Source organism: Aliiroseovarius sp. S2029, assembly GCF_023195575.1.
GTDB lineage: Bacteria > Pseudomonadota > Alphaproteobacteria > Rhodobacterales > Rhodobacteraceae > Aliiroseovarius > Aliiroseovarius zhejiangensis.
The window spans coordinates 338,256-395,926 of record NZ_JALPQE010000002.1 but is presented as its reverse complement, the minus strand read 5'-3'; the positions used below and the strand labels follow the sequence as shown (position 1 = coordinate 395,926).

49 protein-coding genes and 1 tRNA gene (2 of these 50 cut by a window edge) are annotated in these 57,671 nt (G+C 61.5%); 19 read left to right on the top strand and 31 right to left on the bottom strand.

Annotation, left to right across the window (positions count from 1 at the left end; genetic code table 11):
* Both MUY21_RS06560 and MUY21_RS06555 read right to left on the bottom strand, forming a co-directional pair.
* Positions 1 to 562: the 5' portion of a DUF58 domain-containing protein gene (locus MUY21_RS06560; RefSeq protein WP_248409526.1), read on the bottom strand. The gene continues 296 nt to the left of window position 1, outside the view; 562 of the gene's 858 nt are visible here — the first part of the coding sequence; the start codon lies at positions 560 to 562; its stop codon lies beyond the left edge, outside the window.
* Positions 559 to 1,563 carry a MoxR family ATPase gene (locus MUY21_RS06555; RefSeq protein ID WP_248409525.1) on the bottom strand — a complete coding sequence of 335 codons (1,005 nt, stop codon included), beginning with the start codon at positions 1,561 to 1,563 and terminating at the stop codon, positions 559 to 561. Before MUY21_RS06555 ends, MUY21_RS06560 begins: the two co-directional genes overlap by 4 nt.
* A 116-nt stretch (positions 1,564 to 1,679) precedes the next feature.
* On the opposite strand from MUY21_RS06555, the gene MUY21_RS06550 reads away from it, so the two are divergent.
* Both MUY21_RS06550 and MUY21_RS06545 read left to right on the top strand, forming a co-directional pair.
* A complete protein-coding gene (locus MUY21_RS06550) occupies positions 1,680 to 2,243 on the top strand; it encodes a DUF1285 domain-containing protein (protein WP_248409595.1) in 564 nt (187 codons plus the stop codon).
* A gap of 43 nt (positions 2,244 to 2,286) precedes the next feature.
* Positions 2,287 to 3,408, top strand: a complete 1,122-nt coding sequence (locus MUY21_RS06545) for a class I SAM-dependent RNA methyltransferase (RefSeq protein ID WP_248409524.1) — start codon at positions 2,287 to 2,289, stop codon at positions 3,406 to 3,408.
* Between the two features lie 56 nt (positions 3,409 to 3,464).
* On the opposite strand, the gene MUY21_RS06540 is transcribed toward MUY21_RS06545, so the two are convergent.
* Complete coding sequence (locus tag MUY21_RS06540) at positions 3,465 to 4,238, bottom strand: transporter substrate-binding domain-containing protein (protein WP_248409523.1); 774 nt, start codon at positions 4,236 to 4,238, stop codon at positions 3,465 to 3,467.
* A gap of 167 nt (positions 4,239 to 4,405) precedes the next feature.
* Between MUY21_RS06540 and MUY21_RS06535 the strand changes: the two genes are divergently transcribed.
* Together MUY21_RS06535 and MUY21_RS06530 are read left to right on the top strand one after the other, a co-directional pair.
* Positions 4,406 to 5,107, top strand: coding sequence for an amino acid ABC transporter ATP-binding protein (locus MUY21_RS06535; RefSeq protein ID WP_248409594.1), 702 nt, complete (start codon positions 4,406 to 4,408; stop codon positions 5,105 to 5,107).
* A 9-nt stretch (positions 5,108 to 5,116) separates the two neighbouring features.
* Entirely contained in the window at positions 5,117 to 5,887 is a 771-nt protein-coding gene (locus MUY21_RS06530; protein WP_248409522.1) for an amino acid ABC transporter permease, read from the top strand.
* Positions 5,888 to 5,900: 13 nt separating this feature from the next.
* Here MUY21_RS06530 and MUY21_RS06525 read toward each other — a convergent pair whose 3' ends face one another.
* The 7 genes from MUY21_RS06525 to acs all read right to left on the bottom strand — a co-directional run bounded on the left by MUY21_RS06525 (position 5,901) and on the right by acs (position 14,584).
* Positions 5,901 to 7,316 carry an exonuclease domain-containing protein gene (locus tag MUY21_RS06525; protein ID WP_282568964.1) on the bottom strand — a complete coding sequence of 472 codons (1,416 nt, stop codon included), beginning with the start codon at positions 7,314 to 7,316 and terminating at the stop codon, positions 5,901 to 5,903.
* On the bottom strand, positions 7,313 to 7,843 hold the full coding sequence (locus MUY21_RS06520) for a hypothetical protein (RefSeq protein WP_248409521.1): 531 nt from the start codon (positions 7,841 to 7,843) through the stop codon (positions 7,313 to 7,315). Before MUY21_RS06520 ends, MUY21_RS06525 begins: the two co-directional genes overlap by 4 nt.
* 30 nt (positions 7,844 to 7,873) lie before the next feature.
* Positions 7,874 to 9,709: a DUF294 nucleotidyltransferase-like domain-containing protein gene (locus MUY21_RS06515; RefSeq protein WP_248409520.1), complete on the bottom strand. Its 1,836-nt coding sequence runs from the start codon at positions 9,707 to 9,709 to the stop codon at positions 7,874 to 7,876.
* 102 nt (positions 9,710 to 9,811) lie between these two features.
* Positions 9,812 to 11,599 carry a sodium:solute symporter family protein gene (locus tag MUY21_RS06510; protein ID WP_248409519.1) on the bottom strand — a complete coding sequence of 596 codons (1,788 nt, stop codon included), beginning with the start codon at positions 11,597 to 11,599 and terminating at the stop codon, positions 9,812 to 9,814.
* 11 nt (positions 11,600 to 11,610) lie between these two features.
* Positions 11,611 to 11,871 (bottom strand): DUF4212 domain-containing protein, encoded by a 261-nt coding sequence (locus MUY21_RS06505; protein ID WP_248409518.1) that lies wholly within the window; start codon positions 11,869 to 11,871, stop codon positions 11,611 to 11,613.
* Between the two features lie 59 nt (positions 11,872 to 11,930).
* Positions 11,931 to 12,614, bottom strand: a complete 684-nt coding sequence (locus MUY21_RS06500) for an adenylate kinase (RefSeq protein ID WP_248409517.1) — start codon at positions 12,612 to 12,614, stop codon at positions 11,931 to 11,933.
* On the bottom strand, positions 12,614 to 14,584 hold the full coding sequence (gene acs, locus MUY21_RS06495; RefSeq protein ID WP_248409592.1) for an acetate--CoA ligase: 1,971 nt from the start codon (positions 14,582 to 14,584) through the stop codon (positions 12,614 to 12,616). Before acs ends, MUY21_RS06500 begins: the two co-directional genes overlap by 1 nt.
* Positions 14,585 to 15,041: 457 nt before the next feature.
* Between acs and MUY21_RS06490 the strand changes: the two genes are divergently transcribed.
* Complete coding sequence (locus MUY21_RS06490) at positions 15,042 to 15,728, top strand: nitroreductase (RefSeq protein WP_248409516.1); 687 nt, start codon at positions 15,042 to 15,044, stop codon at positions 15,726 to 15,728.
* On the opposite strand, the gene MUY21_RS06485 is transcribed toward MUY21_RS06490, so the two are convergent.
* Together MUY21_RS06485 and MUY21_RS06480 are read right to left on the bottom strand one after the other, a co-directional pair.
* Complete coding sequence (locus tag MUY21_RS06485) at positions 15,725 to 16,846, bottom strand: thiolase family protein (protein WP_248409515.1); 1,122 nt, start codon at positions 16,844 to 16,846, stop codon at positions 15,725 to 15,727. The genes MUY21_RS06490 and MUY21_RS06485 overlap by 4 nt on opposite strands.
* Positions 16,843 to 18,039, bottom strand: a complete 1,197-nt coding sequence (locus tag MUY21_RS06480; RefSeq protein ID WP_248409514.1) for an AMP-binding protein — start codon at positions 18,037 to 18,039, stop codon at positions 16,843 to 16,845. The genes MUY21_RS06485 and MUY21_RS06480 overlap by 4 nt, the downstream gene beginning before the upstream one ends.
* Before the next feature lie 176 nt (positions 18,040 to 18,215).
* Between MUY21_RS06480 and MUY21_RS06475 the strand changes: the two genes are divergently transcribed.
* A complete protein-coding gene (locus MUY21_RS06475; protein WP_282568962.1) occupies positions 18,216 to 19,115 on the top strand; it encodes a 2-dehydro-3-deoxygalactonokinase in 900 nt (299 codons plus the stop codon).
* A gap of 7 nt (positions 19,116 to 19,122) precedes the next feature.
* On the opposite strand, the gene ugpC is transcribed toward MUY21_RS06475, so the two are convergent.
* From ugpC to MUY21_RS06455, 4 genes are all read right to left on the bottom strand, one after another.
* Entirely contained in the window at positions 19,123 to 20,220 is a 1,098-nt protein-coding gene (gene ugpC / locus MUY21_RS06470; RefSeq protein WP_248409513.1) for a sn-glycerol-3-phosphate ABC transporter ATP-binding protein UgpC, read from the bottom strand.
* A gap of 5 nt (positions 20,221 to 20,225) precedes the next feature.
* Positions 20,226 to 21,119: a carbohydrate ABC transporter permease gene (locus MUY21_RS06465; RefSeq protein WP_191286259.1), complete on the bottom strand. Its 894-nt coding sequence runs from the start codon at positions 21,117 to 21,119 to the stop codon at positions 20,226 to 20,228.
* Positions 21,112 to 21,984 (bottom strand): sugar ABC transporter permease, encoded by an 873-nt coding sequence (locus MUY21_RS06460; protein ID WP_248409512.1) that lies wholly within the window; start codon positions 21,982 to 21,984, stop codon positions 21,112 to 21,114. Before MUY21_RS06460 ends, MUY21_RS06465 begins: the two co-directional genes overlap by 8 nt.
* Before the next feature lie 61 nt (positions 21,985 to 22,045).
* A complete protein-coding gene (locus MUY21_RS06455; RefSeq protein ID WP_248409511.1) occupies positions 22,046 to 23,290 on the bottom strand; it encodes an ABC transporter substrate-binding protein in 1,245 nt (414 codons plus the stop codon).
* Between the two features lie 247 nt (positions 23,291 to 23,537).
* Between MUY21_RS06455 and MUY21_RS06450 the strand changes: the two genes are divergently transcribed.
* Together MUY21_RS06450 and MUY21_RS06445 are read left to right on the top strand one after the other, a co-directional pair.
* Entirely contained in the window at positions 23,538 to 24,272 is a 735-nt protein-coding gene (locus MUY21_RS06450) for a response regulator transcription factor (RefSeq protein WP_248409510.1), read from the top strand.
* The gene (locus MUY21_RS06445; RefSeq protein WP_248409509.1) at positions 24,272 to 25,720 is read left to right on the top strand and encodes an ATP-binding protein; all 1,449 of its coding nucleotides are present in this window, start codon (positions 24,272 to 24,274) and stop codon (positions 25,718 to 25,720) included. Before MUY21_RS06450 ends, MUY21_RS06445 begins: the two co-directional genes overlap by 1 nt.
* 54 nt (positions 25,721 to 25,774) lie before the next feature.
* Here the strand turns inward: MUY21_RS06445 and MUY21_RS06440 are convergent, their stop codons facing one another.
* The 4 genes from MUY21_RS06440 to MUY21_RS06425 all read right to left on the bottom strand — a co-directional run bounded on the left by MUY21_RS06440 (position 25,775) and on the right by MUY21_RS06425 (position 30,821).
* On the bottom strand, positions 25,775 to 26,209 hold the full coding sequence (locus MUY21_RS06440) for a universal stress protein (protein ID WP_248409508.1): 435 nt from the start codon (positions 26,207 to 26,209) through the stop codon (positions 25,775 to 25,777).
* On the bottom strand, positions 26,206 to 28,818 hold the full coding sequence (locus tag MUY21_RS06435) for a TRAP transporter permease (protein WP_248409507.1): 2,613 nt from the start codon (positions 28,816 to 28,818) through the stop codon (positions 26,206 to 26,208). The genes MUY21_RS06440 and MUY21_RS06435 overlap by 4 nt, the downstream gene beginning before the upstream one ends.
* 139 nt (positions 28,819 to 28,957) lie before the next feature.
* Entirely contained in the window at positions 28,958 to 29,926 is a 969-nt protein-coding gene (locus MUY21_RS06430) for a TAXI family TRAP transporter solute-binding subunit (RefSeq protein WP_248409506.1), read from the bottom strand.
* A gap of 31 nt (positions 29,927 to 29,957) precedes the next feature.
* On the bottom strand, positions 29,958 to 30,821 hold the full coding sequence (locus MUY21_RS06425; protein ID WP_248409505.1) for a MurR/RpiR family transcriptional regulator: 864 nt from the start codon (positions 30,819 to 30,821) through the stop codon (positions 29,958 to 29,960).
* Between the two features lie 99 nt (positions 30,822 to 30,920).
* On the opposite strand from MUY21_RS06425, the gene MUY21_RS06420 reads away from it, so the two are divergent.
* The 4 genes from MUY21_RS06420 to MUY21_RS06405 all read left to right on the top strand — a co-directional run bounded on the left by MUY21_RS06420 (position 30,921) and on the right by MUY21_RS06405 (position 37,475).
* Positions 30,921 to 32,240, top strand: a complete 1,320-nt coding sequence (locus MUY21_RS06420; protein ID WP_248409504.1) for an aspartate aminotransferase family protein — start codon at positions 30,921 to 30,923, stop codon at positions 32,238 to 32,240.
* Positions 32,240 to 33,016, top strand: a complete 777-nt coding sequence (locus tag MUY21_RS06415) for a 3-keto-5-aminohexanoate cleavage protein (RefSeq protein ID WP_248409503.1) — start codon at positions 32,240 to 32,242, stop codon at positions 33,014 to 33,016. The genes MUY21_RS06420 and MUY21_RS06415 overlap by 1 nt, the downstream gene beginning before the upstream one ends.
* Positions 33,017 to 33,213: 197 nt before the next feature.
* The gene (locus MUY21_RS06410) at positions 33,214 to 34,359 is read left to right on the top strand and encodes an efflux RND transporter periplasmic adaptor subunit (RefSeq protein ID WP_248409502.1); all 1,146 of its coding nucleotides are present in this window, start codon (positions 33,214 to 33,216) and stop codon (positions 34,357 to 34,359) included.
* Positions 34,356 to 37,475 (top strand): efflux RND transporter permease subunit, encoded by a 3,120-nt coding sequence (locus MUY21_RS06405; protein ID WP_248409501.1) that lies wholly within the window; start codon positions 34,356 to 34,358, stop codon positions 37,473 to 37,475. Before MUY21_RS06410 ends, MUY21_RS06405 begins: the two co-directional genes overlap by 4 nt.
* Before the next feature lie 10 nt (positions 37,476 to 37,485).
* Here MUY21_RS06405 and MUY21_RS06400 read toward each other — a convergent pair whose 3' ends face one another.
* From MUY21_RS06400 to MUY21_RS06390, 3 genes are read right to left on the bottom strand one after another with little or no spacing between them, the layout of a single operon-like run.
* A complete protein-coding gene (locus tag MUY21_RS06400; protein WP_248409500.1) occupies positions 37,486 to 38,259 on the bottom strand; it encodes a 5-oxoprolinase subunit PxpA in 774 nt (257 codons plus the stop codon).
* A complete protein-coding gene (locus MUY21_RS06395) occupies positions 38,243 to 39,289 on the bottom strand; it encodes an urea amidolyase (protein WP_248409499.1) in 1,047 nt (348 codons plus the stop codon). The genes MUY21_RS06400 and MUY21_RS06395 overlap by 17 nt, the downstream gene beginning before the upstream one ends.
* Positions 39,286 to 40,041 (bottom strand): carboxyltransferase domain-containing protein, encoded by a 756-nt coding sequence (locus MUY21_RS06390; RefSeq protein WP_248409498.1) that lies wholly within the window; start codon positions 40,039 to 40,041, stop codon positions 39,286 to 39,288. Before MUY21_RS06390 ends, MUY21_RS06395 begins: the two co-directional genes overlap by 4 nt.
* Positions 40,042 to 40,287: 246 nt before the next feature.
* Here MUY21_RS06390 and MUY21_RS06385 point away from each other — a divergent pair, with 246 nt between their 5' ends.
* Genes MUY21_RS06385 through MUY21_RS06375 form a run of 3 tightly spaced genes read left to right on the top strand, consistent with a single transcriptional unit; the run spans position 40,288 to position 47,017 of the window.
* Positions 40,288 to 42,504 (top strand): C1 family peptidase, encoded by a 2,217-nt coding sequence (locus MUY21_RS06385; protein ID WP_248409497.1) that lies wholly within the window; start codon positions 40,288 to 40,290, stop codon positions 42,502 to 42,504.
* A 23-nt stretch (positions 42,505 to 42,527) separates the two neighbouring features.
* Complete coding sequence (locus tag MUY21_RS06380) at positions 42,528 to 45,920, top strand: D-Ala-D-Ala carboxypeptidase family metallohydrolase (protein WP_248409496.1); 3,393 nt, start codon at positions 42,528 to 42,530, stop codon at positions 45,918 to 45,920.
* Entirely contained in the window at positions 45,917 to 47,017 is a 1,101-nt protein-coding gene (locus MUY21_RS06375) for a hypothetical protein (RefSeq protein WP_248409495.1), read from the top strand. Before MUY21_RS06380 ends, MUY21_RS06375 begins: the two co-directional genes overlap by 4 nt.
* A 56-nt stretch (positions 47,018 to 47,073) precedes the next feature.
* Here MUY21_RS06375 and MUY21_RS06370 read toward each other — a convergent pair whose 3' ends face one another.
* The 3 genes from MUY21_RS06370 to MUY21_RS06360 form a co-directional block, all read right to left on the bottom strand.
* The gene (locus MUY21_RS06370) at positions 47,074 to 49,179 is read right to left on the bottom strand and encodes an OmpA family protein (RefSeq protein WP_248409494.1); all 2,106 of its coding nucleotides are present in this window, start codon (positions 49,177 to 49,179) and stop codon (positions 47,074 to 47,076) included.
* A gap of 238 nt (positions 49,180 to 49,417) precedes the next feature.
* Positions 49,418 to 49,493, bottom strand: a tRNA-Ala gene (locus tag MUY21_RS06365).
* A gap of 97 nt (positions 49,494 to 49,590) precedes the next feature.
* On the bottom strand, positions 49,591 to 49,911 hold the full coding sequence (locus tag MUY21_RS06360; RefSeq protein ID WP_248409493.1) for a TIGR02300 family protein: 321 nt from the start codon (positions 49,909 to 49,911) through the stop codon (positions 49,591 to 49,593).
* Between the two features lie 129 nt (positions 49,912 to 50,040).
* Between MUY21_RS06360 and MUY21_RS06355 the strand changes: the two genes are divergently transcribed.
* Together MUY21_RS06355 and MUY21_RS06350 are read left to right on the top strand one after the other, a co-directional pair.
* On the top strand, positions 50,041 to 50,772 hold the full coding sequence (locus MUY21_RS06355; RefSeq protein ID WP_248409492.1) for a SprT family zinc-dependent metalloprotease: 732 nt from the start codon (positions 50,041 to 50,043) through the stop codon (positions 50,770 to 50,772).
* A gap of 47 nt (positions 50,773 to 50,819) precedes the next feature.
* Positions 50,820 to 51,473, top strand: coding sequence for a GntR family transcriptional regulator (locus MUY21_RS06350; RefSeq protein ID WP_248409491.1), 654 nt, complete (start codon positions 50,820 to 50,822; stop codon positions 51,471 to 51,473).
* 7 nt (positions 51,474 to 51,480) lie between these two features.
* On the opposite strand, the gene MUY21_RS06345 is transcribed toward MUY21_RS06350, so the two are convergent.
* Positions 51,481 to 51,936 (bottom strand): Lrp/AsnC family transcriptional regulator, encoded by a 456-nt coding sequence (locus tag MUY21_RS06345; protein ID WP_191286236.1) that lies wholly within the window; start codon positions 51,934 to 51,936, stop codon positions 51,481 to 51,483.
* A gap of 146 nt (positions 51,937 to 52,082) precedes the next feature.
* Between MUY21_RS06345 and MUY21_RS06340 the strand changes: the two genes are divergently transcribed.
* Together MUY21_RS06340 and MUY21_RS06335 are read left to right on the top strand one after the other, a co-directional pair.
* Entirely contained in the window at positions 52,083 to 52,517 is a 435-nt protein-coding gene (locus MUY21_RS06340; RefSeq protein ID WP_191286235.1) for a universal stress protein, read from the top strand.
* Between the two features lie 24 nt (positions 52,518 to 52,541).
* Positions 52,542 to 54,086: an alanine/glycine:cation symporter family protein gene (locus MUY21_RS06335; protein WP_248409490.1), complete on the top strand. Its 1,545-nt coding sequence runs from the start codon at positions 52,542 to 52,544 to the stop codon at positions 54,084 to 54,086.
* Positions 54,087 to 54,163: 77 nt separating this feature from the next.
* Here MUY21_RS06335 and lpdA read toward each other — a convergent pair whose 3' ends face one another.
* The 4 genes from lpdA to MUY21_RS06315 all read right to left on the bottom strand — a co-directional run.
* Complete coding sequence (gene lpdA, locus MUY21_RS06330; protein ID WP_248409489.1) at positions 54,164 to 55,549, bottom strand: dihydrolipoyl dehydrogenase; 1,386 nt, start codon at positions 55,547 to 55,549, stop codon at positions 54,164 to 54,166.
* Positions 55,550 to 55,636: 87 nt separating this feature from the next.
* On the bottom strand, positions 55,637 to 56,026 hold the full coding sequence (locus MUY21_RS06325) for an MAPEG family protein (protein WP_248409488.1): 390 nt from the start codon (positions 56,024 to 56,026) through the stop codon (positions 55,637 to 55,639).
* A gap of 110 nt (positions 56,027 to 56,136) precedes the next feature.
* Positions 56,137 to 57,627, bottom strand: coding sequence for a 2-oxoglutarate dehydrogenase complex dihydrolipoyllysine-residue succinyltransferase (gene odhB / locus MUY21_RS06320; protein ID WP_248409487.1), 1,491 nt, complete (start codon positions 57,625 to 57,627; stop codon positions 56,137 to 56,139).
* A gap of 3 nt (positions 57,628 to 57,630) precedes the next feature.
* Positions 57,631 to 57,671, bottom strand: the 3' portion of a protein-coding gene (locus tag MUY21_RS06315; protein WP_248409486.1) for a 2-oxoglutarate dehydrogenase E1 component. Its footprint extends 2,938 nt past the window's final position; 41 of the gene's 2,979 nt are visible here — the last part of the coding sequence; the start codon falls outside the window, past its right edge; it ends in the stop codon at positions 57,631 to 57,633.

Genomic DNA, 57,671 nt, shown 5'->3' with positions numbered 1-57,671 from the left:
TGACAGTGCGGGTGATCGGAGCCGTATCCGCGAGGAAGTCGGACAGGAACACAGCGCGCGATCGCGCCGGAAGTTCCGACATCCCAGCATCGTACCCTGATGCCAGCGCCGCCTCCATACGGGACAGGGCCAGTTCCCCGCGCCCGGCGGGGGCGGCGCTGGTGGCCAGCCCCACCCGTTCGCCGCCGCGCACCAAAAGAACCGCCAGCGCCATCGCGATCAACCGTGCCAACGCGCCTTTTTCCGGCAGATCAGGTGACGACGCGAACTCCATCGATGCCGCGGGGTCCACCCAGAACAACACGCTTTGTGCCGCCTGCCATTCCTTTTCCTGAACATAATGTTGATCGGATCGGGCCGAGCGGCGCCAGTCGATCCGATGCGCCGGGTCGCCGGGCTGGGCCGGGCGGAATTGCCAAAACGCATCGCCCTGCCCCGGTTTGCGCCGCCCATGTTCGCCCAATTCTACACTGGCCGCCAAATGGCGTGCCTGGGCCAGAAGCGGTGGCAGGCGTTCAGCCAGACCCTCGGCCCGGCTGCGCAGTGTCGGGTTGGGGGTCACGCCGCCGCCACGGCGCGCGTGGTCTGGCCAACCACTGTGTCAATCACGCCAGCCAGATCGTGACCCGCCGCCCGCGCGCCATAGCTCAGCGCCATGCGATGGCTCAGCACAGGTCGCGCAAGAGCCTGCACATCGTCGATCCCCGGTGCAAGACGTCCGTCGATCAGCGCCCGCGCCCGTGTCAGCAGCATAAGGGCCTGCGCCGCGCGCGGCCCTGGCCCCCAGCTGACAGTATCGCGCACAATCTGAGGCGCGGCGGAGTCATCAGGACGACAGGCGCGCACAAGATCAAGGATCGCATCCACCACGGTTTCGCCAACCGGCATCCGGCGCAGAAGCTTTTGCGCGGCGATCAGATCGGCGGCGGTAAAGACCGGCTCGGCCTGTGCATCCTCGGTGCCGGTGGTGGCCAGCAGGATATCACGTTCGGCGTCGCGGTCGGGATAGTCCACATCCACCTGCAACAAAAACCGGTCCAACTGCGCCTCGGGCAGAGGATAGGTGCCCTCTTGCTCCAGCGGGTTCTGTGTGGCGAGCACGTGAAACGGGGCTTCCAGCGCATGCGTTTGCCCGGCGACTGACACCTGATGTTCCTGCATCGCCTGCAACAGCGCCGATTGGGTGCGGGGGCTGGCGCGGTTGATCTCGTCCGCCAGCAGAAGCTGACAGAAGATCGGCCCTTTCAGGAACCGGAATGAGCGTGTGCCCTCGGCGCTTTCTTCCAGAACCTCGGCACCAAGAATGTCGGACGGCATCAGGTCGGGCGTGAACTGGATGCGCCCCTCGCGCAGCCCCATCACGGTGGACAGGGTTTCCACCAGCCGCGTTTTGCCCAGACCCGGCAGGCCGATCAGCAGCGCGTGCCCCCCCGACAACAGCGCCGACAGGGTCAGGTCAACCACTTGATCCTGACCAATGATCCGGCGCGCGATCACTGACTTTGCGCGCGCCAGCGTGTCGCCAAGGGCTTCGATCTCGTCCAGAATGGCATCGTTGGTCATGGAAATTCCTCCGCTCGGCTATTACATTTCATTAAAGGCCAAACACGTCGGGGGAACAAATGACAAAAACGGCAAGTGACGGAAAATCGCCGGAAAAAGCTGCAACCGGCAAGAACATGACCGAGGCGCTGGCCGACGCCGCCCGGAAAGCGGGCAAGAAAGGCCTGCCTCCGGTGCATCTGTGGAACCCAGACTTCTGCGGTGATCTGGACATGCGGATCGCACGCGACGGGACGTGGTTCTATCTTGGCACCCCTATCGGGCGGCACGAGCTGGTGAAGCTGTTTTCCTCGATCATTCGCAAGGATGGCGATGATTATTTTCTTGTCACACCCGTCGAAAAGGTCGGGATCACGGTGGATGACGCCCCTTTCGTCGCCATCGACTTTGAGGCCACCGGCAAGGGGCGCGATCAGGTGCTGACCTTCACCACCAATGTGGGTGACGAAACCGTGGCCGGGCCCGACGCGCCCATCCGGGTCGAGCGCGCCCCGGACACCGGCGAGCCGTCGCCCTATGTGCTGGTGCGCGCCAATCTTGAGGCGCTGATTGACCGAAAAAGTTACTATCGTCTTGTCGATCTGGGCGCACATGAAGAACACGAGGGCGAAAAGTGGTTCGGCCTGTGGTCAAGCGGCGCGTTTTTTCCGATCATCCCGTCGAAAGAGCTGAACGTCTGACAATCACCCTCGCCCTGCCTGCGATGTTGGGCTATGGGGGGCCATGACTGACACCCACACTTACGAGATCTTTCTTGTGGCCCCGCCCGGCCTGGAACCCGTGCTGGCGGACGAGGCACGCGCGGCAGGCTTCGCCACCCCGACCGCCAGCCCCGGCGGCGTGACCATCCATGGCGATTGGTCCGAGGTCTGGCGCGCCAACCTGACGCTGCGCGGGGCCACGCGTGTGCTGGTGCGGCTGGGCAGCTTCCGCGCGTTTCATCTGGCGCAACTGGACAAGCGCGCGCGCAAGTTTCCGTGGGGTGACGTGTTGCGGCCTGACATGCCGGTACGGGTCGAAGCGGTGTGCAAACGGTCGAAAATCTATCACCACAAGGCCGCCGCGCAACGGGTGGAAACCGCAATCCGCGAAACCCTGGGCGCACCGATTTCCAAAGACGCGGCCCTGGTTCTGAAGGTGCGGATCGACGACAATCTGGTGACGATCAGCCTGGATACGTCGGGGGAAAGCCTGCACAAGCGCGGTTACAAGACCGCCACCGGCAAGGCACCGATGCGCGAGACGCTGGCGGCGCTGTTTCTAGAGGCGGCGGGATACGATGGGCAAGAACCGGTGCTGGACCCGATGTGCGGGTCAGGCACGTTCCTGATCGAAGCGGCCGAGATGTCGCTGGGCCTTTCGCCCGGTCGCGCGCGCCACTTCGCGTTCGAGCATCTGGCCAGTTTTGACGCAGACGCCTTCGCGAAACTGAAAGCAGCGTCAGCCGTCGCGGCACCCGCAGGGCCGCCCAAGTATTTTGGATCAGATCGCAATGCCGGGGCGATTGCCAACAGCCGTCAGAATGCCGAGGCTGCTGGAGTTGCCCCTCTCACACAATTCACCGAAGGGTCGATCAGCGATCTTCAGCGTCCCGACACCACGCCCGGCCTTGTCATCGTGAACCCGCCCTATGGTGGGCGGATCGGCAACAAGAAACTGCTGTTTGCGCTTTATGGCACTTTGGGAAAGGTGCTGCTGGAGCGGTTTTCAGGATGGCGCGTCGCGATCATCACAAGCGATGGCGGGCTGGCAAAAGCGACCGGCCTGCCCTTCCTGCCCCCCGGCCCGCCGGTCGATCATGGCGGCACCAAAGTGAAACTGTATCAGACGGCCAAGCTGTCGTAACAACAACGAAAAAGGCCGGACAGATTGCGCGGCCTTGTCCCGTTATGCAGCTTGGGTCACAGCCCCCATTTCGCGGCTGTTTCGGTAAAGAACCCCTGTTCTTTCTTCAGCTTCACCCAGCTGTTCACATAGTTGATCCAAACCTGATCACCTTGCGGCAGCAACATCGCGATCGGGGTCGGCGCGCGGGGGGCCTCGACCGGTACGGCGGTCACATTGGGGAACTTCTCGGTCAGCGTGGCACCTTCGATGTTCGAGGTGATGAACACATCGGCGCGACCGGCCAGAACCTCCTGATAGCCACGCGCAGGCGCCTCAACCACCTTGATGTCGGCATCCGGGAACCAACTGCGCACCATCCCTTCGAACGAGGTGCCAAGCGTGGTCGCCACCTTCACCTCGGGCGTGTTAATCGCGTCCCACCCGTCGTAATTCGCCACCTTGTCCGATGTGGTGAAGGGCAGGATCTGCACCGAGATGTAAGGCTCGGAATACCCCGCCACCTTCATCCGCGACGGCGAGATCGAGGCCGAACCGGTCATGTGATACTTGCCCGCCACGATCCCGTTCACCAGCGTCTTCCAGTCGGTCGGCACGAACTCCAGCTCGACCTCAAGATCCTTGGCCAGCTCGGTCATGATGTCGATGTCATAGCCACGATAGCTGTCGGTGGCCGGGTCCTTCATCGTCATCGGGTTCCAGTCGCCGGTCGTGCCCACCTTCAGGACGCCGCCGGAAAGAATGTCGTTCAGGGCGGATTGGGCCTGCGCCCCGCCCGTCAGCATCGCCATCGCCAGCAGCCCGGCCCCAAGTGTTCGCAGAAAGTTCATCGCGCGGTGTCCTTTTGGTGGTTATCAAATTCGTTGCGTGTTCATATACCTTAACAAACACATTACGGATCGAGGCAGCGCATGGATGGGTGCCTCACGATCAGTTGAACAGATCGCGGGCAGAAGAACAAGTGGCGAACATCAACCAGGGCAAGCACGCGATCACCATGGCGCAAGTCAGCAAGTGGTATGACGATTTCCAGGTGCTGCGCGACATCACGCTGACGGTTGACCACGGTGAAAAGCTGGTGATTTGCGGCCCGTCAGGATCTGGCAAGTCGACGGTCGTGCGGCTGCTGGCAGGTTTGGAAACCCATCAGGACGGCACCATCGAACTTTATGGCCAGCCGGTGGATACCCAGGGGCGCGGCGATGTGGGCATGGTGTTTCAACAGTTCAACCTGTTCCCGCATCTGAGCGTTCTGGACAATCTGATCCTTGGGCCGATGCGCGCGCTGGGGATGCCCCGACAAGAGGCGCGCGACCGCGCCATGGCCTATCTTGAGCGCGTCCGCATCCCCGAACAGGCCGACAAACGGCCCGGACAACTGTCTGGCGGCCAGCAGCAGCGGGTGGCGATTGCCCGGTCCCTGTGCATGGACCCGAAGCTGATGCTGTTCGACGAGCCGACATCCGCACTGGACCCCGAGATGATCGCCGAGGTGCTGGAGGTGATGGAGGATCTGGCGCGCGATGGCATGACGATGATCTGCGTGACTCACGAAATGGGATTCGCGCGCCGGGTAGCCGACCGGATCGCGTTCATGGACGCTGGCGAGATCGTCGAGGTCGAGCCACCCGAGGTCGCATTCTCAGCGCCGAAATCTGCGCGGTTCGCGCAGTTCCTTGACAAGATCCTGAAGCACTAAGGGGTGACGATGACCAGAATCCGCCTGCCCTTCGCACTTCTGTCGCTTTTTGCCCTCACCGCCTGCTCGGCCCCGCCCGGCACCTGGGGCTGGTATGTGATCGACCCATCCACCCAAGCGGGCTGGACCAACATAACATTCCTGCTGCGCGGGTTTTCAGCGACGATCCAGATCTCGGTGCTGGCGGCGGTGGCGTCGATCATCATCGGCCTGCTGGTCGCCCTGCCCGCCTTTGCGCAAAGCCGGTGGATGCGCCTGCCCAACCGCATCTATGTCGAGTTCATTCGCGCCATCCCCCTGCTGCCGATGCTGTTCTGGGTGTTCTATGGTTTACCGGTTGTGCTGCGGTCCATCGGGCTTGACGTGAACATCGACCCGTTTTGGGGCGCGGTGATCACGCTGGCCGTTTCCGACAGCGCGTTCACGGCCGAGATCTTCCGGTCGGGCATTCAGGCCGTTCCGCGCGGTCAGGCTGAGGCTGCGCAAACCATCGGGCTGACCCGCGCGCAGGCGATGCGTTATGTGATCCTGCCACAAGCGGTGCGGCGCATCCTGCCGCCCCTTGCCAACCAGTTCATCTATATCGTGAAAATGTCGGCCTTTGCATCCGTGATCGGGATGGCGGAGCTGACCCGTCGCGCGAACGAGTTGGTTGTGACCGAATATCGCCCGCTGGAGATCTATACGCTTCTGATCCTGGAATATCTGGTGCTGGTTCTGATCATCTCGGCCGGCGTGCGTTGGTTGGAGCGAAAGATGAATGCAGACGAAAGTCGCTGAACCACACGGCGCATTAATTCAGGTCGTTGAGCAGCCGCTTGTGCTTCTTCGCCTCGGCAATCGCGCCTGCCAATGTCTCGATCCCGCGCGAATGCAGCAAGGCCAGCATCTTGCACAGAACCTCGGCGGTGGCATGGGCATCGCCCAGTGCGGTGTGACGCAGATCGTCAGGAATTGACACGCCCAGACGCTCGCACAACGCATCCAGCGTGTGCACCTCGGTCGTGCCGAACAACACGGCAGACAACAGCACCGTGTCCAGGATCGGATGGGTCCATTCCACCCCACAATCCTTTGCGTGACGCCGCAGGAACGCCATGTCGAATGGCGCGTTATGCGCGACCAGAACCGATCCGCGCGCAAAATCGTGCAGGTGCTTGCCCGCCACATCGATCCCCGGCTGTCCGGCCACCATGGCATTTGTCACACCATGCACCTTGGTCGAGGCCGCCGGGATGTTTATCCCCGGATCGACCAGTTGATTGATGGTTTCGCCCGGCACGATCTTGCCCTTGACCACCCGCACGGCACCGATCTGGACCACCTCGTCCTTGTGCGGAAGAAGCCCTGTGGTTTCCGTATCGAACACCACATAGGTCAGATCGTTCAGATGCATGTCCATCAGGTTGTCGGTGGCCTGACCCTCCATCAGATCAAAGTCGAACACCACCGGGCGGCTTTGATCGGGGGCGATGTTGGTATGGGCGTCATCAATAATGACAAGATACCCTTCGCCGGGGCCAAGGGGTTTCAGGCGCGCGTCAAATTCCAGCCCGTTGGCCGCGGCCAGGTCGGTGAAACTTTGCTCAAGCCCGGTCGAGATCATCTTCTTGTGCGCCGCCAGAAACGGCCCTTTCTGAAAATAATCGAAGATCGAGGCATTCAGCCGGGGCGGGCAGACCTGTGACAGCACGCCCGCCGCCTGTTTGTCATAAAGCACGATCTGATGCGCCGGGTTCACCAGGATCATCGCCACCGGAATTTCGGACAACAGCGCCGTGAGCCGCGCCTTGTCCGCAGACAGCCGCGCGGTTTCCGAGGCAACGATACTCGCCTGATCCATGGTGGTTTTCATCAATTGCTCGGACACGGCTTCCGCCGCCGGGGCCAGATCGCCCAGATAGCGCGCCGCATGTTTATCGACCCCGCCCACCCCGGCATGGGCGCGCGACCGCAACCCCGTGGCCAGTCGTTCGATCGGGCGGGCGACGTTCTCGTCAAACAGAAACCAGATCCCCGCCGTCAGCGCCAACAGGCCAAACCCGGACAAGACGCCCGCAAAGACAAATCCCGACGCCGAGCCCGAGGCCTGCGCCCGGATATATCCGATGGCCAGCCCCGCCAGCACGACCCCCACCCCGCAGACAGCCAGAAGCGCGAAAAACAGGAAAATTCGCAGGCGGAAGGACAGGGTGGTCAGGATTTTCATGATGTCACCTCAAGTTTGCATATGGCCGTCAGAATCGGGTCATCCGCGGGCACTGTCACCCAGTCGACGCCCGACACCTCGCCCGAGGTATCGAACGACACCGCGTCGATGAGGGGCGCCCGCTGGTGGGTGTCGCAATTGCCCAGCACCACCATTTTTTCGGGTGCCGACCAACGCCCCATGAACACAAGATCCACCATGCGCAGGGCCGGCTGTGCCTGATGGGTGCGCAGCGACTGTTCATCCAGCGCGGCAAAGCGTTCCACAAACGGCACCACATAGGTCCAGGGACGATAAAGCGAATTGTTCTCGACCTCCATCACCACGGTCATGCCCTCGGGCAAGAGATCGCGGGTGCGCTCGTACCACGCATACTCATTGGCGACCGTGGTCACGATCATCGCAAGCCCGGCCCCGACCGGCATCGCCCATTTGGGCAGACGCCCCCCCGTCAGCTTGTTCAGGGCCAGGACAAGACCGGCGCCGACAAAGGCTGACACGAGCGTGGCGACGATTTCATAGAACATTCAGTTTCCTTCCCTTGCGCACATCACCCGTCAGCCGAGCATGCCGCGACCGTGCCCGATGGCACTTTGCATTGATTTCACGACGACGAAGGCATCGCGCAGATGGCTCCGATCAAATTCCGACAGTTCAGCGGGGGCCAGAAAGTTGTCCGGGGCCTGCCCAGCTTTCACCTGCTCGGCCTGATGTTCCAGCCGGGTTTCGGCGATCAGGTCATAGGCGTCCAGCAGATCCTGCCCGCCCGATTGGGACAGCACGCCCGCGTTGATCGCAGCGACCAGACGTGCGCGCGTGTTCGCCTCGGCCAACTGGCCTTGCAAGGCATAAACGCGCCCCAGATCAACGACGGGAACGACGCCGTTGTGCTTCATGTCCAGCCGGTTCTTGTGCTCGCCCGACCGGATGGTGGCAAAGCCCCGCAACAGGCCCAGTGGCGGGGTGTGTTTCAGGCCGTTGGACACCATATGTGCCACGAAGATCGAGTTCTTGGCCGCCATCGCCAGCGTTTCGGTTTGCAGGTTGCCAAACAGCCGCGCATCACCCGCGATCGGGCGCAGGTCAAACATGACCGAGGCCAGCATCTGCGCCTCGGGCACTGGTTTGGCGATCCAGTTTTCGAAATACCCGCGCCAAACAGACAGCGGCTGACACCAGCGCGGGTTCATCGCCATCATGTCGCCGGGGCAATAGACATAGCCGCAGGTGTCAAGCCCATCGCAGACGAATTTGGCAAGATCGGCAAAGTAGCCATCGCGATCGGCGTCTGTCACGTCGTCGGACAGGATCAGGCAATTGTCCTGATCCGAGACACCGGTCTGTTCCTGCCTCCCCTGACTGCCGCAGGCCAGCCACAGATACGGCACCGGGGCCGGGCCCAGTTTCTCTTCGGCCAGTGCAACCAGCCGCCGGGTGGCGGTGTCGGCAATATCGGTGATCAGGCGGGTGACAACCTGATGGGGACTGCCGCCCGCCACGAGTTGCAGCAGCAGTTGCGGGATCCGTTTTGTGACGGCTCGCATTTCTTCGGCATCCGCAGCCTGCGCCAGTTCGCGCACCAGCTCGGCCGAACTGACGGCCTGAAACCGGGTCAGGTCGGTCTGGCTGACGATCCCAACCAGCGTGTCGCCTTCGACGATAGGCAGGTGACCGATGCGTTTCTCCATCATCACATGCAAGACGTCCGACCCGATGGATGACGGCGCCAGCGTGATGGGATTGGACGTCATGACGTCAGAGACGGGCGTGTCGCTGGGCAAGGCTTCGGCAACGACTTTGCCGGCCATGTCACGGGTGGTCAGGATCCCGACCAACCTGTCGCCCTCGGTCATGCACAGCGACGATACGCGATGATCCCGCATCAGGATCGCCGCGTCCCGCACCGTCGCCTCCGGCGCGCAGGTGATGGGGGCGCGGGCCATGAATGTGTCGACCTGCGTCGTGGCCAGGCTTTGTCGACGTTGCTTGCTTTGCTTGTCAGTGCGCGACCGGTCGAAGAAGCGGTGCACGGGGTCATGGGTGTCAATCAGGCGCCGAAACGCTTTGGCCGGCAGGATCAGCAGGGTGGCATCCGTCACGGCCCGTGGTTTTGTGACTGCGCGCCCTTCGCGCAGCAATCCGCGTTCGCCGAAAGTGTTGCGCGTGCCCAGATGGCTGACGACCTCGCCGTTTTCGTCGGCAACTTCGACCTCGCCGTCGTGAATGATGAATATGCCGGGCAGTTCATCGCCCAGATCATAAATGAGGTCGCCAGATGCAACGGCGCGGGACGTCATCTGCCCCGACAGGCTGTCCAGCGTGTCCTGGGGCAATGCGTCATAGGGATGCACGGATTGCAAGAAACGAAGGATCTGGTCCTGGGTCAACGGCATTCAACTGCGCCTTTGCTGAAAAGAAATATCCCGCCCGGTGTGCACCGGACGGGACAGGATTGGAAGGGGGCGGGGCGCCGCAGGGACGCCCGCCCAAGCCTTTTAGTGATCCTGAGCCGCACCGGCGCCGCGCGGAACGCGAACCGATTCAACCAGCTCCTGGATATGGGCCGGCGTCGGTTTGGTCATACCTGACACGACATAGGCCACCGCGAAGTTGACCGCCGCACCGACCGCACCGAACGATGTCGACTTGATCGTCCCCAACAGCGGATCAGCATCCGAGAAGCTGTTGGTGTCCGGGATGAAGAACCAGCCCTTGTGCAGGAAGATATAGACCAGCGTCACAACCAGACCGGCCAGCATACCTGCAACCGCACCGCTGTTGTTCACCTTGGTCGAGAAGATGCCCATCATCAGTGCCGGGAAGATCGACGCCGCAGCCAGACCAAAGGCCAGCGCCACGGTTTGCGCCGCAAAGCCCGGAGGATTGAGGCCCAGATAGGTGGCAACCACAATGGCAACCGCCATCGCGATACGTGCCGACAACAGCTCGCCCTTTTCCGAGATCTTCGGGTTGATGGCACCCTTGATCAGGTCATGCGACACAGCCGACGAGATTGCCAGAAGCAGACCGGCAGCGGTCGACAGAGCGGCGGCAAGACCACCGGCTGCGACCAGACCGATCACCCAACCGGGAAGGTTGGCAATCTCGGGATTGGCCAGAACCAGAATGTCGCGGTTGAAGTTGGTCAGCTCATTGCCAGCCCAGCCTTTTTCCGCGGCCATCGCCTGAAGCTCGGCATTGCCGTCGTTGTAGTACTGGATCGCACCGTCGCCGTTCTTGTCTTCCCAGCCCAGCAGGCCGGTCTTCTGCCACGTGTCCATCCAGTCATAACGCGCGTCATTTTCGATCTGCTCAAGCGTCACGGCACCACCTTCGATGCCGCCATTGGGCCACATCATTTCCGAGATGTTCAGACGCGCCATCGCACCAACAGCCGGGGCCGTCAGATACAGAAGGGCAATGAACACCAGCGCCCAGCCAGCGGACCAACGGGCGTCGGACACTTTGGGCACGGTGAAGAAGCGCATGATCACGTGCGGCAGACCGGCGGTGCCGATCATCAGCGACAGAGTGAACAGCAGCATGTTGAACGTGTCACCATGATGGGCCGTGTACTCGTTGAAGCCCAGTTCCTTCACGATGGCATCCAGCTTGGCCAGAAGCGGCTCGCCCGATGCGGCGTGATCGCCAAACAGACCCAGCGCCGGGATCGGGTTGCCGGTCAGTTGCAGCGAGATGAAGATGGCCGGAATGGTATAGGCCATGATCAACACGACATACTGGGCCACCTGCGTATAGGTCACGCCTTTCATGCCGCCGAACACGGCGTATGCGAACACAACCGCCGCACCGATCAGAAGGCCGGTGGTGTTGTCCACTTCAAGGAAGCGGCCGAAGGCCACGCCCACGCCGGTCATCTGGCCGATCACGTATGTGACCGAGGCCACGATCAGACAGACAACGGCCACGATCCGGGCGGTTTGGCTGTAGAAGCGATCGCCGATGAACTCGGACACAGTGTATTTGCCAAATTTGCGCAGATAGGGCGCAAGCAGCAGCGCCAGCAGCACATAGCCGCCGGTCCAACCCATCAGATAGGTCGAGTTGTCATAGCCGGTGAAGGCAATCAGACCCGCCATCGAGATGAACGAGGCCGCCGACATCCAGTCCGCCGCCGTTGCCATCCCGTTGGTGACGGGGTGAACGCCACGCCCGGCGGCGTAGAATTCTGATGTCGAGCCCGCGCGGGCCCAGATTGCGATGCCAATGTACAGCGCGAAGCTCGCGCCGACAAACAGCAGGTTGATCGTAAACTGATCCATATGTCTCTCCCTTACTCTTCGTCCACGCCGTGTTCACGGTCGAGCTTGTTCATGCGCCAGGCGTAGTTGAAGATCAGAATGAGGAAGATGATGATCGACCCCTGCTGAGCAAACCAGAAGCCCAGATCGGTCCCGCCGACGGCGATCCCGGACAGCATTGGGCGCAGCAGAATGCCGAACCCGAATGAGACCAGCGCCCAGATGACGAGGCTGATCAAGATGATGCGCACATTGGCGGACCAATATGCGGAGTTGGATGAGTTTTCGGCCATGAAGCCACCTCCCTAAGTTCCACTGGCCGGGGGCTTGTGCGACCCGGCCTGTCCCTTTCTTATGCAATCGCCTCCTTCACGATCGCATTCAGATTGCCCGCGATCTCGTCGATGCCCAGCATCGCGTCGACCGTTTTCAGGCTGCCCTTGCCCTTGTAATAGGCAATGAGCGGTGCCGTTTGTTCGTGATAGGCCACAAGACGGCTTCCCACGGTTTCGGCATTGTCGTCGGCCCGGCGTTTCATCTCCGTGCCGCCGCATTTGTCGCAGACGCCATCCTTGGCGGGCTGCTTGAATTCGTCGTGATACCCTTCGCCACAAGCGCCGCAGGTGTAACGGCCCGAAATCCGGGTCACCATGGCGGCGTCGTCAACCTCAAGGCTGATGGCGGCGTTGATTTTCTGACCGCTCTCGGCCAGCAGCGCATCCAGCGCCTCCGCCTGCACGGTCGTGCGCGGGAAGCCGTCCAGGATCACCCCTTTGGCACAGTCCGCATCCGCCAGACGGTCGCGCAGAATGGCGATCACGATCTCGTCCGACACCAGGTCGCCTGCCTCCATCACGGCTTTCGCGGCTTTGCCCGCATCGGTGCCCGCCGCCACGGCAGCGCGCAGAAGATCACCCGTGGACAGTTGCACAAGGCCGAACGTTTCCTCCAGCATCCGAGCCTGCGTGCCCTTCCCGGCACCCGGAGGGCCAAGAAGGATCAGCACGGGTGCCGCTGTTTTCGTCGTCGCATCCATCAGGCTTTGTCCTTGGTCATGCGGTTGTCGATCAGGTCGTCCACCACGGACGGATCGGCCAGGGTCGAGGTATCGCCCAGCGCGCCGAAATCATCTTCGGCGATCTTGCGCAGGATGCGGCGCATGATCTTGCCCGACCGGGTCTTGGGAAGACCGGGCGCCCACTGGATGTAATCCGGGCTGGCGATGGGGCCGATTTCCTGACGGACCCAGTTGCGCAGCTCGGTTTTCAGATCGTCGGTATATTCCTCGCCGTCCATCAGCGTGACATAGCAATAGATGCCCTGCCCCTTGATGTCGTGCGGGAAGCCGACCACGGCGGCCTCGGACACTTTGGCGTGGGCGACAAGGGCGCTTTCAACCTCGGCGGTGCCCATGCGGTGACCCGAGACGTTGATCACGTCATCCACGCGGCCGGTGATCCAGTAATAGCCATCCGCATCGCGGCGGCAGCCATCCCCGGTGAAATAATAGCCTTTGTAATCCGAGAAATAGGTCGACACGAAGCGGTCATGATCACCGAAAATGGTGCGCATCTGGCCGGGCCAGCTGTCTTTCATGCACAAGACGCCTTCGGCCTCGGTCGTCGTGATTTCCTCGCCCGTGGTGGGTTCCAGAATGACGGGCTGCACGCCAAAGAACGGCGTGGTGGCCGAACCGGGCTTGGTCGGCGTGGCACCGGGCAGCGGGGTCAGCAGGTGACCGCCGGTTTCCGTTTGCCACCACGTGTCAACGATGGGGCAACGCCCTTTGCCAACAATGTCGTTATACCAGTTCCAGGCCTCGGGGTTGATCGGCTCGCCCACGGTGCCCAGCACCTTCAGATCGCTCAGATCATACTTGGTCACGAACTCCTCGCCACGCGCCATCAGGGCGCGGATCGCGGTCGGCGCTGTGTAGAACTGGTTGACTTTGTGTTTTTCACACACGGCCCAGAAACGGCCTGCATCCGGATAGGTCGGCACCCCTTCAAACATCAGCGTGGTCGCGCCATTGGCCAACGGGCCATAGACGATATAGCTGTGGCCGGTGACCCAACCCACATCCGCCGTGCACCAATACACGTCGCCATCGTGATAATCGAACACCAATTCATGGGTCATCGCCGCATACAGCAGATAGCCGCCGGTGCAGTGCTGTACGCCTTTGGGCTGACCGGTAGAGCCGGAGGTGTAGAGGATGAACAGCGGATCTTCGGCGTTCATCTGCTCTGCCGGGCAATCGGCAGATGCCTCGGCCATCAGCGCAGCATAGGAATGATCGCGCCCGTCCTTCATCGGCACATCGCCGCCCGTGCGTTCGACCACCAGAACCGGCGTGTTGCCCAGATCGCCGTGATCCAGCGCCGCGTCCACATTGGTTTTCAGGGGCGTGTTGCGTCCGCCCCGCGGCGCTTCGTCCGCCGTGATCACCAGCGACGCCTCGCAGCCTTCGACACGGGCAGCCAGCGCCTCGGGCGAGAAACCTGCGAACACGATCGAATGGATCGCACCGATCCGCGCACATGCCAGCATGGAATAGGCGGCTTCGGGGATCATCGGAAGATAAAGAACAACACGGTCGCCTTTCCCCACGCCCATGCCCTTCATCACATTCGCCAGCTTCGAGACATTCTCGTGCAGCTCGCGATAGGTGATCTTCTTGTCCAGCGAGGGATCGTCGGATTCCCAGATGATCGCCACCTGATCGCCGCGCGTGTCCAGATGCCGGTCGATACAGTTCTCGGACACGTTCAACTCGCCGTCTTCGAACCACTTGATCGACACGTCCGGGTGTTTGAACGTCGTGTTCTTGATCTTGGTCGGGGTCTTGGACCACGTCAGCCGGCTCATCTGTTCGGACCAGAACGCTTCCGGGTCGTTCACCGAAGCGGCATACATTTCCTTGTATTTCGCAGCATCAATATGAGCGTTCGCGACAAACTCAGCTGACGGGGCATAAGTTTTATCGGCCGTGTTTTCCGACGACATGCAGGGTCCTCCCATTTAATCCTCCGGATCGCGCTCATCGCGCGGTCCACGAAACGTCAGCGCCTTAACAGACGGATTTCCGTTGATGCTGAAAATAATGGGACAAGCCTGCGGCAAACAACAACTTTTTTGTAAATTTGTTTAACAGTGCCGCATGATGGCTGTAAATTTTTTACTTCAATGGTGAATTTTCCATAGAACTGCCGACAGTTGCCTGTGAAGGCCGCGTCGCATGATCTGAAAAGCTCATGCCGAGTTTTCGCTAACAATCTTGCGCAGGTGGCCGTAGCGGCAGCTTTCCCGCCGAAGGCGATGCGAAGGATCGAGAATCTACCCCCCTCGGATCTGTCGCATGGGTCGGTGAAGGCGCCGCACGGTCCGGACCGGACAGCCCCCGCACTGTGGACGTGGCAGATGCGATCCCGTACCAAGGACGAAGAACAATCTGCGGTGGCTCATGACCGGTTCACTAGAAGATCTTTTGCGCGCGCGCAGGTCCGTCCGCGCCTTTACCCAGACCCCTGTGCCGCGGGATGCCGTCCAGCGCATGTGCCGCGCCGCCCGGTCTGCGCCCAGCGGGGCCAACCTGCAACCGGGTCAGTTTCTCGTGCTGACTGGATCCGCGCTGCGCGGGCTGGTCGACGCCTTGCAAGACGCGGTTCGGGCCGGGATCCCACACGCGGCCGAATATTCCTATTTTCCGTCGCCGATGCCCGAGATGTTGAAGGCCCGGCAGCGGGCGGCGGGTTATGCGCTTTACACGGCGTTGGGTATCGGGCGTCGCGACGTCGAGGCGCGGCGCGCCCAGTTTGCCCGAAACTATGCGTTTTTCGGGGCGCCGGTCGGTGTCGTCGTGACCATCCGGCGCGACATGGGCAAGGGGTGTTTCATGGATCTTGGCATGTCGCTGATGGCATTCCTGTTGTCTGCGGAAGATCAGGGCTTTGGCGCCACAGGGATCGGGGCGCTTGCCAATTATGGCCCTCTTGTCCACGATCACCTGAACCTGCCCGATGAGGAAATGGTGGTGTGCGGGATCGCCGTCGGTGTGGCCGACACATCCGCCCCGGAAAACCAGTTCCGCACCGCGCGCGCAGAGCTTCAGGACTACGCGAGCTTTCGCGGGTTCGACGACCCTGCCTAATCCGGCCGCAGCACAAGGGCCGTGCCCAGCCCACCCGCTGCGGCAATGGCGGCCACGCCCGCCCCGCCCTGCCTCGCAAGCCGATGATACAGGCGCACCGCCAGGATCGCGCCCGATGCTCCGACCGGATGACCGCGCGCCAGCCCGCCGCCATCGGAATTGACGATGTCACGCGCCAGACCCGCGCCCTTCTGGCAGGCGATGGCTTGCACGGCAAAAGCCTCCATGATCTCGGCGCAGGTCAGATCGGTCGGTGCCAGCGCGGCATCCCGAAGCGATTTTTCGATGGCGGCGACAGGGGCCAGACCGGGCAGGGTCGGATCGCCACCCAGCGTGGCCCCTGACACGATCCTGATCGCCGGGCGCACCGACTGGCGGGCTATGCGCCGCGCCACCTGCCCTGACACCACAAGGCAGAACGCCGCCCCATCCGCCGCCACCGCCATGTTGGCCGCTGTGATGCTGCCCGTCACGACCGGCGCACGTGCGCACAGACGCGGGGTCAAATCGCGAGTGAACGCATCGCGGTTGAGGCCCTGAAGGGCCACGATCTCGACTTGAGGGTGGGCTTGCCAGCGTCTGGCCTCGGCGTGGCTGGATATGGCCCAGTCATCCTGATCGCGCCGCGAAATCCCCAGTTGTCGGCCCAGCGCGTCCGCCGCCTCGGCCATGTCGGGGTCGCGGTCCGGCCATGGGGTGAAAGGGGCCTGCTCATAGGGTTCGGCCGGGCGTCCATCGGCAAAGGTTCGTGATCTGAGAGGACGGCGCGAATAGCTTTCCGCCCCGCCCGCAATCACGACGTCGTGCTGCCCCGACATCACCATCGCCCGCGCCAGAAGCACCGCATCCAGCCCGCCGCAACATTGACGGTCCACGGACAGACCAGCGACACGCTCCGGCAGGCCGGCCGCCAGCGCCGCGCGACGTGCCGGGTTGCCACCTGCGCCCAGCGCGTTGGCCAGAATCACCTCGTCCACCTCCCCGCCATCCAGACCCGCATCCGCCAGCACCGCCTGAATGACAGGGGCGGCCAGATCGTGGATGTCACAATGGGCCAAACCGCCCCCCTTCGGGGCAACCGCGCTGCGCCGTGCCGCGATGATCAGGGCACCGGTCATGCGCGTTGCCCCAGATTACGGGCCAGCGCCACCAGATCGGTCTTACCGGCACTGAGCATGGGCAGGCGGTCGACAAAAACGATGCGCCGGGGGCAAGCATGCGCGCCCAGAACATTGCGGCAGTGGGCTTGCAGGCGGCCGGCAAGGGCATCATCTTGCGTCCCTTCCACGACCCCGACAATCACCTGCCCGCGAGTTGGATCCGGCACCGGGATGGCCGCGCATGGCCCGACACCCGGCACCGCGCGCATCTGTGCCTCGACCACTTCGGGAAACACGTTCTGATCTGCCACCGTCACCATCCGGCTCTTGCGCCCCAGCACGGTCAGGTTTCCGCCTCGATCCAGCTGCCCCATCTCGCCAATGCTCAGAAAATCGCCCTGCCAGCGCGTGTCGGGACTGTTGCCCATGGCATACCCGTCAAACATGTACGGGCTTTTCACCCAGATTTCACCGATTCCGCTTGTATCCCGCCCCTGCCCATCGCGAATGCAAAGCTCCACCCCGGGATAGGCACGCCCGACTGCGCCAGGTGGCGTTTGCGCATCGCTGATCGCCATGAAGCTCGTCTCGGACGCGCCGAAAAACTCGCGCACCGTCGCCAGGGGGAACATCTCGCAGATCTCTGTGCGTGTCGACGCATCCAGCACCCCCCCACCGCAGAAGACCCAGCGCAGGTTTTGATTGGGGGCCTCGGTCGCCGCAGCCAACAGGCGAAGCTGGGTTGGCGTTGCGTAGAGCACCTGCACCCCGTTTTCGCGCAGAGCGCGGGCCTGAGATCTTGGGGGCAGGCCGGTCAGAACCGAAAGGTCACAGCCGATATGAAAGGCCTCCAGCACGGCATAAAGCGTCAGGGAATGGGACATCGCCCCCAGAACGGCATAGGGTGCCTTGGGCCCGACACCAAACCGGTCGCGCGTCACCTCGAAACTGGTCCGCCACGAGGCCGGACTGCGGCGAATGATCTTCGGCACGCCGGTCGATCCGGCGCTTTGCACCAGCAGCCACTGGCCCGCGCCGGTCTGCTCTGCCGCCCCGACACCGGCCTGTGTCACAGACAGGCTTTTGCCCCGGCGTAGCAGGTCGACGACCGTTTCCAGCGCCCGCGCCGTGGCTGATCCCACGGCCGATTTTCCGTCACCCGGCACCCGGACGGAGGTTTGGACCTCCTGCCTGAAGCGATCAGGGCTCACATCTCGATCCTTCCCAATTCGATTGCGCACACTATGCGCAGGAACAGGCAGGCGCGCCAGCCCTTCCGGCGGCGCTGCGATTGTCCCCTTACCCATTGCGAAAGCCACTCCCCCGACTGGACCCGGACAAATCAGGTGGCTATCACGATCTCAGCAAAAAACTGCGCGAGGCGCCGATGACCACAGAAAAACCCGACTGGATTGCCGTGGAATCCCATCAAACCGGCCTGCAGGTCTGGTTGATGGGCGCAGACGATAGTGTGCTGCAGCACAGACAATCCGAAACGAGCATGTCCGGGGACAGGTTCGAGACGAGGCTGCGCGACCTGCTATCTGATGTTTTGCCTGATAGCAGCGTCCCGATTGTCGTGTGTGGGATGAGGCATCCCGCTGTTTCGCCCGCCACCGATGCGTATTTATCAACCCCCTGCGCGCCGCCGACGATCGCACAGGCAACGCCATATCAGATGAGGGGGTTTGAACTGTCTCTCTTGCCGGGGGTAAAGCAGGCGGCTCCGCCCGACCTAATGCGGGGCGAGGAGATGCAGGTCGCAGGGCTGCTGACATTTGATCCGAATTTTGATGGGATATTGTGCCTGCCCGGACCGCAAATGAAATGGGTGCATATCAGCGCCGGCGAGATTGTCAGCTTTCGCACCTTCATGACGGGCGAGCTGTTCGACCTTCTGTCGCGCGACACAATGTTGCGATCTGCCATGAATGCTGAAGGCTGGGATCACGCGGTGTTTGAACAGACGCTTTCCGAAACCTTGGTGCGTCCGGCTGATCTGGCCGCGAAAATCTTTTCCGTCTACGCCGACATCGAACTGAACGCGCGCAGCGCAGACGTTGCGCGCGGACGCTTGCTGGCCGTGTTGATCGGCGCTGAACTGGCGGCGGCCAAGCCCTATTGGCTGGGCCAGAACGTTGCGATCCCGGCAGACGCCCCGATGGCCGCAGCCTATGCCACAGCATTGGAGGCACAGGGCGTCGCCGTTCGACACCTGAACGATGTCAATCTGGAGCTGAGCGGCCTGATCGCCGCGTATCGCGGGCCTTCGTCAACTTGCCCATAACGCGCGATCAGTTCAGACGCTGCCCGCTGTCCGGCGCGAAATAGGACACTTTGCTCATGTCGATCGACAGGTTCAGCATCTCGCCGGGCGTCGCAACGGTTTCCGAATGCAACCGCGCCGTGACCGGCTTGCCGCCAAGTTCGGACACCACATAAGTATCTGCCCCGGCGGGTTCGACCATGTCGATCAGGCAGCTGGCATCCTGCACATCGGCGCCGGCGCGAAATCCGGCCTCGGCGATGTCTTCGGGGCGCAGGCCAAGGATCACATCCTCGGGCAAGGCGGGGGCATGTTCGTCGATCAGCACAAGCGGCGTGCCGCTGGTGCGGGCAATCTCGATCCGCGCGCCTGCGCCATCGGCCCGTACCTTGGCCGGGATCAGGTTCATCGCAGGCGACCCCATGAAATCGGCGACAAACAGATTGGCAGGACGGTTATAGATCTCGGACGGCGATCCGATCTGCTGTATCACGCCACCTTTCAGGACCACGATCTTGGTGGCCAGCGTCATAGCCTCGATCTGGTCATGGGTCACGTAAACCATCGTCGCGCCAAGGGTCTGGTGCAGTTTCTTGATTTCGGACCGCATCTCCACCCGCAGCTTGGCGTCGAGATTCGACAGGGGTTCGTCGAACAGGAACAGCTTGGGGTCTCGCACCAGTGCGCGACCCATCGCGACCCGCTGCCGCTGCCCACCGGACAACTGCCCCGGACGGCGATTCAGAAGCTGTTCAATCTGCAATTGGGTTGCCACCTCGTCCAGTTTGCGCGCCTGCGTGGCTTGATCCACACCGCGCACCTTCATGCCAAAGGTGATGTTCTTGGCGACACTCATCGTCGGGTACAGCGCATAGGATTGGAACACCATCGCGATGTCGCGGTCCTTGGGGCTGACATCGGTCATGTTTCTGCCGCCGATCATCAGATCTCCGCTGGTGATCGGCTCAAGCCCCGCAATGCAATTCAGAAGCGTGGATTTGCCGCATCCCGACGGGCCGACCAGCACGAGGAAATCTCCGGGCTCGATCGCGATGTTGATATCCTTCAGGATCTCGACCGGACCATAATTCTTATAGAGGTTCTGGATTTCAAGAATTGGGGCCATCGGTCTTATCCCTTTACAGAGCCCGCGGTCAGTCCGCGGATGAAGTATTTGCCAGCGACGATATAGACAAGCAGTGTCGGGGCGGCGGCGATGATCGCGGCGGCCATGTCGACATTGTATTCCTTCACGCCGGTGGTCGAATTGACGATGTTGTTCAGGGCAACGGTTACGGGTTGCGTGCCCGCCTGACTGAACGATACGCCGAACAGGAAGTCGTTCCAGATCTGGGTGAACTGCCAGATAACGGTCACAACAATGATCGGCAGGCTGAGTGGCAGGAAGATCGACCAGAAGATGCGGAAGAACCCTGCCCCGTCCACCTTGGCCGCTTTGGTCAACTCAGACGGAATGGACACATAGTAGTTGCGAAAAAACAGCGTGGTGAACCCGATCCCATAGATCACGTGGACGAAGATCAGCCCCGGAATGGTGCCCGCGATGCCCATCAGGCCCAAGAGGCGCGCCATGGGAAGCAACACCACCTGAAAGGGGATGAAGCAGCCAAACAGCATCAGCGAGAAGATGATGTTCGCACCCGGAAATCGCCACTGCGCCACCACGTATCCGTTCAGCGCCCCGATGAAGGTTGAGAGTGCGACAGCCGGCACTGCCAGCAGCACAGAGTTCCAGAAATAAGGCCGCAGCCCCTCGCACTGGATGCCCGTACAAGCCCCGGACCACGCGGTTTTCCACGCGTCGAACGTGACCTCGCGCGGCAGGGCCACAAGGCTTCCGGTGCGAATTTCCTCAAGGCTTTTCAGCGAGGTCGTGACCATCACAAAAAGCGGCATCAGATAATAAAGCGCGAACAGGCCCAGCAGGATGTACAGCACCCAGCGCAGAACAATCTTGCCGAATGCGCCACTTTTGCGCGCGGGGGGATGTGCAAGATCAGTCATTTTTGGCTCGCAGTTCCGAATAGAGGTAAGGCACGACAATCGCGAACACGACCAACATCATGATCATGGCCGAACTCGCCGCCTGACCGATGTCACCGCGTGAAAACGCCATTGCGTACATATAGGTTGCAGGCAGGTCGGTTGCGTAACCTGGGCCACCACCGGTCAGGGCAATGACAAGGTCGAAACTCTTGATCGCGAGGTGCGCCAGAACGATGAAGGCGGACATGAAGATCGGCCCCATCGACGGGATGATGATCGCGGAATAGATGCGCCAGGTGGGGATGCCGTCCACTTGCGCGGCCTTGATAATCTCCTCGTCCACCGAGCGCAGTCCGGCCAGGAACAAGGCCATCACGAAGCCCGAGCTTTGCCAGACGGCGGCAAGCACAATGGTGTAGATCGCGAAGTCGGGGTCGATCAACCAGTCAAACGAGAAGTTTTCAAACCCCCAACTGCGAACGGTCGCCTGAATACCCAAACCGGGATTCAGGATCCATTTCCACGCTGTGCCGGTCACGATCATCGACAGCGCCATGGGGTAAAGATAGATCGTGCGGATCATCCCTTCGGTGCGGATCTTCTGATCCAGCAGGATCGCCAGAAGCAGCCCCAAAACCATGGCGATGATGATGAACAAGGCGCCGAAGATAAACAGGTTGTTCATCGCCGTATCCCAGCGCGGCGAGGCAAACAGGCGCTTGTACTGGATGAGACCCTCGATCTCGTATTTCGGCAGCAGGCGTGAACGGGTCAGCGAGACCCAGGCCGTCCAGGCAATGAACCCGTATACAAACACCAAAACAGCGATGAATGAGGGCGCAAGCACCATCTTGGGCAGGTGCGTTTCCAGCCATTTTGTCATCTGATCGATCCCCCGAAGGTTTCGCCCCCGACCTGACAACGGGCGGGGGCGAAGGGTCGGTTTACATGCTGTTGGCGACAGCGTCGGCCAGCATCTGGACCGCGTCAGCCGACGACATGTCCGAGTTGAAATGCGCGGTCACAACATCAGTGATCGCACCGGCCTGCGCCCCACGCAGCGCCATGCCATGGGCATAGCTGGGCAGGAGCGAGCCGTTGGCCGCGCTGGCGTTCATATCCTCGGCCGAGGTATGGGCGCAGCTGTCAAACTCGTCCAGTGCCACGTCGACCCGCGCCGGGATCGAGCCTTTGTTCAGGTTGAACACCTTCTGGAAGTTCTGACCGACGATCAGTTCGGCCAGCAGGTCTTGCCCGGCTTTCTTGTCGTCGCCATCCACGTTGAACATGGCGAAGCTGTCCACATTATACAGGAACCCGTCACCCGGCGTGGATTGGCACAGGAAATCTTCGCCCGGCACTTTGCCAGCGGCAAGAAACTCGCCCTTGGCCCAGTCGCCCATGATCTGGAAGGCGGCTTCGCCGTTCATCACCATGGCGGTCGCCAGGTTCCAGTCGCGGCCCGAGAAGTTGTCATCCACATAGCCACGCATCTTGCGCATCTGATCGAACACCGCGACCATGCCGTCCGAGGTCAGCGTGTCGGCGTCCAGATCGACAAAGGCTTTCCTGAACCCCTCCGGGCCCAGAATACCCAGCGCGACGGCTTCAAAGACGGTGGCGTCCTGCCAGGCCTGGCCACCATGGGCCAGCGGGATCACCCCAGCCGCCATGAGTTTCTCGGCTGCCGCGTTGAACTCGTCCCACGTGGTCGGCATGGTAATGCCGTTGGCCTCAAGCACGTCCGCATTTGCCCAGATCCAGTCGATCCGGTGCACGTTGACAGGGGCCGCGCACCATGTGCCTTCGCACTTCATGTGGTTTGCAATCGACTCCGGCAGCACCTCGGCCCAGCCATTTGCGTCCGCCACGGACGAGATATCGGCCAGCACGCCTTCCTCGTACCATTCCTGAATGGCCGGGCCTTTCAGTTGAACGGCGGTGGGCGCATTACCAGCCAGCACGCGGGCGCGCAGGGCGGTCATGGCGGCATCGCCGCCACCGCCGGCCACGGGCATGTCGGTCCAGGTGCCACCCTTGGAGGCAAATTCCTCTTGCAACACGGCGACGGCCTTGGCTTCACCCCCCGAGGTCCACCAGTGCAGCACTTCGGCTTGCGGCTCAGCCACGGCAACATTGCTTGCCATGACGGCAAACGCGGACACTGCCGCGAAAGCGGTTCTTTTCATCTAAAAATCCTCCCATAATCTGCCGCGCTCATTGGCGGTGATAATGTCAGCATGCGCCTGCGCGCCGAGTCGCAGCAACGGTCAACCACGGCATCTCGCGCGGCGATATGCAGTTTTTCGGTCAATCTGTTACAGCTTGTTACCTAATCCTTGATTCTGTTGCCTGTTGTTACATTGGCTGGAGCAGGGAGCGCACAGGGCGAGCCAGCCGCCGCGCCTGCCTGAACCAGAAAAAAGAGAGTGCATATTGACCATCCCACGCCTTCTTGTTGTCGATGACGATGCTGACATGCGGTCGATGATGACGCAGTTTCTGCACCAGAATGGCTTTGTCGCCCTGCCCGCGGCCTCGGAACGTGACATCAGGGGCCATCTGGACGCCGGGCGCATCGACCTGATCCTGCTGGATGTGATGCTGGGGGATGAAAACGGGGTCGAGATCTGCGGCCGCCTGCGCGCCCAACAGGACGTGCCGATCATTCTGGTGTCGGCTTTGTCCGCCGATCATCAGCGCATGGCGGGATACGAGGTCGGGGCGGATGACTATATCGCCAAGCCGTTCAACCCGCAGCTTCTCTTGGCGCGGGTGCGTGCCGTGTTATTGCGGGCCCAACGCACACCGTCGCTGGCCTATCGTCGACGGGTGTCCGTGTTTCGCTTCGGCGGTTGGGTCTATGATGGAAAGCGCAATGAGATCGTGTCGCCCGAGGGGTTTCAGGTCGCCCTGTCCCAACGCGAGACCGCGCTGTTGAAGGTGATGTTGGCCAACCCCCACATTCCCCTGACCCGGGACGAGATCGCCGCCGCCCTGGACGTGACCGGTGAAGGCGACCAGCCCGAGGCCTCGGGGCGGGCGATTGACGTTCTGGTGGGACGGCTGCGATCAAAGATCGAAAAGAACCCCAAAGACCCGCAGATGTTGCGAACCGAACGGGGCACCGGATACGTCTTTGCGATTGACGTCACGGTCGAGGACACGTGATGTCGCGCGGGCTGTCCCTGCGCCGGGTTGGCGGGGCGTGGGTGCTTCTTTCCTTTGCCGCCGGGATGATCGCGGCCACGCTGTGGCTGGGATCGGTGCGCGCCTGGGACCGTCACCTGTTGCAAGCCTATGCGGCGGGGTTCACGATCTATGAAGCCCTGCGGCAGGATGTGCCGCCCGGCGACCGGGTGACCATTACGCCGCTTGCCCCCGACAATGCCGCGATGGCCACGCGGGGCGAATTTGCGCGACTGCCCGACACGCCGCGACCCGCCTATGTCACCAATATCTCGATCCTGATCCGGCCTGCGTCCCCGACGGATCGCGCGGTTCTGACCCTTGGCATTGTGTCGGATGAACTGGTCTATCCGATCTCGGACATCGTCGTGCGCGGCGATCCGATTCCGGCGGGGCGTCTGGGCCAGGTGACCCGGCTTCTAGCCTCCTATTGCAGCACGCCGATCATCTTCGCGCGTTATGCCGACAAACCCTGGCAACGCATCGACGGTGCCGCCGTCTGGGGCTGCGACGCCGCCCCGAAAGATCTGCGCGTGCCGGCCGCCCTGGCCGCAGTAATCGCCCTGGCGGCCTTGTTGACCCATGTGGCCAACACCACCGCCAGTTTCCAAACGTTCGCCCGGGCGCTTCGGGTGCGCCGACGCTTTGGCGGCCCTGAAAGCTATGAGATCGAAGGCCCGACTGAATTGCGCGACATCGTGGCCGCCGTGAACGCCCACCTTCAGGCAGAGCGCGCGCAACTGGCCCAGCGGGCCATGGTGCTGTCCGGGGTCAGCCATGATCTGGGCACCCCGGCCACGCGGCTCAGGCTGCGCGCGGCGCTGATCAACGACGCCGACCTGCGCGGCAAGCTGGAAGCGGATATCGACCAGATGACCGATATGATCGAAAGCGTGCTGACCTATACGCGGTCGGAAATCAACGCCGAAGAACCGCGCCAGTTGTCGCTGACATCGCTGGTCGAAGCCCTTGTGGCCGATTATCAGGACACCGGTCGACCGGTGTCGCTTCGGCATCAGGACCCGGTGGTGATCGAGGGCGGGGCGTCCGTGTTCATGTCGCGCCGGGGGCACAGCCATATGCCGGATGAACGTCGGGTGTTGGTCACCGCGCGCCCCATCTCGCTTCAGCGGGCGATCTCGAACCTGATCGACAACGCGCTGAAATACGGACGCCGCGCCATGGTCGAGCTGCACACCGATGCCGAAACCGCCACGATCATTGTCGAGGATGAAGGATCGGATTACTCCGCCGCCGAAATCGAGCACATGATGGCCCCGTTTGAGCGCGGCGATAACACGATGAACATTGCCGGGTTCGGGCTGGGTCTGACCATCGTCGCGACGGTGGCCCAACAGCATGGCGGCACCTTGCGTTTTGACGCCGGGGCCAAGGGGCTGCGGGCTTTGCTGTCGATCCAGCGCAGGTGATTGTTGGCGCGCTGTGTCCACCCGGCCCCAATGGCGCCGGGTGGCAGACAGGATCTAGTGGCGCACCACGTAGACCGAACAATCCGAGTGGCGCACCACGCGCGCGGCATTCGGGCCAAGCAGGTAATCCTTCAGGTCCGGCCTATGCGCCCCAATCACGATCAGGTCGGTCTTGTCCAGTTTCGAAATGCGCAGCACCTCTTCATAGACCGTGCCGACCGCCACGATGTGGCGCACATTGGCGTCCTGCTCGGCCCCCAGCGTGGCCTTTGTCATCTCTTTCAGAAGCGTTTTGGCACGCTCCTTGACCGGTTCCACCTGATGATCCTGAAAATAGGCCCCGACCACCGACATGCCGAAATCCGGCACCACGGTGATCACGTCCAATTGCGCACCGTCCATGCGGGCCAGCTTGGCTGCAACGGTCAGCACCTCGCGTTCTTCCTCGGGGCGGTTGATGTCGACGGCGCAGAGAATTGTCTTGCTCATGCCGGTTCTCCTTGCAGTGTTTCCTGTTCGGCCCGACGCGATTGCAGGAAGGCCACAAGGGCTAGCAACAGAAGTGCGGGAATGAAGATCAGTTCTTTCGGCAGTTGATTGGACGGCGCCTGAACCGCCGCGATCTGAACCGGCTCGTCACCATAAAAATCGAACGAGGCCAGTTTGTCCGACAGGAATGTGCCGAACATCGGTTCGTCCAACCGGATCGTGTCGCCTTCCGGCAGGATCATGAAGCCCAGCGCATCAAGCCGCGCCGCAGGGTCGTCCCCTTCGGGCACATCCAGCACGACGGTCAGGTCCTTGCTGTCCAGGGTGTCGAAATCCGGGCCACGGATCACTGCGCGAAGCTGATCCCCCGGCGCGGCCTGCTCCAGCGCCGTTGCAAACTGTGCAGGCGGGATTTCGGCAAAGGGCGGCTGGATCTGGTTCATGAAGAAGCCCGGACGGAACAGGGCAAAAGCCACCAGAAGCAGGGCAACGGTTTCCCATATCCGCGATTTGGTCAGGAAAAAGCCCATGGTTCCTGCCGTAAAGACAAGGATCCCGATTGTTGCCACCACAAAGACGATAATCCCCTGTACCCATGTCACGTCAATCAGCAGCAGGTCGGTGTTGAAGATGAACACAAACGGCAGCGCCACGGTCCGCAAGCTATAGAAGAACGCGGTGAAACCGGTGCGGATGGCATCGCCCCCTGACACGGCGGCGGCGGCAAAACTGGCCAGCCCCACCGGGGGCGTCACATCGGCCATGATCCCGAAATAGAACACGAAAAGGTGCACCGCGATCAACGGCACGACCAGCCCCGATTGCGCACCCAGTTCGACCACGACCCCCACCATCAGTGAGGAGACGACGATATAGTTCGCCGTGGTCGGTAGCCCCATCCCAAGGATCAGCGACAGGATCGCCACGAAGACCAGCATCAGGATCAGGTTGCCGCCGGACAGGAACTCGACAAAATCGGCCATGACCTGACCAATCCCGGTCAACGACACGGTGCCGACGATGATCCCGGCGGTGGCCGTGGCCAGACCGATCCCGATCATGTTGCGCGCGCCGTCGATCATCCCTTCGATCAGGTCCATCACCCCGTCGCGCAACCGACCCACCGGATTGCCTTCGCCCCGGAACATGGCCTTCAGCGGTTTCTGCGTCAGCAGGATGCCGAACAGAAGAAAGGTCGCCCAGAAGGCCGACAGGCCGGGGGACTTGCGTTCGATCATCAGGAAATAGACCAGCACGATGATCGGCATCAGATAATACAGCCCGGACTTGTAAATCTTGGCCACATCCGGCAGTTCGACCACCTCGGCATTGGGGTCGTCCGGCTCAAGATCCGGCACCTGTGCGGCAAGATAGATCAGGGCAAGATAGATGATCCCCAGCAGGATCGACAGGATCCAGCCGGACCCGGACGGGAACAGCGACACGATCCACCCCACCGGATATTGCGTGGCATAGCACAGAAGCGCAAAGCCCGCGAAGAAGGCGAACATGCCGCCGATGGTCTTGCCCATCGACACGACCTTGTTGCCGATCGTGGGCATACGGTTCTTCACCGCCTCAAGATGCACGATATAGACCAGCGCGATGTACGAGATGATCGCAGGCAGGAAGGCATGGGTGATGACCTCGACATAGGAAATGCCGACATATTCCACCATCAGGAACGCAGCCGCGCCCATGACGGGTGGCATGATCTGCCCGTTGACCGAGGACGCGACCTCGACCGAGCCTGCCTTTTCGGCGGTGAAGCCCACCCGCTTCATCAGCGGAATTGTAAAGGTGCCGGTGGTCACGACATTGGCGATGGACGACCCGGAGATCAGCCCCGTCGCCGCCGACCCGACCACGGCAGCTTTTGCCGGTCCGCCGCGCAGGTGGCCCAGCGCGCCAAACGCCATTTTGATGAAATAGTTCCCGGCCCCTGCCCGGTCGAGCAATGCGCCGAACAGCACGAACAGGAATACGAATTTGGTGGACACGCCCAGCGCGATGCCAAAGACACCTTCGGACGTGATCCACATATGGCTCATCGCCTTGCGCAGACTGGCACCCGCCCAACGGATCTGGTCGGGCACGACCTCGGACGAGCCAAAAAAGACGTAAAACAGAAAGATCACCGCCAGCGCGACCATCACCGGGCCAAGCGTGCGATAGGCGGCAAGGAACAGAAAGCCCAGCGCAATCAGGGACACGATAGCGTCGGTGTCATCCGCCAGCCCGCCATTGCCGACGATCTTCTGATAGAAGAAATAGCCATACAGCGCGAGCAACGCGCCGCCGATCCCGTGGATCCAGTCATACCACGGGATGCGGTCGCGCGGGCTGGATTTGAACAACGGATAGGCCATCGCGGCCAGGAAGATTGCAAAGGCCAGGTGGATCTGGCGCGAGTTGTTGATCAGGTCGCCTGGCAAGACATATGGCGCCACCGGCGAGGCCAGAAGCACCTGAAAAATCGACCAGGTCAGGGCCACCCCGGCGATCATCAACCCCACTGGCCCATGCGGGCTGCGGGCGCCGGTATCGCTGGCGGCAACCAGTTCCTGAAGTTCCTCTTCGCTCAGCGCGCGTTCTTCCTTAGTGGACATCTGTCCCTCCCTCGGCTGCATGGGTTATCTTGCGGCAGCCCAAACTGGTTCTGGTCGTTGTCACTTGCCCGATCTTTGCGCCGGGTCAGGGGTGTTGGGGGCAGCGCACCGCCCCCAACAAAGGCATGCCCTGATCAGCTTACTCGATCAGGCCCTTTTCCTTGTAATACTTCTCGGCACCCGGGTGCAGCGGCGCGGACAGACCAGCGGTTGCCATCTCTTTCGGGTCAAGATTTGCGAAAGCGGGGTGCAGGCCCTTGAAGTCTTCGAAGTTTTCAAAAACCGACGAGACCACGGCGTAAACCGCGTCTTCCGACACCTGATCCGAGCTGACGAAGGTGGCACCAACACCGAAGGTCTTGGTGTCTTCGTCATTGCCGCGATACATGCCGCCGGGGATGGTGGCTGTCCGATAGAACGAGTTTTCTTCAACCAGCTTGTTCACCACGTCACCTGCCACTTCGACAAGAACGGAATCACAGGCGGTGGTGGCTTCCTGGATCGACCCGGACGGGTGGCCGACGGTGTAAACCATCGCATCGATCTGGTTGTCACACAGGGCAGCCGATTGTTCGGACGCTTTCAACTCGGTTGCCAGAGCGAAGTCGCCCGTTGTCCAGCCAAGGGCATCCATCAGAACTTCCATGGTGCCGCGCTGACCAGAACCGGGGTTGCCGATGTTGACGCGTTTGCCCTTCAGATCTTCAAAGGTCTTGATGCCGCTGTCAGCACGGGCCACGACGGTGAACGGCTCCGGGTGCACCGAGAACACGGCGCGCAGCCCTTCGAAGGGACCGGCCTCTTCAAATTTCGAAGTGCCGTTATAGGCGTGGTACTGCCAGTCCGACTGGGCCACACCAAATTCCAGTTCGCCTTCGCGAATGGTGTTGATGTTGTAAACCGATCCACCCGTCGATTCGACCGAGCAGCGCACGCCGTGATCCTTGCGGCCCTTGTTCACCAGACGGCAGATCGCACCGCCAGTCGGATAATACACGCCGGTCACACCGCCGGTGCCGATCGTGATAAACTCCTCGGCCATCGCGGCCGGGGCCAGAACGGCCGTCGCGGCAACCCCGGCAAATGCAAGTTTGAACCTGTTCAACATCACTATACTCCCTTGTGTTGATGTTCTGATGTCATTCGGACCACACCTCGGCCAATTGCCGATTGCGCAGTTCGACTTCTGCGATACGTTCCTGTGCCGCGGCACCGGAACGCCCGACAACCATTCCGACGATCGTTTCGATCAGGAACAAGGTTGTCACGTAGGATGAATAGAAATTCGCACTGTCCGCCGCCACGACAAAACTGACCGAGGCATATTCCAGCGCCGGACAGGCATGGGTGTCGGTGATGACAATCACGAAAACGCCCAGTTGATGGGCCAGCTTGGCGGACTTGATCACGTTGGACGCGAAAGGCGGTTTTGTCACGATCAACAAGGCGTCGCGGCTGTCCAGACCGGTCAAGGCGCCGCCCAGTGACGCCCCCATGCGATTCGCAAGGCGCCAGTTATCCGTGCAGAAATTCGCCATATAGGACATATATTCCACGATCCCCGTCGATCCCAACGCACCAAGCAACAAAACCTTACGTGCATTGACCAACACCTCGACGCAATGCTCAAGGTCTTTTTGGTCCAACGAGGTCAGCGCGTGGTTCAGATTCGATTGGCAGGCGACAAAATGCATGTCGATGAAACGGTGCTGCCCGTCGTCATGCTGCTTTTGCAAGACCCCGGCCCGCGCGGCGAAGTTGTTTACCCGCTGGTCAATCTTGTCGCGCAGTTCTTCGCGCAGCTCTTCGAAATCTTCGTAATCCAGAGCCTTGGCAAGACGCGAAAAGGCGGCGGGCGACACGCCACTGTTACGTGATACAGTGCGCAGCGGTCGCGTCACCGCATCCAGTGGATTGGCCACCAGAAAATCCGCAGCACTGCGCAAAGCATCGCTGAGATCGGCATAGGCCAAAGCAAGCCTCTTTTCGAAGCGTTCGTTCAATGTGCCCCCCTGACTGGACGATTCCAGTGTTCTCTTTGTTTCATGCATTGTCAAATGTCGGGATATTTGTTTCAATATCATCGAAAATCAGAGGCCGCCATGTCACACGTCTTCCCCCGTCACACCAAAGCCGTCCCGCCCATCGCGGTAAAAGGAGATGGCATATATATCATTGATTCCAATGGAAATAAATATCTGGATGGATCGGGCGGCGCGGCTGTGTCCTGCCTTGGTCATTCGGACAGGGATGTCATCCAGGCGATCAAGACTCAGGTCGATCAACTTGCCTTTGCGCATACGGGTTTCCTGTCGTCGCAGCCGGCAGAATCACTGGCAGACCGGCTGGTCGCCCACGCACCGGATGGAATCGAGCGGGTCTATTTCGTCTCGGGCGGGTCGGAAGCGGTGGAAAGCGCGTTGAAACTGGCGCGCCAATACATGATCGAAACGGGCCAGCCGCAGCGCACCAGATTCATTTCGCGCCGGCAAAGCTATCACGGCAACACGCTGGGCGCGCTTGGCACCGGCGGCAACGCCTGGCGGCGCGCACCCTTCGACCCGGTGATGGTGTCAGCCTCTCATATCTCGCCTTGCTACGAATACCGGCTGCGCCATGAGGGGGAGTCGCAGGAAGACTATGCCCTGCGCGCGGCAAACGAGCTTGAGGCGGAACTGCTGCGTCAGGGGCCGGAAAACGTCATCGGCTTCATTGCGGAACCTGTGGTGGGCGCAACCGCTGGCGCCGTTCCTGCCGTGCCGGGATATTTCAAGCGCATCCGCGAGATCTGCGACCAATACGGCATTCTGCTGATCCTGGACGAGGTCATGTGCGGCATGGGGCGCACCGGCACATTGTTTGCCTGCGAGCAGGATGGCGTTGCGCCGGATCTGATCACAATCGCCAAGGGGCTGGGCGCCGGGTATCAGCCCATCGGCGCGATGTTGTGTTCGGGCGCAATCTATGCGGCGATCGAAAACGGCAGTGGCTTTTTCCAGCACGGCCATACCTATGTCGGCCACCCGACGGCCTGTGCCGCCGCCGACGCGGTGGTGCGCAAACTGACAGAGGGCGGCATGGTCGCGCGGTCGGCCCAGATGGGCGAGACACTGATGGCCGCCCTGACCGACGCCTTCGGCCAGCACCCCCATATCGGCGACATTCGCGGGCGCGGCATGTTCCGCGGGCTGGAGCTTGTTGCGGACCGCGACACCAAAGCCCCGTTTGCACCCGAAAAAGGCATTGCGGCGAAGCTGAAGAAGCAGGCCTTTGCCAACGGGCTGATCTGCTATCCGATGGCAGGGACGATCGACGGGCAACAAGGCGACCATGTGTTGCTGGCGCCCCCGTTCATTATCACCGACGATCAGATTGGCGAACTTGTCGACAAACTGTCCAAAACCTTTGACGCGGTTTTGTGATGGCGCTGCCGCGTCTGATGGTGGCGCCGAACGGGGCGCGGTTGACGCAGGCGGACCACCCGGCCCTGCCGATCACGCTGCCCGAGATCATCGCCACCGCGCGCGATTGCCACGCAGCGGGCGCGGACGGCTTGCACCTGCACCTTCGTGATGCGGATGGAGGCCACCTGCTGGATGCTGGCGCCTATCGCGAGGCGGTGCAGGAACTGACCGCTCAGGTGCCTGACATCGCCGTTCAGATCACCACTGAGGCGGTCGGAAAATACGACCCACCCCATCAACGGCGGGTTGCCATGAACGCGGGGGCGTCCATGGTTTCGGCCTCTGTGCGCGAGCTGTGTCGCGACAAGAAAGATGTCACGCAGGCCTTTTACCGGGATTGCGCGGATCAGGACATTGCGATCCAGCACATCCTTTATGACCGGGACGATGCAGAGCTTCTGGCACGAACGCTGCCCCAAGATCTGCTCACCGCGCCCGACTTGCAACTCTTGTTCGTGCTGGGGCGCTATGCAGCGGATCAGAACTCCGACCCGCAGGATCTGGACCCGTTTCTGGACTGGATGAAAACGCAGAAACTGACGCCCGACTGGGCCGTCTGCGCCTTCGGTCAGGGGGAAACGGAATCTTTGGTTTATACCGCACGATGTGGCGGAAAATGCCGCGTCGGCTTCGAAAACGCGCGGGTACATTCCGACGGCCGGGTGGCCAAAGACAATGCGGATCGCGTCCGGGCGGTGCGCGACGCCATCCGCCATTTGCCACCCCGGGCCTGAGGAGCCACCCGGTCCTGCGCCCGACAAAGTGCCGTAACGGCAACCTGACATAATATTTGCGCAGTGACGCATGATGGATCACTTTCCGGCGCACGAGTCTGGTAAACCTGTCAGTGTGAACCTAGTTAACATGTTCACACGACCACAGGTGCTTGCCGTGACACGGGGCTAAGGCACGGGCTGACAAGGACAGGAACATGCCGCAGGACATCTTGCCTGATCTGAACGGGCAGCTGAAGTTTCAGGACGATCCGGGCGCTGGCTGGTCGAAATGGTTGGCGGCCCTGTTTGCGCTGGTTCTGGTGGGCTGGATGGGCAGCGGCTACATCCTGCCTTCGCAACCGGCGACAGAAACCGAAGAAAAACCCGCCGCCCGCATCGTGGCCGTGGCGGTGATGCCGTCCGAAGCGGAAGATGTAGAGCTTGTGCTGTTCTCGGAAGGGCAGTCAATCCCGGATCGCGACACAATGATCACCTCCAAGGTCAGCGGCGAGGTCGTGTCTGTCTCGGCCGACCGCGGCGACCTTGTGTCGGCCGGGCAGGAAATCGGGCGGCTTGATGCCGCCACCATCGAAGCCCAGCTTGTTCAGGCACAAACGCAGCTTGACCAGGCCACCAGTGATCTTGAAAAATCCACATCCCTGCAGCGCAGCGGCATCACCACCGAAGATCGCGTGCTTCAGGCCCGTGCGGCCAAAGCCTCGGCCGAAGCCGCGGTTGCTGCTGCAAAAGAGCAGTTGGAAAACACCGTGATCCGCGCGCCCTTTGCCGGGCGCCTGAACGATCTGACCTTGGACGAAGGCGAGTTCGTGAACAGCGGCGATGTGGTGGCCGAGGTTCTGGACAACAACCCCTTGTCGATCGTCGTGCAGGTGCCGCAACAGGCCCTGTCTCGCCTGAAGAAGGGCCAGGTGGCCCAGGTCTCATTCATCACCGGCGAGGTGCGCAACGGCACCGTTGCCTTCATTGGCGCCAATGCCGACAGCCAGACCCGCACCTTCCGGGTCGAAATCACCGTCGACAATCCCGACAGCGAAATGCCCGCCGGGTTGAGCGCCCGCATCGCCATCCCGACCGGCAGCGCACGGGGGCATTTCATCTCGCCAGCGATTTTATCCTTGGGCACGGATGGCGAGTTGGGCGTCAAGATCGTGACCGAGGACGATGTCGTCCAGTTCGTGCCGGTGTCGATCGTGCGCGCCCAGACCGACGGCATCTGGATCACTGGCCTGCCCGAGCGCGCCGACATCATCACGGTGGGTCAGGGCTTCGTCAACGCAGGCGACACGGTCGATCCGCGCCCGGCGACGCCGGCCCCGGAAACGGCCGAGGTCACGCAATGAAACCGCTGATCACAGCCGCGTTCAATCGCAGCAAAGTGGTGCAGCTTTTGCTGGTGTTCCTTCTGACCATCGGCGGTTTTGCCTATTACGCGATTCCCAAGGAAAGCAATCCCGAGATACCGATCCCGATCGTCTATGTCTCGACCGGGCTTGAAGGGATCTCGCCCGAAGATGCCGAGGATGTTCTGATCGGCCCGATGGAAACCGAGTTCGCCTCGCTCACCGGGCTGAAATCCATGACCGCGACCGCCAGCGAAGGCCATGCAAGTGTCCAGTTGGAGTTTGAGCCGGGTTTCGACGCGGACGAGGCGCTGCAAAAGGTACGCGAAGCGGCGGACAAGGCGGAAAATGATCTGCCGCAGGACGCGCGCCTGACGGTGACCGAGATCAACACCGCGCTGTTTCCGATCCTGACCGTGATCCTGTCCGGCCCGGTGCCCGAACGCACCCTGAACGACCTGGCGGATGATCTGAAGGACGACATCGAAGCCCTGGCCGGGGTGCTTGAAGTCGACATCGGCGGCAAGCGCGAACAATTGCTGGAAGTGCTGATCGACCCCACGGTGTTCGAGACTTATAACATCACGTTTGAAGAGCTGATCGGCTCGGTCACCCGCAACAACCAGTTGATCGCCGCCGGGGCCATCGAAAGCGAAGCCGGGCGGCTTGTGCTGAAAGTGCCAGGCCTGATCGAGGATATGGCGGATGTGATGGAGCTTCCGGTGCTGGTGCGCGGCCAGACGGTCGTGACCTTCGCCGATGTCGCCACCATTCGACGCACCTTCAAAGACCCCGACGGGTTCGCCCGCATCGACGGCCAGCCCGCGCTTGCGCTCGAGATCAAAAAGCGCGTCGGCGCCAACATCATCGAAACCGTGGCCGAAGTGCGCGAGGTGATCGGCACAGCGCAGGCGGATTGGCCCGACAGCGTTCATATCAGCTATACGCTGGATGAAAGCGAGCAGGTGAAATCCATGCTGTCGGACCTTGAGGCGAACGTGATTGCCGCCATCATCCTGGTGATGATCGTGGTGGTCTATGCGCTGGGTCTGCGGTCGTCCCTGCTGGTGGGGCTGGCGATCCCCGGTGCCTTTCTGACCGGGGTCGCTGGGCTTTATTTCATGGGCTACACGATGAATATCGTGGTTCTGTTCTCGCTGATCCTGGTGGTCGGGATGCTGGTCGACGGGGCGATTGTGACGGTTGAACTGGCTGATCGCTACCTGCACGAAGGACAGTCGTCGAAACAGGCCTATGCCGAGGCCGCCAAGCGTATGTCCTGGCCGATCATCGCCTCGACCGCCACCACCTTGTGCGTCTTCTTCCCACTGCTGTTTTGGTCGGGAACGGTCGGCGAGTTCATGAAATTCCTGCCGATCACCGTGATTATCACACTGGCGGCATCCCTGTTCATGGCGCTGATCTTCATACCTGTCGTGGGCGGTCTGATCGGCAAGCAGCAACGCCAATCGGCGAAATCGAAGGCCCAGCATTATGCCGCCGAACGCGGCGATCCGCGCAGCATGACCGGTTTCATGGGGGTCTATGTCAACATTCTGAAATGGTCGATCAAACGCCCCGGCGTCACGCTGAGCTTTGCGGTGATCGCATTGGTCGCCTCGTTCGCGGCCTACGGGTCGTTGGGCAACGGCCTGACCTTCTTTCCCGAGGTCGAACCGGACTACGCGCAGGTCGAAGTGCGCGCGAAGGACAACTTCTCGGTCTATGAACAGGACGCATTGGTGCGCCAGGTCGAGGCCAAGCTGTCAGGCTATGACGAGATCGCCAGCATCTATGCCCGCTCGGGTGGCGGGCGCGACGGCAGCGACGCGATCGGATTTCTGCAACTGGAACTGGCCGAATGGGACACGCGCAGGCCCGTGGCCGCCATCGCCAAGGACATCCGCGCCGATGTCGCCACCATTCCCGGCATCGACGTTCAGGTTCAGACCGCCATGGCCGGTCCCGGCGGTGGCAAGCCCGTGAACCTTGAGGTGGCGTCCAACACGCCGGAGGATCAGAAGGCAGGGGTCGCGTTGCTGGTCGACGCGATGGAACGGCTGGGGGGCTTTACCGATATCGTGGAAACCAGCGCCTCGCCCGGTGTGGAATGGCAGATCGCAATCGACCGGTCCGAGGCCGCGCGGGCCGGCGCCGATGTGGCAATCCTGGGGCAGGCCGTGCAGCTTCTGACCCAGGGCATCACGGTCGCCAACTATCGTCCCGCCGACACGGATGGCGAGGTGGACATAGTGGTCCGTTTCCCTGCCGTCGACCGCACCCTTGCCGAATTGCAGAACCTGCGCGTGCCAACCAGCGCCGGGCTGGTGCCGATTTCGAATTTCGTGTCCTTCGAGGCTGCACCGCGCAGCGGGGTCATCACGCGGATTGATCAGGAACGCGTCATCTCGATCTCGGCGGATGTGGAACCGGGCGTGTTGGTGAACGACCAGATCCTGGCCCTGCAGGGAGAGTTGGACAGGATCGACATGCCCGAAAGCGTCGAAGTCAAATTCGGCGGCGAAGCGGAAGAACAGGCCGAAGCGATGAGTTTTCTGATTGCCGCCTTCTTCTCGGCCATCGGGCTGATGTTCCTGATCCTGCTGACCCAGTTCAACAGCTTCTGGCAAGCCTTCGTGGTGATGTCGGCCATCGTCTTTTCCATCGCGGGGGTGCTTTTGGGGCTGATGATCACCGGGCGGCCTTTCGGCGTCGTCATGGGCGGGATCGGGGTCATTGCCTTGGCGGGGATCGTGGTCAACAACAACATCGTTTTGATTGACACCTACAACGAGTTGAAAGCTGCGGGCGCGTCGCCCTATGAGGCCGCGCTGCGCACTGGCGCGCAGCGTTTGCGCCCGGTGGTGCTGACCTCGGTCACGACGGCACTGGGTCTGATGCCCATGGTGATTGGCCTTAACATCAACTTTTTCACGCGCAAGATCGTCTATGGTGCGCCATCGACCCAGTGGTGGACCGAACTGTCCAGTGCCATCGCGGGCGGGCTGGTTTTTGCAACCGTGCTGACCTTGATCGTCACGCCGTCAATGCTGGTGCTGGGCGAGAAGCGCGCGACACGGGCGGTCGCCAAAGGGGCTGCGCAACCCGCCGAGTGATTACTAGCCGCTAAACGGGTGTGCCCTTGAAAGGTGAAAGCCGGATCCCGCTGTCCTGAAGGGCCTGCCGCACCTGAGTGGCAATTGCCACGGCGGCTGGTGTATCGCCATGCAGGCAGATCGTGTCGATCCGGGTCGGAATGCGCTTGCCGCTTTCGGTGATGATCGCGCCGTCGCGCACCATCTCGACCATCCGTGCACCCGCTTGATCGGGGTCGTGGATCACCGCGCCCGGCAGGCTGCGATCAACCAGCGTTGCATCGTCGCTGTACGCACGGTCGGCAAATATCTCGCAGGCCGTCGCGCACCCAAGGTCATGGGCGGCGCCCTGTTGTGCAGTTCCTGCCAGCACCATGATGATCAGATCGGGCGCAATGGACAGCGCGGCCTCGTAACACGCGCGCGCCATATCTGCATCTTCGGCGGCCATGTTTGCCATCGCGCCATGTAGCTTCAGATGGCGCACTTTCCCGCCGGCCGCCGCCGCCATCGCTTGCGCCGCCCCAAGTTGGTAGCGCACGAGATTCTGCAATGTCTCGCGCGGCAGGTCCATCCGACGTCGGCCAAAACCATGCAGGTCTGCAAATCCCGGATGTGCGCCGATGCCGACGCCCTTGGCTACGGCATTCTTCATCGTAGCGGCCATGACGTCCCAATCCCCGGCATGTAAGCCGCAGGCGATGTTGGCCGAGGTCACGATGTCCAGAAGTGCCCGGTCATCCCCCATCGACCAGGGCCCGAACCCTTCGCCCATATCTGCATTCAGATCAATTGCCCGTGCCATCTGTGTCTTCCTTCTCGCCGATGTCGGCATACCCTGCGGTGACGCCGCTGATCAGTTGATAAGATAGCAGATCAGAGATCGTATGGGGATCGCGGATCAAAGGTCTGAGGTTTCTCACAAGGGTCTGGCGCGCCGACGCGGCCTTGCGCTCGGCAGCTGTCGCCTCGTCCAACCCGACGAACCGGAACCGCAGCGGCGCCCCTGCCGGGGCCTGGGCCACGATGGGCAGGTCGCAGGGCAGGACCGTGCCGATGCGGGGATAGCCGCCGGTGGTCTGGCATTCGCACAGCAACACAAAGGGCGTGCCGTCGCCGGTGATCTGGATATCCCCCGGCACGATCACCTCGGACAGGATGGTGCGACCGCTGTCGATGTGGAACCCGCCCTCCGGCGGCACAAGTCGCAGACCCATCCGGTTGCCGCGTGTGTCGCGACGAAAAGTAGTGGCCGTGAACCTGTCGCGTTCGTTCTGTGCAAACAGGTGGGTCTGAAGGCTTTCGACAATCCGCACGATGCCGCCGTTGAACCGATCTTCGACGGGCAGCGCCAGGTCAACCGGCCCGCCCGGATCGCACCGCACCGCAAGCGCGTCGCCCGCCTGCACCGCCCGCCCGATTCCCGCCGACAAATGCACCGAGCACGCGCCCAATTGCGCGTGGCCCATGAAGCCGCCGCCCACATGCAAGTATCCGTACCCACCCGACACTGTGCCGCCAACCGACAGACGCGCGCCAGCGGGCCAGTGATGGCTGGCATTCCAGGCGAGCCGTTCGCCGTCCAACGTCACCTGCATGGGGGCGCCGGTCAGGGCAAGGCGCAGATTGGTCTGGGCCACGAATGCGCCGCCCATCCCGGCCATTTCAAGTGCGGGCAAATCGTCGGAGTGTTCCAGAAGTGCGGCACCCTCGGACAGAGCCAGCGGATCGGCGGCCCCGCCGCGGGACAGCCCTGCATTCAGCCATCCGGGGCGCCCCCTGTCCTGCACGGTGACACCCGGCCCGGCCGACAATACCTTGATGCCCTCGCTCATCCGATCACCGTTACGGTCGCGCCGCCCTTCGGATCCCGGCGCATCTGGTGCAATTTTTCGGGCGTGGTGGGGGTTAACTGCACCTCGTCACCCGCGCGCAGCAGGAACGGGTCCGGGGCTTCCGGCTGGAACAGGCGCATGGCGGTCTGTGCCACGTGGTGCCACCCCGTCGGTGTCGGAACCGAGAACAGCACGAGCTGTCGGATCGCCACCGCCAGCGCCCCTTCGGGTACCCGTGCGGTCAACTGGCTTTGTCTGGGGATATCCCAGGCGTCGGGCAACGTGCCCAGATAGGGCTGACCCGGCGCGAAGCCGATGGTCTGCACCCGCAACCGTGTCGCCGTCAGCGAGGCAACGGCCTCATCCTCGCTCATGCCGGCCTGCGCGGCGGCCTGGGCAAGCTGCGGGGCAAGGTCCGTGCCGAACACGGCAGGGATACGCCACAGGCGCCTACCCTCGGGCAGTCCGGCCGCGTACCAGTCACGGCTGTTCAGCAGGGTTCGGAGGTCTTTCACAAGCACATCGTGGTCCACGACAAGCGGATCAACGCGCAGAAAGGTTGATACCAGCGACGACGAGGTTTCCTGCACCCCGCCCCACTGCGCAGCCTCGACCGCGGCGCGAAAGGCCAGCGCGGCCCGGTTCGCAGCCTCGCTCAGCGTATCGGCAAAGCGCACCACGACCCCATCCACCCCGGCCGTGCAGATCACGGGCGTGTTCGTCTGTTGTTCGTCTGAAACAGGCTGCGTCAAGACCCCTCCGGCGCATGGTATCGATCAACGGAAAACCTATCGCCATCCCCGACCGGATGACATCCCCAAATGCCACCACCTGACATGAGGCACAGTGGATGGCCCTGCCTGTCCCTCGGGCCGGTATCCGCCAGGAAACAGAGTGTTTTTGTATTCGGCACAATAATCTGATAGAGTAAAGCATTCTTATTTCTTAGTTTAGTTGATTTTTAATACCAATTTGGTTTGTGAGGGACGGTTGTTTCGATGACCAGTTTTGCGCGTTCCCTGATCAAGGATACCGGCGTGCGCGCCGATTGGGTGGACCTGCGTGATCAGGATTATGTGCCCAATCTGACGGTGCTGCGGGACACGGTGTCGTTGAACCCGCGCCTGCTGACGGCTGATCCCGGCACAGGGTTGCAGGTGCCGATCTTTGGCGCGCGCAACCAGGGCAACAGCGGGCGCTGCGTGGGGTTTGCGCTGGCCAACCTGATCGACATTCAGCGCCATCTGCAACATCTGCGCCGCACGCCCAGCATCAGCGACGCGCCCAAACCAGATCTGTCCGAGGTGCAGAAAGACATTGTCAGCGCCGATATGCTGTATCGCATGGCGTCCTTTCACGACCGCTATCCCGAACTGGAAAACGGCGAGGTCACGGCCGAAGAAGGCATCCTGACGCTCAGATCCGCGATCAAGGGGTTTTATCACCACGGGGTCTGTCGCGACTGGCCGTTTGGGGAAGCGAGCACCGACGAAGGGCGCTGGCAAAGCGAATGTTACCTGACCGATGGGCCGGACAAGGGGCGCAGGTTTACCACCGTCGGGCAGGCCAAGAAAGCGCGCGAGATCGGGCTGGGCGCGTATTTCAGACTGGCGTCAATCCTGAACCATTTTCACGCCGCCCTGAACGATGCCGAGGCGATCCTGACCACGGCGAATGTGCATGACGGCTGGCTGGGCGCAACGCCGGACAACGGTGGGCGGATCATCTGGCCCCCTGCCCTGGGCAAGACCGGCACCCATGCCTTCGTCATCACCGGTTATGACGAAAACGGGTTCCATGTCCTGAACTCCTGGGGGCCGAAATGGGGTGGCTATCAGGGGCAGGCCGGAATTGCCCTGTGGTCCTATGCCGACTGGGCGCAGAATGTGGTCGACAGCTGGGTGCTGCGGCTGGGCGTGTTCGCGCCCTCCGCCTTCGGTGCATCGGTGGGCGAGAAAGGCACCAAGGGCGACGGCAGCCCGATCCAGTCCGGATCGACCCCGTGTTTTGAGCTGGTGGGTCACTACATGCATCTGGATGATGGCTATCACGTAGCGACCGGGTCATATCCGTCTTTCAAGAACGGCTGGACCCGCACCCGTGAATACCTGTCCGAGCGGTTGGACCCGAAGGCCGACCCGGCCAACAAAGACAATCAGTATCGCGGCGTCCTGATCTGGATCCCGGGCAGTCTGGAAGGGATCAAACCCGCCTTTGCCGACGCGGTCGGTCGCAAGACGCTGATCAAGGATCTGGGCCTGTATCCATACACGATTTTCTGGTGCAACAGCTTCGTTGAAAAGTCGCTTGAGGTGCTGCAAAGCCTGTTTGACAGTTGCGAAGAACAGGCCGGCGAAAACGCAGCCCATCTGGACGAGTTGATCGAAAACCGGGTGCGCGGTGTGGGGCGGGCGTTCTGGCGCGACATCGAACTGGGTGCCCGGCGGGCGCTGCGTGGCACGGAAGAACTGCCCTACGAGGATTTCGAGAACGAGGAACTGGACAAGATCAAGACCGGCTTTGTCGGCGATCTGCTGTTTGACCTGCTTGACCTGAAGAAAAACACCGGGTGCGAGTTGCACATCGTGGCGGAAGGGGCCGGCGCGCTGGTGGTGCATGAAATGCTGTCGCTTCTGGCACACAAAACACACTGGTTTGATCCCGCATCCCTGAAACCCGGCGGCATGGACCGGTTCGACACGTTGCACCTGATCCATCCGGCCATCGGAATGCCGCGCGCAAAGAAGCGTCTGGTGCCCCTGATCAACGTGATGAACGGCGCAGCCAAGGGCAAGAAGAAGCGCAAGACATCATCGCGCAAGCCGGTGGTGCAAGCATATCTGGAATACGAAGCCCCACCCCGCGCCCGCGTCTATGTGCCGACGCCCGAGTTGGAGGAGCGGGTGAATTTCGGCGCCTATGGCAAGTCCATCCTGCATCTGGTGTCGCGCGCCTTTGAAGACCGATACCCCCTGCCGCGCAATGCCGATGACACCCAAGCCCCCTATCTGCTGCGCCCGCGCCCTTTCCTGGGCATGTCCGGGGTGCCGGACGGCTCTGCCTCTCCGGTGCAGAACGCCGTGTTCCGGTTGAACCGGATCGCCGCACAGAAACACGATCTGGACCGCATCCCCCAATCGGTCCTGAACGACGACCCCACCATCACCAACAGCATTTTCGAATGCATACGAGGATTTCAGGAAAAGGGACACTGAACGCCGCATAAAGGAGAAGAACCGTGACCAAGATCACCGTCGAAGAACTGATGTCGAAAATGGCGGACATAAACGCCGATGAAGGCGATTTCGCCGAGTATTTCATACTGGACGAGGAACGATCAGGTCCTTTTTCTCCGAAATTCAAACTGAACCCGGCGACGGTTCAGATCCCACGCGGGCCGAATGCGGCCCAGCGCACGGCGGCCCTGATGAACTCGGCCAACTGGTTTGCGCGGATGAGCCGCAGAAATGTGTTCCAGCAAAAGCTGGCGCGGGGATATGACGGGCCAATTGTCGTGTCCGAAGGTGACAGTTGGTTCCAGTATCCAATCCGCCTGCGGGACACGATCGACCACCTTATGCACACTTACGCGGTCTATTCTCTGGGCGCGGCGGGGGATCTGCTGAAACGGATGGCGGACCAGCAGGAATACATCCGTGCGCTGGAAGAAACGGGTGCCGAGATCCTGCTTTTGTCCGGTGGTGGCAACGATCTGGTCGCCGGTGGCGCGCTGGCTGCCCATCTTGAGGCGTTCGACCCTGACCTTGCCCCCGCCGACTATCTGCTGCCGTCCTTCCAGGCGCTTCTGGATGACGCGCTTGGCCATTATGGCCGGATGTTCCGGCAGGTGCATCAGAAGTTTCCTTATGTCAGCATCCTGTGCCACGGCTATGACTATCCGGTGCCCAACAAGGACAAGTGGTTGGGCAAACCGATGGAAAGCCGGGGCATCCGCGACCGCGCCCTGCAAATGGCCATCGCCGCCGAGATGATGGACCAGTTCAACCGTCGCCTGCGCCGGCTGGCACGCTCCATGCCGCATGTCACCTATATCGACTGCCGGGGCGTGGTGGGCAATCACCGCTGGTTTGACGGGCTGCACCCGACCGGCGAAGGCTATGGCGATGTGGCGCGCAAGTTCGAGCGCGAGATCAATCGCATCGCCAATGCCCGCAGCGGCCCGCCCAAGGTAATCAGCGGCCCGTTCGGGTCCGCCACCGAATTGTCTCGCGCCCTTCAAACCCCGCCCTTGATCGCAGGTGGTCCCGCCAAGGGCATGTCCCTGCATGTGGGTGTCAACACCGTGGACCCCGGCCATTATGACGGCTGGGACGGTCAACTGACCGCCTGCGAGGCCGACGCCCTGGCGATGCGGACCATCGCCGAGGCCGAGGGCTTCACACCCCAGCTTCTGCTGACCCGCGACGCCACCCGGCAAAACGTCGTCGACCAGATCGAACGCGCCGCGAAAGACCTGTCACCGGGCGATATGTTCCTGTTCACCGTATCGGGTCATGGCGGGCGGGTGCCTGATTTCAATCAGGACGAGGACCACGACGACGACAGCCAGCGGATGGACGAAACCCTGTGCCTGTATGATTTCCAGATTGCCGATGATGAGCTTTACATGCTGTGGACCAAGTTCAAGGACGGTGTGCGGGTGCTGATCATGCCCGACACCTGCCATTCCGGGTCGATGGCGCGTTTTGGCCCCACCGCACCGGCCGAACTGTTCGGCCGGGCCATGCCGCAGGATCCACGGATCCGCGCCATGCCGCTTTATGTCGAGGACAGGGTGTGGCGGGCCAATGAAGCGGCGTATCGCAAAGCCTCGAAATCTTACAGCGCGATGAAGGAAAGCGTGATGACCGCGCCGCTGAGCGGCCCGATTCAGGCGTCCGTCCTGAACCTTGGCGCCTGCAAGGACACGCAATATGCGATGGACGGGCCGGAAAACGGCGCTTTCACCGGCGCGCTTCTGAAGGTCTGGGATAACGGGCGGTTCAGCGGCGACTACCGCGCCTTCCGCACGGCCATTGACGAAGAAATCGGCAGCGACAGCCAGACGCCGCAACTGTTCGAGCGGCTTTTGCGCGACCCGAATTTCGTGCTGGACCGGCCCTTTACGTTGCAACCCGAAGGCATGGCGGCCAGTCCCTGCAGCAGCGCCACGAAATCTCGTTCTGCCCCGCCAGCCACCGTGGCCGAGGACGCAGATGAAGGCGATGAAAACGATCTTCTGCCAGATGCCGAGGTGGACGCGATCCTGTCGGCCAAAACCCGAGGCGCTGGGTTTCGCAGTGCGACAGCCGCGCTGGAATGGGCTGATTACGCGGATTTCGACGGGTTTATCCGGTCGCTGCGTCTGAAAAACTTCAGCACGGATGAGTTCCTGATCCTTGGCGGCGGGCACTCCACCCCCGGCGGGAAATGTCAGGGCAAGAACACCTATCCGCCGCGCGCGCTGTGGACCAATATCGCCAAGACCGCGCAGGCTCTGGACCATTTCCGCGACCGGATCGGCAAGCCCATTGCGATCACCAACGCCTATCGCGGCCCGGCCTATAATGCCTGTATCGGTGGCGCCAGACAAAGCCAGCACATGAAATTCTGCGCGCTGGACTTCAAAGTGTCCGGCATGCCCGCCCCCGAAGCGGCGAAAGCCTTGCGCTGGCTGCGCGACAAGGAAGGGTTCTTCACCGGCGGCATTGGGCGCTACAACAGTTTCACCCATATCGACACGCGCGGCGTGAACGCCACCTGGCCGCCCGCGTTTCGCGACACGAAACTGTCCGGTACATCGCCCCTGAAGAAACGCGAGCCGCGCGACCTGGCCGAACGCATCGCGATCCTGATCGGGACCATGCTGGCGAAACCACGCTCCGTTCCGGGCGCCAAATCGCGCAGTTCGGCCTTTGCCGATCCGGTCAGCCGCTCGGGCGACGACTTCGATCCGACCTCGGAAAACGCCGCACACCAGCAATCGCTGCAAGCGGCGGTCAATGCCTCCAGCGTGATTTCGTTCGTCGAGAACCTGACCCCCAGCCAGAAAGAGGATGTGCTTCTCTCGACCCTCTTTGCCCAGCGCGCAGCGGACGCAAAGGCTGACCCGGTGAAGGACCGCGAGGCTTGGCAGGCAACTTACATGGACATGCTCAGCCTGATGGGCTGGACGCGCGAAGCCGCCCCGTTCGAGGCCAGCCAGAAGATGAAAGGCAATGGCAGTTTCGACAAGGTGATCCTGGCCACGCTGGCGCAGGTGGCGACCGGCAACCAGTTCAAGATCGTTGAAAGCGCGATGGAGGCGTTGCGCGGTCTTGCGGTAGATGATGGCAAAATTAAACTGTTCGATTTCGAAACCTCATCATCCACTGGTGGCAACTTCCAGATCGGCAGCGCCGAAGCGTCGGGCGATGTGATTTCGATGGCGCTGGGGGCGTTCAACTTCACCTTCAATGACAAGAAGCAGAACATCCTGTTCGTGTCCTGGGGCAAGAACGAACTTGAATACTGGTTGTCCGCGCAAAAGGTATCGCTCAGCCCGACGATCTATGCCGATGTGCGCGAGATCATTCGCGACAAGCTGTCGGACACGCGCAAAACCCTGATCGCGGATATCGACATCGGATGACGGACGCGCCCACTCCAACGCCGCCGCAGGGCGATGCAGAACCGTTGCCGCAACCGGTGATGTCAGCAAAGTTGCAGATTGCGCCACGGTATCTGCTGATCCTGCTTTTGCCGGTGGCGGTACTGACCGCGTCCGAATACCTGCTGGGCACATTCGGCGACACAAGCCTGTTGCTGCCGGGGGTCGAGCTTGCGCCGATGGCCCCGCTGATCGAACTGAACGGGCGCTACAAGTTTCTTGCGGCTCTGTTTCTGTTCGTGGCGGTAACGATCACACTGATCGCCATGTTCTCGTTCGAACTCTATGCGCGCCACACGAAGCGATCGATCTGCTTTACGCTGGTCGGTATTGTCGGCGTGATCCTTGTCTCGCTCAGCTTTTCGACGTTCGAACCGGACTGGATGCCTGCCAGTTTCGAAAGCCAGTCGCTGCTGGGTGAAGACCTGTTTCACACCGCGCTTGGCATTGGCAATCTGCCCGGCTGCCTTCCGGGGGGTGCGCTTGAAGCCGCCTGCGACGGTATGGGCGCGTTTTTTGCCATGAAATACCTGCTGGATCACGTCAATATCCTGACCTCGCTGGCCGCCGCCGCGATCATCGCTGGCATGGTCCTGTCACTGGCACAACCCGTGGGCCTTGACCGCCGCAGCAAATCCGCGCTGATTTCCGAGGCAATGACCCTGCAAAACGCGCAGGAAAGCACCCAGCGATACCTGTATTGCGCCGGTGTGCTTCTGACCACCGGAATGGTGCTGATGTTGTCCTGGATGAAATGGCCGGGCCCGATGATCGCCGACCCGGACCTGCGCCACGCGCATGATCAGGTGGTCAGTTCGCTGTCGATGTTTCGCGGCGTCACCTATACGGTGCTGATTTTGTCGTTCTATATGCCGGTCAGCCTGATCCTGAAGGTGCGGATCGAACGGTTCAAACAGGCCAGCGCATCAGTTGGTGAAACCACACTCGGCCGCAGGCTGGAGGGGTTCGACATAAGACGCATCGCCAGCATGGACGCGTTCAAATCCATGATCGCCATCGCGTCGCCGATCCTGGCCAGCGCCATCGGATCCTTCGTTGACCTGTCCGTGTTTCAATAAACACACCCGCCCGCAAGAAGCGGACGGGTGAGAAATTTGTGCAAGGCAGTCAGCGCCTAACGCAGCAACTGGGTGATCCGGCGCACGCTGGCGCGGCGGTTTGCCCGTTCAGCGTCCTGGGTTTCGATCTTCAGGAACTCCTCGCCGTACCCCTGAACGATCAGGTTTTCCGGCGGCACATCGAAATACTCGGTCAGCGCCAGCGCCACGGATTCGGCGCGGCGGTCTGACAAGGCCAGGTTGTAGGCGGCCGCACCAACTGCGTCGGTGTGACCTTCGATCAGAAACACCTCGTTTCGATCCTGTTCGATATAGCTCTGGATCAGCTTACCCAGACGGGCGAGAGACCTGGCCTGATCTGGGCGGATCGCGGCCGAGCCGGTTTCAAACGTGATCGCATCCAGGTCAATCACCGGCACCAGGGATCGAACCTGAGGAATGTGGCGGATCTGAGCCAGACTGAATCGACGGTCCAGTTCGGCTTCACGTGCCAGGGCGGCGCGCAATGCCTCTTCGTCCGCATCAGCAGTCAGTTCAGGTTGCGGAGCCGGGGCAGGCAGCGACGCCACGTCGACCGGCTCCACGTCCACAGTATCATCGATCAGAATGGTTTCCGTGCCATCAGCGGCAACGTAAACGCGGCGCAGCACGCGGTATTCAGGATCGCGAATGGTCACGATTTCGGTGCCGTCAGGGCGGATCACGGTCGTGCGGGTTGAACCATCACCAAAGGTTTGGGTCCGGATCTTCGTGCCGGGTTGACGCAACAACGCGTTGTCATCCTTGATAACCTCGTAGGTGCCATCGTCACGGCTGACCACAACCCGATCGCCTGAGTTCAGCGCAACTTCGCGGTTGTTGGACAACATGGCACCAACCGCCACGGCCCCAAGGCCAAGCAGTATGGCTTTCTCGCCTTTGGTCAGGCCACCTTCCTTGTCATCGGACATTTTGGCGTCCGGATTGTTCTCGGACGCGTCTTTCGGTGCTTCGGTGATCTTGGTCGCGAAATCCTCGTCCGAGGACCGGGCCGTTTCCTCGGTCACGACTTCTTCGCTTACCTCTGCGTCGGCTTCGGCATCTGCCGAGGCATTGGCGGCGGCGGCCACAGGGGCTTCCCCGCTTTCAGCTTCGGGCTGGACGGGAAGGTCCGGCACCGGCTCTGCCTGCTCCTCGGTTTCTTCCACGGTTTCAGTTTCGGCCAAGGCTTCAGCCAACGCCGCTTCCTCTTCCGAGGTCAACTCGCTTTCAGGTGCTTCGGCCGTCGTGTCATCGGCAACCGACGCGGTGCCGTCTTGTGCGGTTGCGTCAGCGTTGGCATCTGCTTCGGTCGCGCTTTCGGCCTGCCCGTCAGCCTCGGGCGCTTCGACGGCGACAGCGTCGCCACCCGGTGCAGGCGTGGAACCAGCGGCAGCTTCGTCGCTGGGTGCGGGGTCGGCCTCGGCAGTGGCATCGGCAGCCTGCTCGGTTTGAACGATCTCATCCGTTTGCGGGCTTTGTTCAGCGACAGGTGCTTCTTCCGCTGGAGCTTCCGGGGCTGGCGCAGCCTCCGCGTTTTCCAAGGGCGTTTCTTCTACCTGCGCTTCCTCTGCCGGTACTTCCTCTGCCGGTACTTCCTCTGCCAGCGCTTCCTCTGCCGGTGCGTCGGCTTCAGCAGTCGTTTGGGTTTCGGCAGGCGCTTCTGCCGGGGCAGCTTCTTGGGTGACGTCGGCCTCGACAGCGGCCTCAGCGTTCGTCTCTGTGTTCGTCTCGGCTTCCGCTTCCGCAGCCGGGGCGTCCGTGTCAGTCGGGGCCGGAGCAGCCTCGACCGCTTCCTCGGTCACGACACCTTTGCGCATGGCTTCCAACTGCTCGGCCATTTCGGGGCGCAGGCTTGCGGCAACACCGTCAGCACAAGGAAGATCTGTGCCGTCGTCGCATATCATTGCGGTTTTCGGGACGGCGTGCACACCTTCGGCGCAAGGCAAGGGTGCGCCGTCTTCACAAATCATCTTGTCGGATTTGATTTTCTTCACACCCTTTTCACAAGGCGTCTCGGTCCCATCCATGCACATGAACTTCGGAACCTCGCCCTTGGTCTTGGCCTGAGCCACACCGGGCGTGGGGAAGGCAAGGGACAAGGTGGCGATCAAGGCCGTCGTCGATTTCCAAGTTTTCCGCATCTGCGATCTCCAACTGGTCGTGTTCGATAAATCATTCCTGTTTCAACGCAGCACATTGCGTTGAGTTCCGTTACAAGACAGTTGGTGACCGGGACTGACGATGAACGAAGGGGTTATCACGACAATACGGCGACAAACCGCCCACCGGCACAGGCGTCAAGCACATTGCCGCTCAGCAGCATATGTGATGATTGACCGACCCATTCACAGGATCGTCGGGAATGTATGTGAGAAAGAATGGTGGAGCCTAGCGGGGTCGAACCGCTGACCTCTTGCATGCCATGCAAGCGCTCTACCAACTGAGCTAAGGCCCCATCCGATGGCGTTTCCGCCGTCAATGCGCGGTATTTATGCAAAGGCGCTTTGGGGTTCAAGCCTAAAAAAGCGCCTTTGCCAAAATTTCAGTACCGCTTAGTCGTCGTCATCCGCGGCGACATCGGCGATCTCGTCCAAGGACACATCTTCTTCGTCGTCATCGTCCAGAACATCGTCACCCAGATCGACATCGACATCTTCATCATCTTCAAGAACTGCATCTGCGTCATCGACCAGATCGTCCTTCATTGTTGCCTTGTCTTCCTTGTCGGCCACCATCGTGCGCGACGCCTTGCCAGTTTCGAGGTTCACAACCTCGCCCGTATAGGGGCTGACCACCGGGTCGGCATTCAGGTCATAAAACCGTTTACCAGTCGTGGGGCAGACACGCTTTACGCCCCATTCTTCCTTGGGCATCTAAAACCCTTTCCGTTCTGTCTAAGTCGTGCGAGATTTGCCGCCAACTGCCACATGTGTGCAGAGGTGTCAAAGGCTTTTCCCCTTATGGGCGGATCGCCGGGCATTTGTAAGGATAAAAGGGACCGCATGTTCTGGTCGAAACAGGCAGGTCGGCTGACCGAAGCCGAACGGATTGACCTTGGGGGCAACCCTGATGTGTCCGTCCTGTTGCGCCCGTCGGCACGGGCACGGCGGCTGTCGCTCAGGGTGTCCAAGTTGGATGGCCGCGTAACCCTGACCGTTCCGCATGGTGCCTTGCGTCGCGAGGCAGTGCGTTTCGTCAACGAACGGGCCGATTGGATTCGCAAGCACTTGGCCGACACCAAGCCCGAGCAGCGCCCACATATCGGTGCCACCCTGCCATATCTTGGCCAGCCCCACCTGATTTGCAAGGCCCCCCTGCGCGCAGCCCGGATCCGTGACGGCAAGATCCTTGTGCCGCCAGGCGACGACCGCCAGACCACCGCCCGGATCGAGGCGCTTTTGAAACGCGAGGCACGTGACCGGCTGGCCCGCGCCAGCGACTTTTATGCCGCGCGGGTGGGCCGCGACTTTGGCCGCCTGACCTTGCGCGATACGCGCTCGCGCTGGGGCTCGTGCAGTTCGCAGGGCAACCTGATGTATTCCTGGCGGCTGGTCATGGCCCCCGAACCGGTGCTGGACTATGTCGCCGCGCACGAGGTCGCGCATCTGGTGCACATGGATCACTCCCCCGCCTTCTGGGCGCAAGTCGCGGTGATCTGCCCGGACTACAAGGCCCCGCGCAAATGGCTGCGCGACCATGGTGGCGACCTGCAACGCTATCGTTTTCGCGACTGATCACTGGGGCAGTTGACGCCGCGTGCATTTGTGATCACAGTCGCGTCATGCAGGCCCAGACCCGTCCACAAACCGACACTTCCAGCGCCCATGAACGCGTGTATCGCAGCCTGCGCGCGCGTATCATGCATGGCGAACTGGATCCGGGACAAAGCCTGACCATCCGGGGGATCGGCAAGGAATACGAGGTCTCGATGACCCCGGCCCGCGAAGCCGTGCGCCGATTGGCCGCCGAGGGTGCGCTGACCCTGTCCAGTTCGGGTCGCGTATCGGCCCCCGACTTGACGGCGGAGCGGATTGAGGAACTGGCTGCGTTGCGGTCCTTGCTGGAACCGGAACTGGCTGCGCGCGCCCTGCCCCGCGCCCATATGGCGCTGATCGACCGGCTGCGGGCGATCAATGTTCGGGTGTCGGAATGCGTGACCAAACAGGATGCGGTCGGGTATCTGCGCACCAATCTGGAGTTTCACCGCACGCTCTATCTGCGCGCGCAGGCCCCGGCAATCCTTGCGATGGCCGAAACCGTGTGGCTGCAACTTGGCCCCACCATGCGCGCCCTTTATGCCCGGCGTCAGCGCACCGATCTGCAACGACATCACCGGATGATCCTGTCGGCTCTGGCCGCGGGGGATGAGCCTGCCCTGCGGTTGGCCGTGCGTACGGACGTCACGCAGGGGCTGAAAATGCTGGTGGCGGACTGACGCCCGACTAACCCAGATGGAAGCCCCGGAACTCTTTCACCGTTGACAGGCTGAGCAGCGTTTTCATCTGCGCAAAGGATGGGATCGAGGACAGTCGCTCGCGATACAGCTTCTCGTAATCCTCGGTATTGCGCGCCGCCACCCGCAGCAGATAATCGAAATCACCCGAAATCAGGTGACATTCCAGCACCTCTGGCATGTCCAGTATCGCCGCTTCGAAGGCCTGAATATCTTCCCGCCGCTGACTGACCAGTTTCGCTTCGATGAACACCTGGATTTCAAAGCCGATCGCCTTGCGGTTCAGGCGCGCCGCATAGTTGGTGATCAGCCCGTCTGCCTCAAGCATTTTGACCCGCCGGTGACAGGCGGAAATGGACAGCCCCACCTGGTCAGACAGATTCGACATCGAGATCGCGCCATCCTTTTGCAGAATGGAAAGTATTCTAGTGTCCAGCTTATCCATCGTATATTTTCCGAAAATTCTGATCTGGTTCGTAGTTTTTACGTAAATTATCCTTTCACGCAAGAAAATAAGGAACCTTTTCAAGCAAACCACTGCTAGACTGAAGTTGCTTAACACGTGACACGTTCACCCAAGGGAGGAAGAAAATGTCCAACAAGATCGTCGTCGGATACGATGGCAGCGACAGTTCGAAAGCGACGCTGGATTTCGCCGTCGGGCTGGCCAAATCGCAGGGCGCGGCCATCGTCGTGGCCCATGTGCTGGAATGGTCGCCCTATTCGTTCCTGACACCCAACGAACTCGAGGAACGCCACAAGCGGCGGGCCGAGGAGCTGGAGCGCGCCGAAACCGCCGTGCTGGCCCCGGTCGTCAAAGGGCTGGCTGACAGCGGCGTCACGGTGACAACCGCGCTGAAATATGGCGGCATTGCCGACACGCTGTGTGACATCGTCGAAGCCGAGGGCGCCACGCAGGTGGTGGTCGGGCGCACCGGCCATTCAGGCCTGTCATCGCGCATCTTCGGCTCGGTCGCGGGCACGCTGGCGCAGATTTCGCCGGTGCCGGTCACCATCGTTCCTTAAAAAACAATGCGAACAGGGATAGTCATGAGAAACAGTTTCAAAAAAGCGGCATGGGCCGCACCGGTCATGCTGGCAGCGACGGCGCCCGCATTGGCCCAATCCATGGACCAGAAAATCAATGACGCCTTTGCCAGCTCAACCGGCTGGTTCGTCAACTTCATCTTCAGCCCCTTCCCCGGCACATCCTTCCCCTGGATCGTGGCGTGGCTGGTGATCGCGGCCACGATCTTCACGGTCTATTTCGGCCTGATCCAGTTTCGGGCCTTCCCGCATTCGATCTCGCTGGTGAAAGGGGATTATTCCGACCCCGATGATGCGGGCGAGGTCAGCCACTTCCAGGCGCTCGCCACCGCCCTGTCGGGCACCGTGGGGCTTGGCAACATCGCGGGTGTTGCGGTCGCGGTCGGCATCGGTGGGCCGGGGGCTACGTTCTGGATGATCCTTGCGGGTCTGATGGGCATGGCGTCCAAGTTCACCGAATGTACGCTGGGCGTGAAATACCGGAACGAATATGAAGACGGTACCGTTTCTGGTGGCCCGATGTATTACATGACCAAAGGCTTTGCCGAACGCGGTCTGCCCGCCGGCAAATTCATGGCGGTCTTGTTTTCGGTCTTCTGTATCCTCGGCGCGTTGGGAGGCGGCAACATGTTCCAGGCCAATCAGGCTCACGCACAGATCGCCAATGTGGTCGGTGACTTCCCCGGCTGGATTACCGGCATCGTGTTTGCCGCAATCGTGTTCGCGGTCATCATCGGCGGCTTGAAATCCATCGCCAGCGTGACCGAGAAAGTCGTGCCGTTCATGGGTGTGCTCTATGTGCTGACCGCCGTGGTCATCCTTCTGATGAATGCCGACATGATCGGCTGGGCCTTCGGACAGATCTTTGCAGGCGCCTTCACCGGTCTTGGTGTTGCCGGCGGCATGGTCGGCGCGCTGATCCAGGGCTTCAAGCGGGCCGCGTTTTCGAACGAGGCTGGCGTTGGTTCGGCCGCCATTGCCCACTCGGCCGTGCGCACCAAAGAACCGATCACCGAGGGTTTTGTGTCCCTGCTGGAGCCGTTCATCGATACCGTCGTCATCTGCACCATGACTGCGCTTGTGATCATCATCACCGGCCAGTTGGTCAGCGACCCTGAAACCGGTATGTACCTGCTGAATGAAGGCGGAACGACAATTCAGACCATCGACGGCAATTCGGGCGTGGCGCTGACTTCGGCGGCGTTCTCGTCGACCTTCGGTTGGTTCAAATACGTGCTGGCGATCGCGGTGATCCTGTTCGCCTTCTCGACCATGATCAGCTGGTCCTACTATGGCCTGAAGGCCTGGACCTTCCTGTTCGGCGAAGGTCACACGAAAGAGATCGTCTTCAAAGTGATCTTCTGCATCTTCGTGGTGATCGGTGCCTCGGCCAACCTTGGACCCGTCATCGACTTCTCGGACGCGGCGATCTTCGCCATGGCGGTCGTGAACATCGTGGCGCTGTATTGCCTGATGCCCATCGTGAAGACAGAGCTGAACAGCTATCTGTCACGCCTCAAGTCAGGGGAAATTCGCAAGTTCCACTAATCTGACACTCGAAAGAGCCAAAAACACGAAAGCCACCGGAGCGGTCCGGTGGCTTTCTCTTTGGGGTTGGGATGGCTTTAGGCGTGAATCGCACCATCCCCGCAGGCCAGCGCCGCCTCGCGTACCGCTTCCGAGAAGGTCGGGTGGGCGTGGCAGGTACGGGCCAGATCCTCGGCTGACCCGCCGAACTCCATCAACACGCAGGCCTCGTGGATCAACTCGCCCGCTGCGGGGCCCATGATGTGAACGCCCAACACGCGATCAGTGTCTTTGTCGGCCAGAATTTTCACGAAGCCCTCGCCCTGGAACACTGCCTTCGCGCGGCCATTGCCCATGAAGCTGAATTTGCCGACCTTATAGGCGCGGCCTTCGTCCTTCAGCTGCTCTTCGGTCTTGCCGACAGACGCAACTTCAGGCGCGGTATAGACGACACCCGGAATGACGTCGTAATTCACATGGCCCGCCTGACCGGCGATGGCTTCGGCGACCGCCATGCCTTCGTCTTCGGCCTTGTGCGCCAGCATCGGGCCTTCGATCACGTCGCCAATGGCCCAGATGCCATCGACCGAGGTTTTCCAATGGTCGGTGGCGATCTGCCCGCGCTCGGTCATATTCACACCCAGCGCGTCCAGACCAAGGCCATCCACAAACGGACGACGCCCTGTGGCGACCAGAACGACGTCTGCATCCAGCATCTCTTCCGCGTCATTCTTGCGCAGTTTGTAATGCACTTTGGCCTTGGTCTTGGTGGCATCCACCTTCTGAACCGCCGCGCCCATGACAAATTTAAGTCCCTGTTTCTTCAATGAACGCTGGAAAGTCTTGGCAAGGTCCTTGTCCATCCCCGGTGTGATCATATCAAGGTATTCGACCACCGTGACTTCCGACCCCAATCGCGCATAGACGGACCCCATCTCAAGCCCGATCACACCAGCCCCGATCACGACCATTTTCTTGGGAACTTTCGACAGCTCAAGCGCCCCGGTCGAGGTCACGACGACCTTTTCGTCCACCTCCACACCCGGCAGGCTGGATGGCTCGGACCCAGAGGCAATCACAATGTTTTTGGCGTTGTGGACGTCGTCGCCCACCTTCACCTGACCGGCGACGGGGATTGACGCCCAGCCTTTGATCCAGTCGACTTTGTTCTTCTTGAACAGAAACTCGATGCCCTTGGTGTTCTGGCCGATCACATCGTCCTTATAGGCCAACATAGCCTTCCAATCGACCGAGGGGCTTTTGCCCTTCAGGCCCATTTTCGCGAAGTTGTGCTCAGCCTCGTGCAGGCTGTGGCTTGCGTGCAGCAGCGCCTTGGACGGAATACAGCCGACGTTCAGGCAGGTGCCGCCCAACGTCTCCCGCCCTTCGACACAAGCGGTTTTCAAACCCAGTTGCGCACAACGGATCGCGCAGACATAGCCGCCCGGACCGCCGCCGATGATGATTACGTCATAGTCTGCCATGTGTCGTGTTCCTTTCCTTTGAGGTCTGGGCGTGGCGATGATCAGCCATCGGCCCGCTTACCCCGGAGTAGTCTTGCCTAGTGATATTCATATGAGCGCCGAGATCAACATCACGGTCGTCGCGACGAAGCCCACGAACCAGATCAGCGACCGCCAAGGCGACCAGCCAAACAGGTAAGCGGGAAGATACAAAAGCCGCGCGGCCAGATAGACATAGGCGCATGTTTGGGTCGTCGCGGTGGATTGCCCCGATACGGTGACCACGACCACAGCGGCGGTGAACAAGATCAACCCTTCGAAATGGTTGTTCAACGCCCGCTGCGCACGACCCGCCTTGCCCGTCAACTCACGCGGTCGGTCACGGGGAGAGGCCGCGTATTTTGACCCCACTTGCATCTGTGCCAGCACGGAGTAGATGCAGAACTGGACCACTTGAAACAGAGCCGCGAGGGCGAGGATGGTGAGTTCGGGGGTCATCTTCGCTTCTTCCTACCGCCCGGCATCGCCGGGCAGCGCCCGACCGCCCCCATGGGCGGGCGCTTCTCGCCCACCCGCGGTCGGACGCCGCCCTATGTTACCCGGTTTGATCACAAATCCATCAACAACCGACGCGGATCTTCCAGCGCCTCTTTCACGCGCACAAGGAAGGTCACGGCGCCTTTGCCGTCCACGATCCGGTGGTCATAGGACAGGGCCAGATACATCATCGGGCGGATCACGACCTCGCCGTTGATCGCCATCGGGCGATCCTGGATTTTGTGCATGCCAAGGATGCCCGATTGCGGCGGATTCAGGATCGGCGAGGACATGAGCGAGCCATAGACACCACCGTTCGAGATGGTGAAGGTGCCGCCCTGCATTTCTTCCATCGACAGCTTGCCGTCGCGGGCCTTGCGGCCCTTTTCGGCAATCGCTTTTTCGATCGCGGCAAAGGACATCGCATCAGCATCGTTGATCACCGGAACCACAAGACCCGTGGGCGTGCCAGCGGCGACACCCATGTTCACGTAGTTCTTGTAAACGATGTCGGTGCCGTCGATTTCCGCATTCACTTCGGGCACTTCTTTCAGCGCGTGGCAGCAGGCCTTGGTGAAGAAGGACATGAAGCCCAGACGCACGCCGTGTTTCTTTTCAAACTCGGCTTTGTATTCGTTGCGCAGGGCCATCACCTCGGTCATGTCCACCTCGTTATAGGTGGTCAGCATGGCGGCGGTGTTCTGGCTGTCTTTCAGGCGGCGCGCGATGGTCTGACGCAGACGCGTCATCTTAACGCGTTCCTCGCGCGCGGCATCCCCGGCGGGGCGTGGCGCGGCAGGCGCGGCAGCCGGGGCCGGAGCGGCTTTCGGCGCGGCAACGGCGGCGGCCACGTCATGCTTCATCACGCGACCATCGCGGCCCGTGCCCTGCACGTCGCCCGGTTTCAAACCAGCCTCGGCCATGGCTTTCTTGGCGGAGGGGGCGTCTTCGACATCCTTGCCGGTCGTGGCGGAGGCCTGTGCCGCGGCGGGTTTGGGCGCGGGTTCAACGGTGCCATCCGCGCTGCCGCTGATCACCGCCAGCTTGGCCGACGCATCGACGGTCGTGCCTTCAGGGGCGAGTATCTCGGTCAGGACACCTCCTGCCGGGGCCGGCACTTCTACCGACACTTTATCGGTTTCCAGCTCACACAGCATTTCATCCTGCGCGACAGTATCGCCGACCTGTTTGAACCAGCTGGACACGGTCGCCTCGGTCACGCTCTCGCCCAGGCTTGGCACCATCACATCGACGGCTTGCGCGTCAGAGCTTGCGGGTTTGCTGTCGGCTTTGGCGTCCTGAGCAGGCGCAGGGGCGGCCCCTTCACCTTCGCTGATCGTGGCCAGAAGTGCGTCGACACCCACCGTTTCCCCTTCGGCCGCGACGATCTCGCCCATCACACCGGCGGCGGGGGACGGGACCTCGACCGTCACTTTGTCGGTTTCAAGCTCGCAGAGCATTTCGTCCACGGCCACCGCATCACCGGGTTTCTTGAACCAGGTTGCGACGGTCGCTTCGGTGACGCTTTCGCCCAATGTCGGGACCCTTACTTCAATGCTCATGGCTTAATTTCCTTCCATGTTCAGCGCCGCGTCGACGAGCGCCT

Coding starts and splice junctions, on each gene's coding strand:
- MUY21_RS06535 (WP_248409594.1), top strand. CDS start 4,406: ATGGCGCAAGTCAGCAAGTGGTATGACGATTTCCAGGTGCTGCGCGAC.
- MUY21_RS06430 (WP_248409506.1), bottom strand. CDS start 29,926: ATGTTGAACAGGTTCAAACTTGCATTTGCCGGGGTTGCCGCGACGGCC.
- MUY21_RS06345 (WP_191286236.1), bottom strand. CDS start 51,936: ATGGATAAGCTGGACACTAGAATACTTTCCATTCTGCAAAAGGATGGC.
- MUY21_RS06395 (WP_248409499.1), bottom strand. CDS start 39,289: ATGAGCGAGGGCATCAAGGTATTGTCGGCCGGGCCGGGTGTCACCGTG.
- MUY21_RS06545 (WP_248409524.1), top strand. CDS start 2,287: ATGACTGACACCCACACTTACGAGATCTTTCTTGTGGCCCCGCCCGGC.
- MUY21_RS06335 (WP_248409490.1), top strand. CDS start 52,542: ATGAGAAACAGTTTCAAAAAAGCGGCATGGGCCGCACCGGTCATGCTG.
- MUY21_RS06465 (WP_191286259.1), bottom strand. CDS start 21,119: ATGACTGATCTTGCACATCCCCCCGCGCGCAAAAGTGGCGCATTCGGC.
- MUY21_RS06420 (WP_248409504.1), top strand. CDS start 30,921: ATGTCACACGTCTTCCCCCGTCACACCAAAGCCGTCCCGCCCATCGCG.
- MUY21_RS06490 (WP_248409516.1), top strand. CDS start 15,042: ATGACCGGTTCACTAGAAGATCTTTTGCGCGCGCGCAGGTCCGTCCGC.
- MUY21_RS06550 (WP_248409595.1), top strand. CDS start 1,680: ATGACCGAGGCGCTGGCCGACGCCGCCCGGAAAGCGGGCAAGAAAGGC.
- MUY21_RS06510 (WP_248409519.1), bottom strand. CDS start 11,599: ATGGATCAGTTTACGATCAACCTGCTGTTTGTCGGCGCGAGCTTCGCG.
- MUY21_RS06400 (WP_248409500.1), bottom strand. CDS start 38,259: ATGGCACGGGCAATTGATCTGAATGCAGATATGGGCGAAGGGTTCGGG.
- lpdA (WP_248409489.1), bottom strand. CDS start 55,549: ATGGCAGACTATGACGTAATCATCATCGGCGGCGGTCCGGGCGGCTAT.
- MUY21_RS06435 (WP_248409507.1), bottom strand. CDS start 28,818: ATGTCCACTAAGGAAGAACGCGCGCTGAGCGAAGAGGAACTTCAGGAA.
- MUY21_RS06515 (WP_248409520.1), bottom strand. CDS start 9,709: ATGCCGTTGACCCAGGACCAGATCCTTCGTTTCTTGCAATCCGTGCAT.
- MUY21_RS06350 (WP_248409491.1), top strand. CDS start 50,820: ATGCAGGCCCAGACCCGTCCACAAACCGACACTTCCAGCGCCCATGAA.
- MUY21_RS06475 (WP_282568962.1), top strand. CDS start 18,216: ATGACCACAGAAAAACCCGACTGGATTGCCGTGGAATCCCATCAAACC.
- MUY21_RS06370 (WP_248409494.1), bottom strand. CDS start 49,179: ATGCGGAAAACTTGGAAATCGACGACGGCCTTGATCGCCACCTTGTCC.
- MUY21_RS06325 (WP_248409488.1), bottom strand. CDS start 56,026: ATGACCCCCGAACTCACCATCCTCGCCCTCGCGGCTCTGTTTCAAGTG.
- MUY21_RS06505 (WP_248409518.1), bottom strand. CDS start 11,871: ATGGCCGAAAACTCATCCAACTCCGCATATTGGTCCGCCAATGTGCGC.
- MUY21_RS06340 (WP_191286235.1), top strand. CDS start 52,083: ATGTCCAACAAGATCGTCGTCGGATACGATGGCAGCGACAGTTCGAAA.
- acs (WP_248409592.1), bottom strand. CDS start 14,584: ATGTCGTCGGAAAACACGGCCGATAAAACTTATGCCCCGTCAGCTGAG.
- MUY21_RS06500 (WP_248409517.1), bottom strand. CDS start 12,614: ATGGATGCGACGACGAAAACAGCGGCACCCGTGCTGATCCTTCTTGGC.
- MUY21_RS06460 (WP_248409512.1), bottom strand. CDS start 21,984: ATGACAAAATGGCTGGAAACGCACCTGCCCAAGATGGTGCTTGCGCCC.
- MUY21_RS06530 (WP_248409522.1), top strand. CDS start 5,117: ATGACCAGAATCCGCCTGCCCTTCGCACTTCTGTCGCTTTTTGCCCTC.
- MUY21_RS06540 (WP_248409523.1), bottom strand. CDS start 4,238: ATGAACTTTCTGCGAACACTTGGGGCCGGGCTGCTGGCGATGGCGATG.
- MUY21_RS06520 (WP_248409521.1), bottom strand. CDS start 7,843: ATGTTCTATGAAATCGTCGCCACGCTCGTGTCAGCCTTTGTCGGCGCC.
- MUY21_RS06485 (WP_248409515.1), bottom strand. CDS start 16,846: ATGACCGGTGCCCTGATCATCGCGGCACGGCGCAGCGCGGTTGCCCCG.
- MUY21_RS06360 (WP_248409493.1), bottom strand. CDS start 49,911: ATGCCCAAGGAAGAATGGGGCGTAAAGCGTGTCTGCCCCACGACTGGT.
- MUY21_RS06375 (WP_248409495.1), top strand. CDS start 45,917: ATGACGGACGCGCCCACTCCAACGCCGCCGCAGGGCGATGCAGAACCG.
- MUY21_RS06385 (WP_248409497.1), top strand. CDS start 40,288: ATGACCAGTTTTGCGCGTTCCCTGATCAAGGATACCGGCGTGCGCGCC.
- MUY21_RS06355 (WP_248409492.1), top strand. CDS start 50,041: ATGTTCTGGTCGAAACAGGCAGGTCGGCTGACCGAAGCCGAACGGATT.
- MUY21_RS06440 (WP_248409508.1), bottom strand. CDS start 26,209: ATGAGCAAGACAATTCTCTGCGCCGTCGACATCAACCGCCCCGAGGAA.
- MUY21_RS06405 (WP_248409501.1), top strand. CDS start 34,356: ATGAAACCGCTGATCACAGCCGCGTTCAATCGCAGCAAAGTGGTGCAG.
- ugpC (WP_248409513.1), bottom strand. CDS start 20,220: ATGGCCCCAATTCTTGAAATCCAGAACCTCTATAAGAATTATGGTCCG.
- MUY21_RS06415 (WP_248409503.1), top strand. CDS start 32,240: ATGGCGCTGCCGCGTCTGATGGTGGCGCCGAACGGGGCGCGGTTGACG.
- MUY21_RS06410 (WP_248409502.1), top strand. CDS start 33,214: ATGCCGCAGGACATCTTGCCTGATCTGAACGGGCAGCTGAAGTTTCAG.
- MUY21_RS06445 (WP_248409509.1), top strand. CDS start 24,272: ATGTCGCGCGGGCTGTCCCTGCGCCGGGTTGGCGGGGCGTGGGTGCTT.
- odhB (WP_248409487.1), bottom strand. CDS start 57,627: ATGAGCATTGAAGTAAGGGTCCCGACATTGGGCGAAAGCGTCACCGAA.
- MUY21_RS06555 (WP_248409525.1), bottom strand. CDS start 1,563: ATGACCAACGATGCCATTCTGGACGAGATCGAAGCCCTTGGCGACACG.
- MUY21_RS06455 (WP_248409511.1), bottom strand. CDS start 23,290: ATGAAAAGAACCGCTTTCGCGGCAGTGTCCGCGTTTGCCGTCATGGCA.
- MUY21_RS06525 (WP_282568964.1), bottom strand. CDS start 7,316: ATGAAAATCCTGACCACCCTGTCCTTCCGCCTGCGAATTTTCCTGTTT.